At 57.8% G+C, this 56428-nt stretch carries 47 protein-coding genes and 4 tRNA genes; 33 read left to right on the top strand and 18 right to left on the bottom strand.

Features of this window, described 5'->3' with window-relative positions; all coding sequences use genetic code 11:
• Positions 1–281: 281 nt before the first annotated feature.
• Entirely contained in the window at positions 282–836 is a 555-nt protein-coding gene (locus QSJ36_RS12365; protein ID WP_285468752.1) for a hypothetical protein, read from the bottom strand.
• Positions 837–1140: 304 nt separating this feature from the next.
• Between QSJ36_RS12365 and dapA the strand changes: the two genes are divergently transcribed.
• The 6 genes from dapA to QSJ36_RS12335 are packed head-to-tail and all read left to right on the top strand — an operon-like array spanning position 1141 to position 6021.
• Entirely contained in the window at positions 1141–2022 is an 882-nt protein-coding gene (gene dapA, locus QSJ36_RS12360) for a 4-hydroxy-tetrahydrodipicolinate synthase (protein WP_022396966.1), read from the top strand.
• A 12-nt stretch (positions 2023–2034) separates the two neighbouring features.
• Entirely contained in the window at positions 2035–2775 is a 741-nt protein-coding gene (gene dapB, locus QSJ36_RS12355; RefSeq protein ID WP_102722906.1) for a 4-hydroxy-tetrahydrodipicolinate reductase, read from the top strand.
• 40 nt (positions 2776–2815) lie between these two features.
• Positions 2816–3343, top strand: coding sequence for a 2-amino-4-hydroxy-6-hydroxymethyldihydropteridine diphosphokinase (gene folK / locus QSJ36_RS12350; protein ID WP_022396964.1), 528 nt, complete (start codon positions 2816–2818; stop codon positions 3341–3343).
• Between the two features lie 20 nt (positions 3344–3363).
• Positions 3364–4152, top strand: a complete 789-nt coding sequence (gene panB / locus QSJ36_RS12345) for a 3-methyl-2-oxobutanoate hydroxymethyltransferase (RefSeq protein ID WP_022396963.1) — start codon at positions 3364–3366, stop codon at positions 4150–4152.
• Positions 4153–4168: 16 nt separating this feature from the next.
• Positions 4169–5104 (top strand): TIM barrel protein, encoded by a 936-nt coding sequence (locus QSJ36_RS12340; protein WP_102729115.1) that lies wholly within the window; start codon positions 4169–4171, stop codon positions 5102–5104.
• Positions 5105–5151: 47 nt separating this feature from the next.
• Entirely contained in the window at positions 5152–6021 is an 870-nt protein-coding gene (locus tag QSJ36_RS12335) for a M23 family metallopeptidase (RefSeq protein ID WP_102727690.1), read from the top strand.
• A gap of 17 nt (positions 6022–6038) precedes the next feature.
• On the opposite strand, the gene QSJ36_RS12330 is transcribed toward QSJ36_RS12335, so the two are convergent.
• Both QSJ36_RS12330 and QSJ36_RS12325 read right to left on the bottom strand, forming a co-directional pair.
• Entirely contained in the window at positions 6039–6884 is an 846-nt protein-coding gene (locus tag QSJ36_RS12330) for a GYF domain-containing protein (protein WP_022396960.1), read from the bottom strand.
• Positions 6885–7236: 352 nt separating this feature from the next.
• Positions 7237–7313, bottom strand: a tRNA-Pro gene (locus tag QSJ36_RS12325).
• 95 nt (positions 7314–7408) lie between these two features.
• Here QSJ36_RS12325 and QSJ36_RS12320 point away from each other — a divergent pair.
• Entirely contained in the window at positions 7409–7885 is a 477-nt protein-coding gene (locus tag QSJ36_RS12320; protein WP_102722899.1) for a GNAT family N-acetyltransferase, read from the top strand.
• Between the two features lie 78 nt (positions 7886–7963).
• Here the strand turns inward: QSJ36_RS12320 and QSJ36_RS12315 are convergent, their stop codons facing one another.
• On the bottom strand, positions 7964–8545 hold the full coding sequence (locus QSJ36_RS12315; RefSeq protein ID WP_102722909.1) for a SagB/ThcOx family dehydrogenase: 582 nt from the start codon (positions 8543–8545) through the stop codon (positions 7964–7966).
• A 302-nt stretch (positions 8546–8847) separates the two neighbouring features.
• Here QSJ36_RS12315 and QSJ36_RS12310 point away from each other — a divergent pair, with 302 nt between their 5' ends.
• From QSJ36_RS12310 to QSJ36_RS12260, 11 genes are all read left to right on the top strand, one after another.
• The gene (locus tag QSJ36_RS12310) at positions 8848–10536 is read left to right on the top strand and encodes a 30S ribosomal protein S1 (protein ID WP_102712389.1); all 1689 of its coding nucleotides are present in this window, start codon (positions 8848–8850) and stop codon (positions 10534–10536) included.
• Between the two features lie 137 nt (positions 10537–10673).
• A complete protein-coding gene (locus QSJ36_RS12305) occupies positions 10674–11075 on the top strand; it encodes a metal-dependent transcriptional regulator (RefSeq protein ID WP_102722898.1) in 402 nt (133 codons plus the stop codon).
• A gap of 295 nt (positions 11076–11370) precedes the next feature.
• Positions 11371–12490, top strand: a protein-coding gene (gene prfB, locus QSJ36_RS12300) for a peptide chain release factor 2 (protein ID WP_285468751.1) whose coding sequence is annotated in 2 segments (ribosomal slippage) — positions 11371–11454 and positions 11456–12490 — 1119 coding nt in all. Because the reading frame shifts where the segments join, the coding sequence is not laid out codon by codon here.
• 18 nt (positions 12491–12508) lie between these two features.
• Positions 12509–13228 (top strand): tRNA (guanosine(37)-N1)-methyltransferase TrmD, encoded by a 720-nt coding sequence (trmD, locus tag QSJ36_RS12295; protein WP_285468750.1) that lies wholly within the window; start codon positions 12509–12511, stop codon positions 13226–13228.
• 122 nt (positions 13229–13350) lie between these two features.
• A complete protein-coding gene (locus tag QSJ36_RS12290) occupies positions 13351–13506 on the top strand; it encodes a small basic protein (protein ID WP_012419301.1) in 156 nt (51 codons plus the stop codon).
• 206 nt (positions 13507–13712) lie between these two features.
• The gene (locus tag QSJ36_RS12285; protein ID WP_285468749.1) at positions 13713–15413 is read left to right on the top strand and encodes a pseudouridine synthase; all 1701 of its coding nucleotides are present in this window, start codon (positions 13713–13715) and stop codon (positions 15411–15413) included.
• An 18-nt stretch (positions 15414–15431) separates the two neighbouring features.
• Positions 15432–16859 (top strand): hypothetical protein, encoded by a 1428-nt coding sequence (locus QSJ36_RS12280; protein WP_285468748.1) that lies wholly within the window; start codon positions 15432–15434, stop codon positions 16857–16859.
• A 57-nt stretch (positions 16860–16916) separates the two neighbouring features.
• On the top strand, positions 16917–17216 hold the full coding sequence (locus QSJ36_RS12275; protein WP_215443687.1) for a twin-arginine translocase TatA/TatE family subunit: 300 nt from the start codon (positions 16917–16919) through the stop codon (positions 17214–17216).
• Between the two features lie 574 nt (positions 17217–17790).
• Complete coding sequence (locus tag QSJ36_RS12270) at positions 17791–19197, top strand: MBL fold metallo-hydrolase (protein ID WP_102727784.1); 1407 nt, start codon at positions 17791–17793, stop codon at positions 19195–19197.
• Positions 19198–19368: 171 nt separating this feature from the next.
• Positions 19369–19728 (top strand): arsenate reductase family protein, encoded by a 360-nt coding sequence (locus tag QSJ36_RS12265; protein ID WP_102737230.1) that lies wholly within the window; start codon positions 19369–19371, stop codon positions 19726–19728.
• Positions 19729–19736: 8 nt separating this feature from the next.
• Positions 19737–20510 (top strand): ion transporter, encoded by a 774-nt coding sequence (locus QSJ36_RS12260; RefSeq protein ID WP_022396090.1) that lies wholly within the window; start codon positions 19737–19739, stop codon positions 20508–20510.
• A 126-nt stretch (positions 20511–20636) separates the two neighbouring features.
• Here the strand turns inward: QSJ36_RS12260 and glgP are convergent, their stop codons facing one another.
• The gene (gene glgP, locus QSJ36_RS12255; protein WP_102711335.1) at positions 20637–22301 is read right to left on the bottom strand and encodes an alpha-glucan family phosphorylase; all 1665 of its coding nucleotides are present in this window, start codon (positions 22299–22301) and stop codon (positions 20637–20639) included.
• Positions 22302–22571: 270 nt separating this feature from the next.
• On the opposite strand from glgP, the gene tdh reads away from it, so the two are divergent.
• Positions 22572–23600: an L-threonine 3-dehydrogenase gene (tdh, locus tag QSJ36_RS12250; protein WP_219723852.1), complete on the top strand. Its 1029-nt coding sequence runs from the start codon at positions 22572–22574 to the stop codon at positions 23598–23600.
• A 107-nt stretch (positions 23601–23707) separates the two neighbouring features.
• Here tdh and def read toward each other — a convergent pair whose 3' ends face one another.
• Positions 23708–24352, bottom strand: coding sequence for a peptide deformylase (gene def / locus QSJ36_RS12245; RefSeq protein WP_022396087.1), 645 nt, complete (start codon positions 24350–24352; stop codon positions 23708–23710).
• Positions 24353–24567: 215 nt separating this feature from the next.
• Between def and QSJ36_RS12240 the strand changes: the two genes are divergently transcribed.
• Positions 24568–25818 carry a hypothetical protein gene (locus tag QSJ36_RS12240; RefSeq protein ID WP_285468747.1) on the top strand — a complete coding sequence of 417 codons (1251 nt, stop codon included), beginning with the start codon at positions 24568–24570 and terminating at the stop codon, positions 25816–25818.
• Positions 25819–25876: 58 nt separating this feature from the next.
• Positions 25877–26662: an SDR family oxidoreductase gene (locus QSJ36_RS12235; protein WP_180973031.1), complete on the top strand. Its 786-nt coding sequence runs from the start codon at positions 25877–25879 to the stop codon at positions 26660–26662.
• Positions 26663–26807: 145 nt separating this feature from the next.
• Here QSJ36_RS12235 and QSJ36_RS12230 read toward each other — a convergent pair whose 3' ends face one another.
• Together QSJ36_RS12230 and QSJ36_RS12225 are read right to left on the bottom strand one after the other, a co-directional pair.
• On the bottom strand, positions 26808–27416 hold the full coding sequence (locus tag QSJ36_RS12230; protein WP_285468746.1) for a hypothetical protein: 609 nt from the start codon (positions 27414–27416) through the stop codon (positions 26808–26810).
• A 113-nt stretch (positions 27417–27529) separates the two neighbouring features.
• Positions 27530–28027 (bottom strand): hypothetical protein, encoded by a 498-nt coding sequence (locus QSJ36_RS12225; RefSeq protein WP_285468745.1) that lies wholly within the window; start codon positions 28025–28027, stop codon positions 27530–27532.
• 194 nt (positions 28028–28221) lie between these two features.
• On the opposite strand from QSJ36_RS12225, the gene QSJ36_RS12220 reads away from it, so the two are divergent.
• The 3 genes from QSJ36_RS12220 (at position 28222) to QSJ36_RS12210 (ending at position 28526) form a co-directional block, all read left to right on the top strand.
• Positions 28222–28296, top strand: a tRNA-Thr gene (locus QSJ36_RS12220).
• Positions 28297–28338: 42 nt separating this feature from the next.
• Positions 28339–28414, top strand: a tRNA-Lys gene (locus tag QSJ36_RS12215).
• Between the two features lie 36 nt (positions 28415–28450).
• Positions 28451–28526 (top strand) — tRNA-Lys (locus QSJ36_RS12210).
• Between the two features lie 239 nt (positions 28527–28765).
• Here QSJ36_RS12210 and QSJ36_RS12205 read toward each other — a convergent pair.
• Both QSJ36_RS12205 and QSJ36_RS12200 read right to left on the bottom strand, forming a co-directional pair.
• Positions 28766–29251 (bottom strand): hypothetical protein, encoded by a 486-nt coding sequence (locus tag QSJ36_RS12205; RefSeq protein WP_285468744.1) that lies wholly within the window; start codon positions 29249–29251, stop codon positions 28766–28768.
• Between the two features lie 824 nt (positions 29252–30075).
• On the bottom strand, positions 30076–31344 hold the full coding sequence (locus QSJ36_RS12200; protein WP_285468743.1) for a hypothetical protein: 1269 nt from the start codon (positions 31342–31344) through the stop codon (positions 30076–30078).
• 350 nt (positions 31345–31694) lie between these two features.
• On the opposite strand from QSJ36_RS12200, the gene QSJ36_RS12195 reads away from it, so the two are divergent.
• Together QSJ36_RS12195 and QSJ36_RS12190 are read left to right on the top strand one after the other, a co-directional pair.
• Positions 31695–32009: a hypothetical protein gene (locus QSJ36_RS12195; RefSeq protein WP_285468742.1), complete on the top strand. Its 315-nt coding sequence runs from the start codon at positions 31695–31697 to the stop codon at positions 32007–32009.
• A gap of 629 nt (positions 32010–32638) precedes the next feature.
• Positions 32639–34672 carry a TaqI-like C-terminal specificity domain-containing protein gene (locus QSJ36_RS12190; protein WP_285468741.1) on the top strand — a complete coding sequence of 678 codons (2034 nt, stop codon included), beginning with the start codon at positions 32639–32641 and terminating at the stop codon, positions 34670–34672.
• On the opposite strand, the gene QSJ36_RS12185 is transcribed toward QSJ36_RS12190, so the two are convergent.
• Entirely contained in the window at positions 34620–35150 is a 531-nt protein-coding gene (locus QSJ36_RS12185; protein WP_102722885.1) for a DUF805 domain-containing protein, read from the bottom strand. The two genes, QSJ36_RS12190 and QSJ36_RS12185, sit on opposite strands and share 53 nt — an antisense overlap.
• 119 nt (positions 35151–35269) lie before the next feature.
• Between QSJ36_RS12185 and QSJ36_RS12180 the strand changes: the two genes are divergently transcribed.
• Positions 35270–36535 (top strand): hypothetical protein, encoded by a 1266-nt coding sequence (locus QSJ36_RS12180; protein WP_253232343.1) that lies wholly within the window; start codon positions 35270–35272, stop codon positions 36533–36535.
• A 13-nt stretch (positions 36536–36548) separates the two neighbouring features.
• Here QSJ36_RS12180 and QSJ36_RS12175 read toward each other — a convergent pair whose 3' ends face one another.
• Positions 36549–37286, bottom strand: a complete 738-nt coding sequence (locus tag QSJ36_RS12175) for a hypothetical protein (protein ID WP_022397441.1) — start codon at positions 37284–37286, stop codon at positions 36549–36551.
• Positions 37287–37462: 176 nt separating this feature from the next.
• Between QSJ36_RS12175 and QSJ36_RS12170 the strand changes: the two genes are divergently transcribed.
• Complete coding sequence (locus QSJ36_RS12170) at positions 37463–38494, top strand: tetratricopeptide repeat protein (protein ID WP_180975274.1); 1032 nt, start codon at positions 37463–37465, stop codon at positions 38492–38494.
• Here QSJ36_RS12170 and QSJ36_RS12165 read toward each other — a convergent pair.
• Positions 38491–39072: a hypothetical protein gene (locus QSJ36_RS12165; RefSeq protein ID WP_180975273.1), complete on the bottom strand. Its 582-nt coding sequence runs from the start codon at positions 39070–39072 to the stop codon at positions 38491–38493. The two genes, QSJ36_RS12170 and QSJ36_RS12165, sit on opposite strands and share 4 nt — an antisense overlap.
• On the opposite strand from QSJ36_RS12165, the gene thiD reads away from it, so the two are divergent.
• From thiD to QSJ36_RS12150, 3 genes are all read left to right on the top strand, one after another.
• Positions 39071–39859, top strand: a complete 789-nt coding sequence (gene thiD, locus QSJ36_RS12160) for a bifunctional hydroxymethylpyrimidine kinase/phosphomethylpyrimidine kinase (protein ID WP_253232342.1) — start codon at positions 39071–39073, stop codon at positions 39857–39859. The two genes, QSJ36_RS12165 and thiD, sit on opposite strands and share 2 nt — an antisense overlap.
• A 197-nt stretch (positions 39860–40056) precedes the next feature.
• Positions 40057–40329 (top strand): hypothetical protein, encoded by a 273-nt coding sequence (locus QSJ36_RS12155; RefSeq protein WP_022397437.1) that lies wholly within the window; start codon positions 40057–40059, stop codon positions 40327–40329.
• A 290-nt stretch (positions 40330–40619) separates the two neighbouring features.
• On the top strand, positions 40620–42002 hold the full coding sequence (locus tag QSJ36_RS12150; protein WP_285468740.1) for a DASS family sodium-coupled anion symporter: 1383 nt from the start codon (positions 40620–40622) through the stop codon (positions 42000–42002).
• 55 nt (positions 42003–42057) lie between these two features.
• On the opposite strand, the gene QSJ36_RS12145 is transcribed toward QSJ36_RS12150, so the two are convergent.
• The 3 genes from QSJ36_RS12145 to QSJ36_RS12135 form a co-directional block, all read right to left on the bottom strand.
• Entirely contained in the window at positions 42058–45219 is a 3162-nt protein-coding gene (locus QSJ36_RS12145) for an efflux RND transporter permease subunit (protein WP_102730753.1), read from the bottom strand.
• A 12-nt stretch (positions 45220–45231) separates the two neighbouring features.
• A complete protein-coding gene (locus QSJ36_RS12140) occupies positions 45232–46389 on the bottom strand; it encodes an efflux RND transporter periplasmic adaptor subunit (protein WP_180971735.1) in 1158 nt (385 codons plus the stop codon).
• 110 nt (positions 46390–46499) lie between these two features.
• Positions 46500–49256 (bottom strand): calcium-translocating P-type ATPase, PMCA-type, encoded by a 2757-nt coding sequence (locus QSJ36_RS12135; protein ID WP_022397433.1) that lies wholly within the window; start codon positions 49254–49256, stop codon positions 46500–46502.
• Positions 49257–49428: 172 nt separating this feature from the next.
• Between QSJ36_RS12135 and QSJ36_RS12130 the strand changes: the two genes are divergently transcribed.
• Positions 49429–50082 carry a hypothetical protein gene (locus tag QSJ36_RS12130; protein WP_102722876.1) on the top strand — a complete coding sequence of 218 codons (654 nt, stop codon included), beginning with the start codon at positions 49429–49431 and terminating at the stop codon, positions 50080–50082.
• A 123-nt stretch (positions 50083–50205) separates the two neighbouring features.
• On the opposite strand, the gene QSJ36_RS12125 is transcribed toward QSJ36_RS12130, so the two are convergent.
• Complete coding sequence (locus QSJ36_RS12125; protein ID WP_285468739.1) at positions 50206–52743, bottom strand: hypothetical protein; 2538 nt, start codon at positions 52741–52743, stop codon at positions 50206–50208.
• Between the two features lie 189 nt (positions 52744–52932).
• Between QSJ36_RS12125 and QSJ36_RS12120 the strand changes: the two genes are divergently transcribed.
• A complete protein-coding gene (locus QSJ36_RS12120) occupies positions 52933–54663 on the top strand; it encodes a thiamine pyrophosphate-dependent enzyme (RefSeq protein WP_285468738.1) in 1731 nt (576 codons plus the stop codon).
• An 86-nt stretch (positions 54664–54749) separates the two neighbouring features.
• Here the strand turns inward: QSJ36_RS12120 and gatB are convergent, their stop codons facing one another.
• Positions 54750–56216, bottom strand: a complete 1467-nt coding sequence (gatB, locus tag QSJ36_RS12115) for an Asp-tRNA(Asn)/Glu-tRNA(Gln) amidotransferase subunit GatB (RefSeq protein ID WP_285468737.1) — start codon at positions 56214–56216, stop codon at positions 54750–54752.
• Between the last annotated feature and the right edge of the window lie 212 nt (positions 56217–56428).

The raw sequence follows: 56428 nt of genomic DNA, 5'->3' as shown, positions 1-56428 counted from the left end.
TTCCGAACCCGGAAGTGAAACGCTGCCGCGCCAATGGTAGTCGGACGATAGGTCCCGCAAGAGTAGGTCGCCGCCGGGATTTTTTTTCATCAGGCCCCGCCAGTTCCTCAACTGGCGGGGCTTGTTCGTTTTCTTGATGGAAAATCTTGAATCTCCTTCTCTTCCTCTACTCCGGCTAAGTGGAACTGAAGGAGGATGAGGCAACCAAGGAGGACGGCTATCCCTGTCGTAATAGAGTTCTTACCTTACGTAACATTTCCTTAACTATCCCTCTTTCTTTCTTAACGGTTTAAGGATATCCCTGCTATTGACGGCACCCGTTCTTCCATCAAAAATGGCGGCGTATGAAATCCCATATCATTCAGAAGCCCGTTGCGGTCATCCTGGGGAACGCCGGCAACATAGGATACCTCGCCGCCAAGGCGTTTGCGTGCCGGGGAACTGTGGTTGCCATGCTGCATGAAGCCGGTGAAGAGTCTTCCCGCGTGGTGGACTGTCTGCCAGGGGGCAATCACTTTGGCATGTCGGGCTGTCTGGGCCATCCTCCGGATCTGGCTTCCTTCGCAGGGCTGGTACATACCCTCTATGGACGAGTCGATTATTTGATCAACTGTGAGGATGCCGCGGTTGAGGTGCAGGGCCTGAATTGTTCCGCACGCAGTCACCTGTCCATTCTGCTTGAGCACGTTTTTGTTTCCGGCGCCATGGTCGTGAATATGGTCTCCCGTTCCGGAAGAAAGGTAAGATGGAGGGAACAATGTTGGAAGGAAGATGCCGCAGGGTTGGAGAATTGTCTGAATAGGAAGGACGTCCGGATAAACCAGGTTGTGATTCACCGTCCGGTATTTCGGCACGTCTCCCAGTCCAGGCTGGCTTCCTCCGCGTGTGCGGCGGCGTTATTTCTGTGCGGGAGGGAAGGGCGTCATATTCACCGTGAATACATCGTTGTCAATGGAAGAAAAGCCGCTTGGAAGCCCGGCATGAGGACGGAAGCATCCCTTTCCTTGTTCAACTCCTGTCTGGAATTTTGTTCCGTCTGTTCCCGGACGGTATTCCGGGATGCCTGACAGGCATGCCATATTTCTGTATTCTGTCGTGACAAAAAGTGTCTGTTAATATAGTATATTTCCAAGTAAGGTTATGAAGTTTCAAGGTCTTTATACAGCAATTGTGACTCCGTTTGTCGGCAATCGGGTCGATGAAGAGGCTTTTAGAATGCTTGTGGAAGCCCAGGTGGCTGCCGGCGTGGCCGGCATTGTGGCCGTCGGCACCACAGGTGAATCCCCCACCTTGACTGTAAAAGAACACTTGAGGGTGATTGAACTGGCCGTGGAGAGCGCGGCAGGCCGCATTCAGGTAGTTGCAGGTACGGGGGCCAATTCTACCGCGGAGGCCATCCATATGACCCAGGAGGCGGAGAAGATGGGCGTGGACGGAACGCTTCAGGTGTGCCCTTATTACAACAAGCCCTCCCAGGATGGCGTTTATGCCCATTTCAAGGCCATTGCGGACGCCACCCGTCTGCCGATCATGCTGTACAGCATCCCGGGCCGTTGCGGTATTGAAATCAGCGTGGAGACGGTGGGACGCCTGGCAAAGGACTGTCCCCACATTATTTGCGTGAAAGAGGCCGGCGGCAGCGTGGACCGCGTGAACCAGCTGATGCAGGTGGTTCCGGAAGATTTTACCGTCCTGTGCGGTGATGATGGCCTGACGGTTCCCTTTATGGCCTGTGGCGCCAGTGGCTTGGTTTCCGTAACGTCCAATCTGGTTCCCGGAATCATGAATTCCATCGTGAAAGCCGGCCTGGATCAGAATATGGGTGAAATGCTTTCCCTCCAGAAAACATTTTATCCACTGATGAAGGGCCTCATGACACTGGATTCCAACCCCGTCCCGATCAAGGCGGCGCTGGCGCTGAGGGGGGATATCCAGCCCGGCGTGCGGCTTCCGCTGGTTCCTTTGCCGGAAGAAAAGGAAGCCCAGCTTTCCGCGCTTCTTCAACGTTTCAACGTTCTTTGATATCTCAACTATATGATTTCCATTCTTGTTACAGGCATTTCGGGCCGCATGGGCCAGGCTGTCCAGGAGGCGGTGACGCAGAATCCGGACACCTGCGTGGGCGCCACGTACGACCAGGGGCAGGAGCTTTATCCGGCTCTCGCCAAATGCGACGTCGCCATTGATTTTTCCCACCATGCTTTCACCAGCACCCTGCTGGCGGAAGCCGTAGCCAATAACAAGCCCCTGGTGATAGGCACCACGGGGCATACGGAGCTGGAACGTCAGGAGATTATGGATGCAGCCGCATCCATCCCGATCGTATTCGCGTCCAACTATTCCGCAGGAGTGAACGCCCTGTTCTGGCTGACGCGCAAGGCGGCCCAGATCCTGGGCGGCAGCTGCGACATTGAGGTGATGGAAATGCATCACCGCCACAAGATTGACGCTCCTTCCGGCACGGCCCGGACGCTGGCGGAAATCCTGTCCGGCGCCATTGGCAGGAATTATGAAGACAGCGTGGTTTTTGGCCGCGAAGGCCTGGTGGGTCCCCGTCCCGCCAATGAAATAGGCATGCATTCCCTGCGCGGAGGGGATGTAGTAGGAGACCATACCGTGGTGTTCGCCTCTGACGGAGAACGTTTGGAGCTTACCCACAAGGCATCCAGCCGCATGACGTTTGCCTCCGGAGCGGTCCGTGCAGCTCTCTGGCTGCAGGGCAGGGAACCGGGGCTGTATACCATGGAAGACGTTCTGGGCCTTTCCCAATTATAATTTTTCCGCATCATGGCCGTCTCCCCTTCCCGGAACGGCCATGATGCCTTTTTTGCTGATGAAGAGAGCCGGCATCGCACTGGGATCCAATATGGGGGACAAAAACAGCCTGATGGTTCAGGCCAGGGACCATCTGCTGAAGATGAGCCTGTCCGACGATCCTTTCCTGCAATCCTCCCTGTATGCTACCAGTCCGCAGGGATGTCCGCATGGCGCGGATGATTATTTGAATGCCGTGGTGGAGTTCACTTGGCCCGGTACGGTGGAAGAACTGCTGGTGCATTGCCAGGGCATAGAACGCGCCCTGGGACGCATCCGCTCTGGAATCCGCTGCGAACCCCGTACGGCGGACGTGGACATCATTTACGCGGGGGACATGGTGGTCAACGATCCGCCCCGCCTGATTCTCCCCCATCCCAGGGCTCATTTGAGAAAATTTGTCTTGAAGCCTCTTTCCGACATCAGGCCGGACCTCATTCTGCCCCGCCAGGCTAAAACGGTTTCCTGCCTGCTGGCGGAACTGGATACGGATGAGGCTGACCCGCTCCTGGTATCGGAACGCTGGTAACTGCATGTTTATAGAACATCATGAATCAATCTCTTGAAAAAGCGGAACGCATCCGCGCCTGCAAGAACAGGCGGCACGTGACGCTGGTGACTGCTTATGACTACCCTACGGGCCGCCTTCTGGATGAGGCCGGCGTGGATATTGTGCTGGTAGGCGATTCCGTGGGAATGGTGCTTCTGGGGTTTCCGGATACCACCCATGTGACGCTGGACCACATGATTCACCATGTGGAAGCCACGGCGCGCGGCGTGAAGAATGCCCTGCTGGTGGGAGATATGCCCATTCATACCTATGATACGGTGGAGCAGGCCGTGCAGTCTGCAAGGAGGCTGTTCCAGGCCGGAGCGGACGCCGTCAAGCTGGAGGGGGGAGCCGCCCAGGCGGAAAAGATACGTGCCATTGTGGATGCCGGCATTCCCGTGGTAGGGCATATCGGCCTCTTGCCGCAAAAGGTGCTGGAGGAAGGCGGATATAAAATCAAAGGGAAATCCTCCGCTGAGGAGGAAGCCCTGGTAAAGGATGTGGAAGCCGTGGCGGAGGCGGGTGCCTGCGCTGTGGTCGTGGAGGGCGTGACGCCTCATGCGGCCCGCCAGATTACCGTGCATTCCCCCATTCCCACGCTGGGCATCGGTTCCGGCGCGCATACGTGTGACGGGGACGTGGTGGTGATTCATGACCTGGTGGGGGCGTTCCCGTGGTTTGTCCCGGCCTTCGTCAAACCGCGAGCGGATGTGGCCGGCAGCATGACTGCCGCCGTCAGGGAATGGATGAAGGATTCCTATACGGAACCCGGCTCCATCAGTTCATAACAGTTGACCGTTGCCTATGCTGGTATTTTCTACATGCTGGAACTCCCACCGCCACCAGGACGGGGAAGAGATGATTGATGAAATCCTCTCCCTGGGATTTGACCATGTGGAACTTTCCCACGGCATCAAGCTTTCCCTTCTGCCCGGCATCATGAGGGCGGTGGAAGCCGGAAAGGTTCAGGTGGCCGGGGTCCATAATTATTTCCCGGCACCCATCGACGAGGTGGGGGACGCTCCGGACAGCAGGCCGTTTACCGCAGATTTGCCGCAGGTGCGCGCCAAGGCGATTGAGCTGACGAAAAAATCCATGGAGCAGGGGGCCGCCCTGGGCGCCGGATATATTGTGCTGCACATGGGGACGGTGGAACCTCTGGTGAAGCGTACGGATACGGCTCATTTGCAGAGCCTGGCGCGTCAGGGAATGGTGGAAACGGAGTCATTTGCCGGAACCAAGGGGGAGTTTGTGCGCCGCCGCAACCGGCTTGCTCCCGTTTATCTGGAACGTGCCCGTGAGGCCATCCGGCAGCTTCTGCCCCATGCTGCGGAACTTGGCGTAAAGCTGGGCATTGAAGGGCGCAGCCATTATGAACAGGTTCCCAGCGAGGATGAAATGGGCCTGCTGATGCAGGAATTTGGGGAAAATCCCTTCATCGGGTACTGGCATGACTTCGGTCATATTCAAAGGAAGCACAATCTCCTTATATTGAATCATGAACAATTTCTCCGCAGGATGTCTTCCCATTTGATAGGTGGGCATGTAAACGACGTCAAGTGGCCGTCGCGGGACCACCAGGTTCCCCTGCTGGGCGGCGGAGTGCCGTTTGAACGCCTGCTGCCTTTTTTCCCGCATGGAGTTCCGCTCGTCTGGGAACTCTCCGGACGCGCTTCCGCGGAGGATATCCGTGCGGCGCGCGAATTGTGGACGGAAAAGTTTCCGGAGACGCTGGTCTGACCATCTTGTGATTGTAAATCCGGCTCATTGGATATAAAGTCGGCACGATGATAGACAAGACGACATCCCGCGTCATTCTGGGCCTTCTGGGAACGGCCTGCATCCTGATTACGGCGTTTGCCTGGTATAAAACCAGCCATGCCGCCTCTCCGGATGCCGGGATGCGCCATAATATTTATGATGAGGATGTTCCCCGGTCTGCTCCGGTGCCTGTGGATTACCGGATGATTTTGCTGACGCCCCAGGAGCTGGCAAAGGCTCCGCTGGCGGATACGTTCACGTCCCCTCTCGGAGATGAAAACGGCGCCTTTACCTATGTTGCCCAGGGACTGGGTGATATGAATGCCGCCCGTGGAGGGCGGCATACCGGACAGGATTTGAATGGGATTGGCGGCGAGAACACGGATGAGGGACTGCCCGTGAGGGCCGCCGGACGCGGGCTGTTGATTTACGCGGGAGAGCCTTCGCCGGACTGGGGCAATGTCGTCGTCCTGCTCCACCGCCTGCCGGACGGGCGTTTTGTGCAGAGCCTGTACGCTCATTTGAAAACCGTCAGCGACATTCCTTTGGGGTCACTGGTGGGGCGCGGAGAGCAGATCGGCACGGTCGGAACAGCGCACGGCAACTATCTGGCGCATCTGCATTTTGAGATGATTGAATCCATCGCCCATGAAGCGGGAATGCCGGGCTATGGAAAAACGACGTTCAACCGGATCAATCCGGATGAAGTATTGAAACAATACGCTCCCTCCCCGGAAATGATGATGCCTGATCCCGTTATTGCCCTGAAACAGGTTCAAATGGCGGCGGGATGGGAAAAGCTGCTGGAGAACCTGTACAAGGACAATAGTATGGAAGCGCTGGATAAAATCCTTCCGGACGACCGTCCGGACACGGAGGAAAAGGGAGACCGCTAACCCCGGCGTTTTCCCCGTCAGGAGCGTGTGTCTGGATTTTTGGAGACCAGCTCCTGCTGTTTCCTGGTGATTTGCAGGACGCAGACCAGCCACAGAATGCTGGCCGCCGTCATCAGCGAGCCGATCACCAGAAATGCCGTCAGGTAATGTTCCGCCCCAAAGGGGAAGAGCGCGCACAGGGTCAAAGCCGTGGTAACGAGCAGATACAGCCGCAGCGACCGGGAGGGGGCTTGCAGCATCCATGCCGCCGGATTCTTTGAAGCCCGGTATAATTCCTGAAGGATCAGGGCATTGAGCACCATGCCGACTACCGGCATGCAGCTCAGGAGGACGCTCAGGAATGGCGTGAACCGCAGCCCCGGAATTTGGAAGCCCTGGACATTGGCGGATGCCCGGTACAGCCAGATCAACTGGATGAGCAGGGAAGGAATGAACAGGATGCTGAAAAGGAAAACCAGCGGAACCGCGAAGGACGGCAGGTGAGCCATGTTCTGCTGGATGAGCATCTGGATTTCCTCATAATTGGTGACGTTGTTGGAGAAAACAATCCAGCTGCTCCAGAGCATGAAAGGCAGCAGCACGAAGCACGCCAGGATGGATAATTTGGCAAGCCCGGCCAGAGGATAACGCAAACGGTATTCCTGTTCCGCTGGCTGGTTTTCCTCCTCTGCCTCCTGCAATTCTTTCCGGACGGGGGACATTGACGGGAGAACCTGGTCCACAGGCTGCCATCCATCCATGCCCTGTTTCCAGGTGAGCGTTGTTGAGTCGATCACGCCCTGTCCCAGAAATTCACGGACTTCATATTCGGAATAGGCTCTCGGCTGGGAATCGCCGGGGAGTTTCAGGAAGTATTCACTCATTACCTGTATTTTAGAAAAAGAAGCAGGCTCTGGGCAATGGGAATTTGACGGATGACTGATAAAGTCCCATGCTAGGTGCCTGGCCTTGAATAAAAGCCATGTCGCAAGTCGTCAGAGCGCCGGGGTCTATTAAATTTCCGGAATGGATAGGCCGCTTTTCCTGTGCATATCTCTGCGCACGAACAAGATAATGCTGTTGTGCATGGAACCGCAGGAGAGAGGGCTCAAGCTGGTGTTCAAGTAAAAGTACGGGGGCAGGAAGGTTTATCAGCAAGGTCGCGGAATACACAAGTCGGAAAAGAGAAAGACCTTGTAACATGAATGAATTACAAGGTCTTGCAATGGGGAAATATGGTCGAGCTGACAGGATTCGAACCTGCGACCTCTTCGTCCCGAACGAAGCGCGCTACCAGCCTGCGCTACAGCTCGTTGTTTGTGGTGCGGCGAAGTCTACGGTTGAAAGGAGGGTTTGTCCAGTTTTTTTTATTCGCCGCGGCACTTGGTTGTGATACGGTGCCGGGGTTATGATGGATATGCTGGTACGGCTGTATGATTTGCCCGATATTGAAGAAGAGTTGCGGAAGCTGGAGAAGGACGGCATTTTGATCCGGCGGCCGGGGGCTTATGAACGCCATTTGGTGGCTGGATGGGTAGGCCGGAATTTTTCTCCCAAGTGGGTGAGTGAAACGAAGACTGCATTCAGCCGCCAGCCCATTTCCTGTTATATTGCCACACGGGAGAAGAAGATTCTCGGCTTTGCCTGCTATGACGTGACGGCGCGCGGTTTTCTTGGCCCCATGGGGGTTGCGGAGGAGGCGCGCAAGAGCGGCGTGGGCAAGGTTTTGCTGGTTTCCGCATTGAACGCGCTCCGTGAGATGGGGCATGCCTACGGCATCATCGGCGGGGTAGGGCCAGCCGATTTTTATGCCCGGACGGTAGGCGCGATGCCCATTGAAGGGAGCTCTCCCGGCATTTACGTGGATATTCTGCCGGAGCCCTGATTCCGCCTGTTGCGGAATTCATTTCCGGTTCCGGATGGCCCCTTTTCCGGCCCATCCAAAGGATGGAACCGGAAGTTGTTATTTTTTATACCCTACCGGATGGCAGAGCATGGGCGTTTGGGGGGAGGCCAGTTTCAGGGCTTTTGCCAGGGCCTCCTTGTTCATGCTGGCCCGTGGGTAGGTAGCCAGTCCCGTTCCGGAGCAGAACAGGGAGATGTTCTGGGAGACGATGCCGGCGTCCATGGCTGCCCAGGGTTCCGCCGTGTCCGTCACAAGAACCAGGCAAACGGGCGCGTCCGCCGGGCGCGCGTCCCCGTCGCTTACGGGGACCATGGCGTGGGCCTTGTGGTCATAGAGGTAGGAGGCGTCTTTCGTGCATACGTAAATTTTGACGTCCTGCCGGTTCATGGCGGACGGGGCGGTACGCTTGCCGGATTCCTGGCGGTTGATTCCGTTGGCGGCCCAGAGCAGGTCTGACAGATCTTTTTGGGAGAGCATTTTTTCAGAAAAGCTCCGGATGGATTGGCGGTCAGACAGGGCTTTCATAATTGGCGCCCCCCGTTCCAGGTCCGGCTGGTCCAGTTTGACGGGTTCCGCGGCGTGAAGGAGGGCTGTTCCGGACAGCCCCGCAGCGAGGAGGGACAGGATGATTTTTTTCATGGCTTTGCGGCGGGAGTGGTTGACGGATGCGGATGTTCCGCATTTTCCCATTAGCCGGAATTTAACATGGGGAGGGAGGGCTACAAGGTTTTTGTGCGCTTGTTTTTGCCGCCATCCGTCGGGGCGCCGCAGGGCCGTAAAAAAATCGGAAGGAGTTTTTCAAGAAAAGCCTTGAGTTCTTGCGTGAAACTGGTATTGAAGGCAACCGATTTTTCGCCCGGCGGGGGAAGGCGCCCCGATTGCCCGCCGGCCAATAAGGGGCCATGAGAAAAATCGGCAATACTAACTCATCAACCATTTAAATGAGCACAACTGAACTGGCGGAACTTATTGACAGCAAGTTCCGCGAATTGCGTGAAGGTTCCATCGTTACCGGAACCATCCAGGAAATCCGTCCCCAAGTCGTTTTGGTGGACATCGGCTACAAGTCCGAAGGCGCTATTTCCATTTCCGAGTTTGAAGACGAGGAAATCGAAGTGGGGGACCAGATCGAGGTCCTTCTGGAACGCCTCGAAAACGACGAAGGCATCGTCGTCCTTTCCAAGGAAAAGGCCGCCCATAAGCAGAACTGGGATAAGATCGTGGGCGTGTACCGCGATGGCGGCCTGGTCAAGGGTAAAGTGAAGAGCGTCGTCAAGGGTGGCCTCATGGTCAACGTTGGCGTGGAAGCCTTCCTTCCCGGTTCCCAGGTGGATATCATTCCCCCGCGCGACCTGAACGAATACGTGGGCAAGGTTTACGAATTCAAGATCGTCAAGGTGAACGACGACCGCAAGAACATCGTCCTTTCCCGCCGCGAAGTGATCGAAGCCGAACGCGCCGACCAGCGCCAGCGCTTCCTTGAAACCGTCAAGGAAGGCGACAAGGTGGAAGGCCTCGTGAAGAACATCACGGACTTCGGCGCCTTTGTCGACCTCCGCGGCATGGACGGCCTGCTTCATATCACGGATATGAGCTGGGGCCGCGTGAACCACCCGAGCGAAATGCTCCACATCGGCCAGTCCCTGGAAGTCGTGATTCTGGAAGTGGACCGCGAAAAGGAACGCGTTTCCCTGGGTCTGAAGCAGATGACGGACAATCCCTGGGCGGACATCGAACGCAAGTACCCGATCAATTCCCATGTCAAGGGCCGCGTGACCAAGCTTCTGCCTTACGGCGCCTTCGTGGAGCTGGAAAAGGGCGTGGAAGGCCTGGTGCACGTTTCCGAACTGTCCTGGGTCAAGAGAATCACCCGTCCGAGCGACGTGCTGAAGCTGGACCAGGAAATCGAAGCCGTGGTGCTTTCCATTTCCGTGAAGGAACAGAAAATCTCCCTCGGCGTTCGCCAGCTGGAAGACAATCCCTGGGCGGATATCGAATCCCGCTTCCCGATCGGCACCGTTATCAAGGGCCAGGTCCGCAACCTTACTCCCTACGGCGCCTTTGTGGGCCTGGAAGAAGGCATCGACGGCATGATCCACGTGTCCGACATGAGCTGGACCCGCAAGATCAACCACCCCTCCGAAGTCCTCAAGAAGGGCGACGAAGTGGAAGCCATCGTTCTGGAAATCAAGAAGGAAGACCAGCGTGTCTCCCTTGGCATCAAGCAGCTTGAGTCCGATCCGTGGGAATCCATCAACGACCGCTTCAAGGTGGGCGACATGGTGACCGGCCAGGTGGCCAAGATCGCCAGCTTCGGCGCCTTTGTGAACCTGAACGGGGACATCGACGGCCTGATTCACATCTCCCAGCTTAGCGAAGACCACGTGGAACGCGTGAAGGACGTGATCAAGGTGGGTGATGAAATCACCGCCCGCGTGATCAAGGTGGACAGCATCGAACGCCGCATCGGCCTTTCCATCAAGGCCGTCAATTACGACACCGAGCAGCTCCGCCGTGAAACCGCCTCCTTTGAAGCTCTCCGCCCGAGCAGCGACATGGTGGGCCTGGAACACGCCTTCAACCTGGCTACCCGTGAAAACGAAGAATGGAGCCCTTCTGAAGAGAAGTAAGCTTATCTCCGTAATTCACTGATTGATTTAACCGCCGCGAATGGTAATATTCGCGGCGGTTTTTTTTCTCATTCCAAATCAGGATGGAAAAAGTCTTGAGTTAGTTCCGCCTAAGGGATTAACTGTTCCCTTATACCATGTTGGAGCTGACCAAGAGCAATGAGGATTATCTGGAGGCCATCGGGCTGCTGTCTGAAAAGAGCGGAACGGCCCAGGTGCGGGATATTGCAGAGATGCTTAAGGTGAAAATGCCTTCCGTCACGTCTGCCGTCAAGCAGCTGGCGGACATGGGGCTGGTGGAGTACACGCAGTATGCTCCCGTCAAGCTGACGCCCCAGGGCCGCAGAATCGCGGGAAAAATCATTGTCAGCCACGGTATTTTGTTTGATTTCCTGAGGGAGGAACTGGCTCTTCCGGAAGAACGCGCCAATGAGGTTGCCTGCCAGATTGAGCATATCATGACTTTTGAGGAGATTGAAAAGCTCAAGTCCTGCCGGATACGGCCTTTTGAGGGTTCCGGGGAAGATTCTGCCGGGTAGGTTTTAGTTCCGGTGGCGGGCGGGATTTGGATCAAGCCTCCGTTGCGCTTTGGGTGCCGGCTATCCGGGAAGGACGGGATACCTCCATACACGGCCCTGTGATTCGTTCAGGCTGTGGGATATGTCCTTTCCCCTGCTTTTTCCGATAGCCGCACTGCCGGGAACAAGGACCTCACGTCCCTTGCCAGAATCTTATGGAGTATCTCCATGAGAAATTTTCCTTGAAAAAAGAATGACCGGGAGAATCGGTATTTTGCCCTTTTCCGTTCAGGTGATTCGTGATAGGTTCCCGCGCATGGATCCCCATATCGCTGCAGATCTCTCGGCGCTCGACACGGCTGTTTTGCACAGCCGTCTTTCCGAGCTCGGGAGCTATCTTTGACCTGGACGGCATTCAACAACGAGTGGCCGAGTTGGACGAACGCATGAGCGCTCCGGATTTCTGGGATGACCAGAATGCCGCGCGGGCGCTGATGGCGGAAGTGAATCCCCTGAAACACAGGATGGAGGCCTTTTCCGGGCTGAAGTCCAGGCTGGAGGATATTGACGCTACCATTGAACTGGCCCAGGAGGCGGATGATGACGACCTGGGCCGGGAGGCCGTGGAGGAGTTTGCCAAATGGCAGAAGTCCCTGGCGGATTTTGAGCTGCTTACCTTGCTGAACAGTCCGCAGGACCAGGCTTCCTGTTACGTGACCATCCACGCCGGGGCCGGCGGCACGGAAGCCTGTGACTGGGCGTCCATGCTGATGCGCATGTACATCCGCTGGTGTGAGCGCCGCGGCTTTTCCGTGACTTATCTGGAAAGCACGGACGGGGATGACGCCGGCATCCGTTCCGTGACCTTGAAGGTGGATGGAGAGTATGCTTACGGTTATTTGAAGAATGAACGCGGCATCCACCGCCTGGTGCGCATTTCTCCCTTTGATTCCGCCGGTAAGCGGCACACTTCCTTCGCCTCCCTGGACGCTACGCCGGAGGTTTCCGATTCCATCAGTATTGAGATTCTGGACAAGGATTTGAAGGTGGACACCTACCGTTCCGGCGGCAAGGGCGGCCAGAATGTGAACAAGGTGGAAACCGCCGTGCGCATCACGCACATTCCCTCCGGAGTGATCGTAGCCTGCCAGAACGAACGCAGCCAGCTCCGCAACAAGGAGGAGGCCATGAACATGCTGCGCGCCAAGCTGTACCAGATTGAGGAAGACAAGAAGCAGGCGGAAGCTGACCGCCAGTACAGTGAAAAGGGGGACATCGGCTGGGGCAACCAGATCCGTTCCTACGTCTTCCAGCCTTACCAGATGGTGAAGGATTTGCGCACGGGCGTGGAGTCCGGCAACATTCAGGACGTAATGGACGGCAACCTGGACCCCTTCATTGAGGCCATGCTGCGCGGCCACAAGCGCGAACGCTGACGTTTTCCTTCCCTTCTTATGGCCGCTGGACTGGTTATTGACGTTCTCTCCCTGTTCCCGGAGATGGTGGAAGCCCCCCTGGGCGGCAGCATCCTGGGGAAGGCCCGTGAAAAGGGGCTGGTGGAGGTGCGCTGCCATAACATCCGTGACTGGACGGTGGACAAGCACCGCAAGACGGACGACTACCTCTGCGGGGGCGGCCAGGGCATGCTGCTGAAACCGGAACCCATTTTTGCCGCCGTGGAGGAACTCCGCAGGCCGGAAACGCGCGTGGTGCTGATGACCCCGCAGGGCCGCACTTTCAATCAGTCCCTGGCCGGGGAGCTGGCCGCATCCGGCGGTCACCTTATCATCCTCTGTGGGCATTATGAGGGGGTGGACCACCGCGTGGTGGAAGAACTGGTGGATGTGGAGCTGTCCATCGGGGATTATATTCTCACGAACGGAGCGATTGCCGCCGTGGTGGTGATTGATGCCGTGGCGCGCCTGATTCCCGGCGTGCTGGGGGATGAACGCTCTTCCGTGGAGGAGTCTTTTTCCAACGGCCTTCTGGAGGCGCCCGCCTATACCAAGCCGAACGTGTTCCGCGGGCTGGCCGTTCCGGACATTCTGCTGGGCGGCAACCACCCCGCCATTGAAAAGTGGAAGCATGCGAAGTCCCTGGAGCGTACGCGGCTGAACCGTCCGGATTTATGGAGAGCGTGGCTGAAGGCGCATCCGGAGGATGCCGTGGAATGAGATATTTGACCGCCGCGTCAAATTTCTCTTGCCAAGACCGGGGCCTTCCGTTATAAGACCTCGCCTGCCACCGCGAGGGTGGTGTAAAGCACCTTTCTGAACCTTTTACAAAACACAAGATCATGTCCAAGCATTCCAGCCTCAAAGCAACCGGTACCGTAGGCGGCAAGCGTTCCGTCCTGAAGCGTTTTGAACGCGTCAAGCTTCTCAAGGAACGCGGCGAATGGAAGAAGGGCCAAAGCCCCCTCGGCCTGCCGAAGACCAAGCATGAAGCTTAAGCCTGCTTTTACCCCCTCCGGAGAGTTTCCCGGCGGAGTCATGCACGGCAAGTCATTTTCCTAATACAGGAAGCCTCTCGGATGTCTATGAACCGAGAGGCTTTTTTCTTCCGGCAAAGAAGGCTTTCCCTCTTTTTGGGGCGCGTGAATTGCCGTAATACAAACAATACAAAACCATCCGCTGAGATAGCGGACATTATACCAATATGAGTGAAGAACAACATGGCTCCGAAGAAAACGGAGGTATCCGCATTAATAAATTCCTTGCATCCTGCGGCATTGATTCCCGCCGGGTGGCTGACAGACTGATTGAGGAAGGACGCGTGGAAGTGAACGGGAAGGTTATTGATACGCCCGGAATGAGGGTGACGGAGAAGGATTTCGTGAAGGTGGACGGCCGCCACATGACTCCCATGGAGGAGGTTGTGGTGCTGCTGAACAAGCCGCGCGGGTACGTATGCAGCCGTGAAGCCCAGGGGGCCATAGGCACTGTTTACGACCTGCTGCCGCCGCGCCTGCGCCATCTGAATTACGTGGGACGGCTGGATGCGGATTCCGAAGGCCTCCTGATCATGACGAACAAAGGGGAGCTGACCCAGACCCTTTCCCACCCCACCGGCGGGATTGAAAAGGAATACTGGGTGACGGTAGATCAGAATTTTGACAATTCCGTGCTGATGCAGTTTTTGCGCGGAGTCCGCATCCCGGAAGGCAATGCCAAGGCCAAGTACGTCTGCCGCGCTTCCGCGCGCCGCGCCTGCATTGTTCTGGAACAGGGGTTGAAACGCCAGGTGCGCCAGATGTTCCAGTGCCTGGGTCTCCGTGTCCGCAAGCTGGTGCGCGTGCGCATCGGCTCCCTGTGGGGGGGGGATCTGGAACCCGGAAGCTGGAGATTCCTGGATGATGCGGACGTAGCCCTGCTGCTGAAGAATCCTCCCCGCCAGCGCAAGTACCTGGGCGCTTCCCAGCTTGTCGCCGGGACCTCCGCCAAGGGCGAACAGAGCGGGAAAGACAATGATTCCGATGAAGGTTATGTATTTAATCCGGAAGATTTTGAGGCTGGGGATTCTTATGAACCTACTCCGGAAATGAAAACCCGCTTTGCGGATACGGAAGACGAGGATGAAATCAAGGACGGTGAAGACCTTCGGGATGATTCCGGATTCCGTTCCCGCGAACGCCGGGAAGATGGTTTCCGTGGACGCCGTGAAGGCGGCTTCGGTGGCAGTCGCCGTGAGGGAGGATTCCAGCGTCGTGAAGGAGGTTTCGGAGGAGACCGCCGCGAGGGAGGCTTCAAACGCCGTGAAGGAGGATTTGGCGGAGACCGCCGCGAGGGAGGCTTCAAACGCCGTGAAGGAGGATTTGGCGGAGACCGCCGCGAGGGAGGCTTCAAACGCCGTGAAGGCGGCTTCGGAGGAGACCGCCGTGAAGGAGGTTTCCAGCGCCGTGAAGGCGGCTTCGGTGGAGACCGCCGCGAGGGAGGCTTCCAGCGCCGTGAAGGCGGCTTCGGAGGAGACCGCCGCGAAGGAGGTTTCCAGCGCCGTGAAGGCGGCTTCGGAGGAGACCGCCGCGAGGGAGGTTTCCAGCGCCGTGAAGGCGGCTTCGGAGGAGACCGCCGCGAGGGAGGTTTCCAACGTCGCGAAGGCGGATTTGGCGGAGACCGCCGTGAAGGAGGTTTTCAACGCCGTGAAGGCGGCTTTGGCGGAGACCGCCGCGAAGGAGGCTTCCAGCGTCGCGAAGGAGGTTTTGGGGGTGACCGTCGTGAAGGAGGTTTCAAACGCCGCGAAGGCGGTTTCGGAGGAGACCGCCGCGAGGGAGGCTTCCAGCGTCGTGAAGGCGGTTTTCGCAAACCGGGCTTTGGCGGCAGATCTTCCGGCGGTTTCTCCCGCGGAAACAGGGGCCGTTAATGATTGACTTGTTCCGGTATGAAGAAGCAGTGCAAATGGTGGCTCCTTGCCGGATTGTGTGGGCTGTGCCTCGTTCAGCCTCCGCTTCATGCGTCTCAGGATGTTCCCTCCCCGGCTCCTGCCGGTGAGGGGGATTTTGGGACGTACCTGTCCAGTCTTCAGGAGAAAGCCCATAACGGGGATAAAGCTGCCGCCCGGGAACTGGCCGTGCATTATGATGTGGAGGGGAATGCCCCAGAGACGTCCAAATGGATGTCTGAATACGTTTCCCTGGCGGAGAAGGAGGCCAATGGCGGGGACGTGGATTCCATGCTGGATTTGGGCAAGCTGTTTTATACAGGCAGCCGCCTGTACCCCAAGAATCTTGAAAAGGCCCGGTACTGGTTTGCCCGCGCCGCTGACAGCGGCAATGCCGCGGCCCAGTACCAGGTGGCTGTAATGGCCTCCAAGGGAACAGGCGGTCCGAAGAATGAGGAAATGGCGGCCCGCTATTATGAAAAAGCCCTCCAAACATGGAGGAAAGAGGCTGACGCCGGCGATTCCAAGGCGGCGTTGTGGGTGGCCCTTGTTTATGAACGGAAGCTGGTTCCGGACAGCTCTCCGGAAAAGTCGGTTCCGTACCTCCTTCATGCGGCGGAAAGCGGCAACCTGACGGCACAGGGGCTTCTGGCATTCAAGTACCGGGATGGCCTGGGCGTCCCGCAGGATGCGGCCAAGGCCGTGGAATGGTTTGAAAAGGCGGCTGGCCGGAAGGATCTGGGCGCCGTCATGGAACTGGGCATGATGTACCGGGACGGCAAGTATATGCCCCCTGACCGGGAAAAAGCCCTCAACTGGTTTGAAAAAGGCGCGGAATGGAAGGATCCGTACAGCATGGCTGCCCTGGCGGACATGCTGATGGAAGGCTCTCCTTCCGGAGAACAGGCGGCGCGCGCGCTGGCCCTGTACCGTGAAGCCGCCGCCATCGGTTACCCCCCTGCCGCCCTGAAGGCCGCGGAATTGCTCCAGAACGGGAAGGGAGGGGAACTGGATGCGGATGAAGCCTACAGGCTGCTGCGGCGCGCGGCAGACGCAACGGGGGACCCCAAGGCCATGTACATGCTGGCCCAGGTGTATTATACGCGGGGCGATGATGCGCAGGGGGATTCCCTGATGAAAGCATCCGCCCAGGCGGCTTATCTGCCGGCCATGAACCGCATGGCGCGCCTCCATCTTCTGCCGGGCAGCACCCTGTCCTGGAATCCGGTGCTGTCCTATTATTATTGGAACCAGGCCGGAGAACTGGGGGATGAAGGGGCGGCTTCCGCCGCGTTCTGGCTGCTGTGGGGCAGCATGGCTACGCTTTCCCTGGTGATTTTCCTGGTCGTTTGGCGTTTCCACCGTTTTGCCGTTAGAAGGCTTGCGGAGCAGCAAAAACAGGAACAGGAATCCTCTGATGACGCATGAAGCGTATTATGGAGTATCCGTCATGAAAAAAATCTGTTAAAAACACCGTAGCACTCCATGATGAACACGTTAGCTATTTTTGGTCTGGGAACGCCGGAGATTATCGCCATTCTGGTGATCGTTTTCCTGCTGTTCGGCGCTAAGAAACTCCCGGAATTCGCCCGCGGCCTGGGCAAGAGCCTGGGAGAGTTCAAGAAGGCCAAGTCCGAGTTTGAAGAGGAGCTGTTGAAGACGGAAAAGGAAACCGTGAGCGATGCTTCCGCCTCCAAGCCGGAGTCCCGCCCCTCTCCCGAGCTTTCCCAGCCCATTGACGTGGAAGCGGAGACGCCGGCGGAAACCAAGCCGGAAGACAAGTAAGTTTTTGCAGCCTGACGGCGGCATGTACAGGGCGGGAGATTCCCGCCCTTTTTGTACCCTGGCCGCAAAGGTTTTCTGAAAAGTGGGAGGGAGCGTCTTGAAAAGCCATGGCTTTCAAGAGGCGTGCGCGTTCATAACGGAATTTTCCTCAGAGAGTTCGTGCGGGTTCTTTTTCCCGGTAGTTATACAGGTATTATTTCTAGACGCGGGATGTTCCGGTTTTCAGTCATGATGCAGGTCCGGGGCGTTGTGTGTATTGCCGGATAGGTTTTTACAAGGGCCGGAAACCGGGCGGGGATGGAGGTGAAGCTTGACGTTTGCAGAAATGCGGTACGGAGCGGAGGACGGTTCAAACTGTAGTTTTCTTCTCCAAGGCTGGCGGAGAGAGAAAGGGCATGATTCTTCTTGATTGACGTATCGCGGTTTCCAAAAGGGTTGCCGTTTCCGGCGCGGGAAATTGTTTACGCCCCGGCAGTTTCCTTCTTTCTCTTTTCAGAGGGGCAAGTCCTTTGAATTGCAAGCTTCAGGCATTGATTTCTTGCGTTGGCCGGAGGCTTGTTGTACACATGTATTAATGAAAATTCATTTTTGCGGAGCGGCGGGTACGACGACGGGGTCCCAGCATTTGCTGGAGGTGAACGGGAGCAGGATTCTTCTGGATTGCGGCATGTACCAGGGGCGGCGTGAGGAGGCCTGGCACATCAACAAGGATTTTCCCTATTTTTCTCCGGCGGAGGTGGATGCGGTGGTTCTTTCCCACGCGCACATCGACCATTCCGGCAACCTTCCCAATCTGGTGAAGCAGGGGTTTCAGGGGAATATTTACAGTACGTTTGCGACCCGGGACCTCTGCCAGCTCATGCTGGCGGACGCCGCCCGCATCCAGGAGCACGATTGCGCGTTCATTAATAAGATGAACAAGCGCCGGGGCATTCAGCAGCCGGAGATTTACCCCACTTATTCCGAGCAGGACGCGGAACGGTGCATGCGCCAGTTCGTGAATATCGGGTATGATCGGCCCATTCCCGTCGTTCCGGGCGTGACGCTCACGTTTTATGATGCGGGCCATATCCTGGGGGCCGCCCAGGTGTGCCTGGATATTGAGGACCGGGAAGACGGACGGAAGAAACGCTTCCTGTTTTCCGGGGACGTGGGGCGTGGGGATAATGAACTTCTCCGTGACCCCGTGCCTGTTCCGGATGTGGACATTTTGCTGATGGAGAGCACCTATGGCGGACGTTTCCATGAGGCTCCCTCCCGTGATGACGAGACCTTCTGCCGGGCCATCAAGGAGGCTCTGGCGCTGGGCGGCCGCGTTTACATTCCGGCTTTTGCCGTGGAACGCACCCAGCAGCTTCTTTACCTGCTGAACAGGGCTTATCATGAAGGCTCGCTGCCTTTGCTGCCCGTGTATGTGGACAGCCCCATGGCCGTGGGCGCCACGGAAATATTCCGCATTCATCCGGAGTGCTTCAACAAGGAGGTGTACGATTTCCTGTTCCGGGAAAAGGATCCGTTCTGTTTTGAACAGCTGCGGCTTATCCGTTCCGTAGGGGAATCCCAGGAGCTGAACAAGATGAACGGGCAGGCTATTATTATTTCCGCCTCCGGCATGTGTGAAGCCGGGCGCATCCTCCACCACTTGGCAAACAACATCGGCAACCCGAAGAATACGGTCCTTTTTGTGGGCTATTGCGCGGAACATACGCTGGGCCGCAAGATCATGGACGGGTGGAAGGAGGTTCCCATCCTGGGCAAGCAGTACACCGTCCGGGCCAGGATACGGGAGATGGATTCCTTCTCCGGGCATGCAGACCATGGAGAGTTGCTGGAGTATTTTGACAAGACCGGTGGGCCCAAAAGGAACATCATCCTGGCGCACGGGGAGGAGAAAGCTTCCCTGGCTCTGGCGGAGGCGCTCAGGGAGCGGCAGCCCAATCCCGTTTCCATCGCGCAACTGGGAAGCGCCATGGTGCTCTGACGTTCCGGCGTGCCTGGCGGCTTTCCGCTGCGCCTGCACGCATTCCGGTTCCTCTTTCAGGGTACGCCATTTTTGCGGCGGATGCGCCCGGCGTGTTCCAATCAAGTCATGACGGCAGGATGGCTGTGCTGGCCGCTTGACCCGGTGTGTTTACGGGGCTAGCGTGCAGGTATGCCTTCCTTGTTTATTGAATATCCCAAGTGCACGACTTGCCAGAAAGCCAAAAAATGGCTTGATGAACAGGGCGTTTCCTATAAGGACCGCCACATTGTGGAGCAGAACCCCACGGAGGAGGAGCTCCGGACCTGGATTGAAGAGAGCGGCTTGCCGTCCAAGAGGTTTTTCAATACCAGCGGCCTGCTGTACAAGAGCATGAATTTGAAAGACAGGCTTCCCGGCATGAGCCTGGAGGACCAGGTGGCCCTGCTGGCTACCAACGGCATGCTGGTCAAACGCCCCATTTTAATCACCAACGGGAGGATCTGCGTCGGCTTCAAGGCTGACGAATGGAAAGCCGCCCTTCATCCCTGATTCCCGCCATGCCCCTGATTACCCGCACCAAGCAAGGCGCAGCCAATTTCGGTCCCTGGGAGAACGTCGTCAGGGTGCTGATTCTGGTATGGTTCATGCTGTACACGCTGAATGCCATTCCGGACGTTCACCCGCTGGTAGGCCGCATTGCGGCCAAGGTGAATTACTGGATCAGCTATTTCTTTGTGTTTGAGTACATCCTGCGGGTGCTGTGCGCCAAGCCGCGGAAGGCTTATATCTTCAGCGGCATGGGCATTCTGGATTTCATCGTCTGCGTGCCGTTCCTGGGCATGTTTTTCGGGTTGGACTGGCAGATTCTTTATTCCCTGCGGATTGTCCGCGTGCTGGCCATCTTCAAGCTGGCCCGGTTTAACGAAACTGCGGCCAGTTTTAAAAAGGCCTTTTACCTGATCCGGGATGAGTTTTTCCTGTTCTTCTCCGTGATCCTGTTCATGCTGTACGTCACGTCCCTGGGCATTTACATTGCGGAGCATGAAGCCCAGCCGGAGAAGTTCCGCTCCTTTTTTGACGCTCTCTGGTTCGCCGTGGAGACCCTGAGCACGGTGGGGTATGGCGATCTGGTGCCTATTACGCCCATGGGGCGCATTTTTACCGGGGTGATCATGTTCATTGCCGTATCCATCATCGCCATTTCCACGGGTCTCATCACGTCCGCCTTTTCCCGCGTGTGGCAGCAGGAAAACGTTTTTGCGCACCGCCGCAAGCGGCCCGCGGACAAGGCCGCGGCTGACGCCGGCGGCGAAGAAGGGGAGGCCAAATAGCCCCCCGGTCTTTTTTGAGGACTGCTCAACTCCGGTCCATGGATTTTTGAAACAGGCTTGAAAAGGAACGGCCGCCTTTCCACGGGGAAGGGCGGCCGTTGCGTAAAAGCGGGAAAAGAGTTTTCCTTAGCTGTTGTACATTTCCGTGTAGTACTGGTCCGCCATGCGGTCGGAGTCGAATTCGGGGTAGATGTCCGTCATCGCATTGAAGACGATGTCCATCCACTTGTCGTTGTGATCGTAGTAGAGCGGCAGGATATTGTCGTCCAGGATGTTGTAGAAGTTGTCGCGGTCGGAGCGGTCGCGGGCTTCCGGGGAGAGGTGCGGAGCCGCTTCCGGGATGACGAAGCAGTTTTCCCCATCCTTGGCGAATTCACAGATCCAGCCGTCATTGGTGGAGACGGAGATGGAGCCGTTCATGGCGGCGGACATGCCGGAGGTGCCGGAGGCTTCCCGGGTGACTACGGGGTTGTTCAGCCACACGTCGGAACCGTTTTTCAGGTAGCGGCTCAGGCCCAGTTCATAGCCGGTGAGTACGGCGGAACGGGGGTATTTGGCCGTCATGTCGTTCAGGCGGTTGAAGATTTCAATGGCGCCGTGGTCCATCGGGTAGGGCTTGCCAGCCCAGATGAATTGCACCGGATAATTGGTGCGCTGGAGCATGCGTTCAAACATGGTGGGATTGCCGGTGACCAGGTCCGGACGCTTGTAGGCCGCAAAGCGGCGCGCCCAGACGATGGTGAGGCAGTTCGGGTCAAAAACGCGCCCCGTCTGCTCGCCCACCATGCGGAAGAGGGCTTTTTTCAGGGCGCGCTTGCGGCGGATGAAGGCCTCCTTGTTGCGGGCCTGGAAGGCTTCCGCCAGTTCCGGGTCCTGCCAGTATTTCTGGTTCTGGGCGTTCGTGATGTGGATGATGGGGCACACGCCTTCATAGTCCTTCCACATCTGGCGGGAAACTTCGCCGTGGAGCTTGGAGACGCCGTTGGCGATGTGGGAGAGGCGCAGGGCGGCCAGCGTGTAGTTGAACGTGTTGTCCGTCAGGCCTACGGCGGCGCGCACCTGTTCCATGGAAAGCCCGTCGAAGAAGGAGAACGTGTTCATGGTGTTCACATCCATCTTTTCATTGCCGGCTTCCTCCGGAGTGTGGGTGGTGAAGACGAAGCGCTTGCGCACTTCCTCCACGCTGCCGGTCTTGGCAAGCACGTGGAAGGCGGCGGCCAGGCCGTGGGCTTCGTTCAGGTGGTAGATTTCCGGTTCAATGCCCAGCTCGTCAAAGAGGCGGGCGCCGCCCTTGCCGAGCAGCACGTACTGGGCGATGCGGGTGAAGCCGTTGGCGTCGTACAGGCGGCGGGAAATGTTGCGGCTTTCCTCGTCGTTTTCCTCCAAGTCCGTGGAAAGGAAGAACATGGGGGCGGTGCCGAAGGTTTCAGGATTCAGGAAGTAGGCCTTCACCCAGACGGGCGCGCCGCAGACGTGAATGAGGAATTTGATGTTGTGGTCTTCCAGGAACGGGTAGTTCTTGCGCATGTATTGCGTGGCCATGGAACCGTCTTCCGCCCGGATCTGGTTGTAGTAGCCGTAGCTCCACAGGATGCCGACGCCTACGAGGTTCTGCCGCAGGTCGTGCGCGCTGCGCATGTGGGAGCCGGACAGGTAGCCCAGGCCGCCGGAGTAGATTTTGAATGAATTGTCAATGGCGTATTCCATGGAGAAGTACGCTACGCTTTTTCCGTATTTGGGGTCGATTTCATACGGATGTTCGAAAATGGTGGGTAAAAATGATTTCGCCATGGTTCTGTAAGTAGAGTAAAGCGTTCAACAGGTGAACCGTATGCCTTGGTATCATGATTCGTCCATATTGGAAAGGGCAAATTGCGTGTGTGTCTGAATTGTTGATTGAACAGGAATGCCTTTCCGGAGTTTGCTTTCCGGGGTTTTACCGGGCCGGGAAGAAGGGGATGCGGCGGTGCCCCAGACCTCCGTTCCGGAAGCGGTTTTCCGGTGCGCCGGAAACGAATTTTGGGCTTGCCGCCGCAGGGGAAAAAGAGCATGAATGGGGGCATGAAAGCTCTTGTAAAAACGCAGGCAGGACCCGGTTTGGAACTGATGGATGTCCCCATGCCGGAAGTCGGCCCGAACGATGTCCTGATTAAAATTCATAAAACAGCCATTTGCGGCACGGACCTTCATATCTGGAACTGGGACAAGTGGGCCCAGCAGACCATTCCCGTGGGGATGCACGTGGGCCATGAGTTCTGCGGCGTGATTGAATCCGTGGGTTCCTCCGTAACGGAATACAAGCCCGGGGAAATCGTTTCCGGGGAAGGCCACATCGTCTGCGGCCACTGCCGCAGCTGCCGTTCCGGTCAGAAGCACCTGTGCCCGAACACGAAGGGCGTTGGCGTGAACAGGCCCGGCTGCTTTGCGGAGTATCTTTCCATTCCCCAGGACAACGTGGTGCGCATCCACAAGAGCATTCCGATGGAAATCGCCTCCATCTTCGACCCCCTGGGCAACGCCGTCCATACGGCCCTGTCCTGGGACATGGTAGGGGAAGACGTCCTGATTACGGGCGCGGGAGTCATCGGCTGCATGGCCGCCGCCGTCTGCAAGAAGGCGGGAGCCAAGACGGTGGTTATCACGGACATCAATGATTTCCGCCTGAGCCTGGCCAAGACGCTGGGCGCGGACCGTACCGTGAACGTGACCCGTGAAAAACTGGAGGACGTAATGAAGGAGCTGGAAATGACGGAAGGGTTTGACGTGTGCCTGGAAATGAGCGGCGCCCCGTCCTGCCTGAAAGACATCATCGACAATTCCCGGAACGGAGCCAACATTTCCCTGCTGGGCATCCAGCCGGACGGCTCCAGCATCGAGTGGAACAAGTTTATCTGGAAAGGGCTGAAGATGAAGGGCATTTACGGCCGTGAAATTTTTGAAACCTGGCACAAGATGGATTCCATGATCCGCAGCGGCCTGAATATAGCGCCCATCATTACGCACCGGCTGCCCTACACGGAATTCCGGGAAGGCTTTGAGGCCATGAATTCCGGCAAGTCCGGCAAGGTGGTTCTGGACTGGATTGTCTGATTTATCTGCTTTTTTACCGTGTAACGAATGCCCCGGCTTCCAGATGGAACGCCGGGGCATTTTTTAAGAAGGCACAGGATAGGGGGTGCGGATTTGCTCCCGGAGCGTCAAGCGGTTTTTCTGGGCGTGGGTGGCGTTTGGGCATCCCGGGCCCGGGCGCGGCGTTCCTCCTTCATGCGGCGGGCGTAGCTGTCGTCGTCTTCCTCAAAGGCGTCCGGATGGGTCAGCCGGAGCCTCCGCACCACCTTGTCATGGTCCTCCGGGGAAACCAGGTCCGTGAACAGGCCTCCGTGAAGATGGTCCACCTCGTGCTGCAGGCAGCGCGCCAGGAGCCCGTTGCATTTGATGGTCACGGTGCGTCCGTCCATCAGGGTCAGGACAGCCTTCACGCAGGAGCGGCGCAGGACGTCCGCATACACCTTGGTGATGCTCAGGCAGCCTTCCCGGTACGGCACATTCCTGCCGAAGGGGTGGAGGACAGGATTGATGAAATTCAAGGGCATGATTTGCGCCAGCGTGGCCGGGCGTCCGTCCACTTCCAGCCATGTAGTAGTGGCGTCCGTGGGCGGAATATTGATGGTGACCATCTGAATGGCCCTTCCCACCTGCGGAGCGGCCAGGCCTATGCCCCCCTGGGCCAGGGTTTCCTGCATGTCGTCCAGGAAGGAAAGAAGGTCTTTGTTGATATGAACCACGGGGCTGCATTCCTCCCTCAAAAGGGGGTGTCCGTATTGAAGAATGTCAAGAATCACGGCGGATAGGATGGAGTTGGTAATAAGGTGTGACCTCCGGGTTCGGGAGAGTGTTCATGATATTTAAAAGAATATTTCCGCACATCAAGAATGCGGGAATGTTTTTTCCGGATGAAATGAAAAGGCCTTGAACTTTGGGGACGCTTTCTTACGGTAACCATGTTGCCACGATGCGGGCCGGGCTCCAGAGCCTCCCTCATCAACGCCGCTTTCTCATGAAACTCAGTTCCCGTTTTTCCCTGTTCCTGAATTTGCCGCTGTTGGGAGGCGCGTGTTTGCTGGCACTGTGTTCCTGCGGGGACAAGGAGGAAGGGGAAAGGGCTACGGAGGAAAAGGAGGCTGAAAAGCTTTCCCCGGTGGAATCCTATGAAGAACTGCTTTCCCTGCGCCTGAAGGACGTGGAGCAGATGACGGATCTGGTCGCTTCCATCCAGGACCGGGCTGCGGGAGAGGCCGTGATGGTGGAACTGGGGCGGTTGACGGACAGGCTGAAGCTTTACGACATGAACTGCGGGCGGCTGATGATTCTGAATCCGCGCGTGCATGAAGAGTCCCGGGAGGCTCACCCCTCCTTCCATTCCATTCTCCGGGAGCGCGTGGACAAGGCCCGCGACCGGATGATGCAGGCGATGCTGAAGCTTCATGAACTCAAGTATTACGATTCCGCCGTCATCAGGGATGATCTGGAAAAGTACGGTCTCAGCCTGACGGACGAACGGATGGCCCAGTATTTGAACGACAGGATACTGCCGTTCCTGAAAGCGTATCTGGAGCAGTACGCCACCATGGTGGACATGCTGGAGGGGATTGACAACAAGGTGGCTGCGGAGGCTTATGCCATGTCCGTAGCCCTTCAGGGGCGCATGGTCAGGGAACAGATGGACAATATCACCCGGCTGGAGCAGGAGTACGGAGAATGGCTCCCCGGTTTTGAACGGCATTGCCACGACGGGTTGGAGAAGATGAGGAGAAGGGCGGACGAGAACCGCAAACGCGCTTTCCGGGCGCTCCTGAAGCTGGTGACGGCCAGAATGTATGATTCCCCGTCCATGCAGAAAGCAGTGGTGGGGCTTGAGATGGAACAGCCCAGGCTGGTGGATTTTCAGGAGTTCTGGGCTGATCCCATCATGACCATGGAGGAGTTCTGCCTGTGTTTGGAAAGAATCCAGCATCTCCTGCGCGGCATTAAGGATACCGGAACGGCGGACCAGCGCGCCATGGAGCTGGTGGAAGTGGTGGCCAGGCTGAAAAGGCTGCGCTACGTCGTGGATGATTTTCAGAAATCCGGCCGCATGAACCAGGTAAAAACCAGGGATCTGGAACGCATCAGCCGCCGTGCGGAGGAAGCGGAAATGGCCGTTTCCAGTACCATGGCCCATCTTATCGTGGAGACGGACGTTGTGACCCGTTCCCCCCTTCTTTCCCGCGCCATGGGCTTTTACCGCTATGTGATGTACACGCACTGAGGGCTGCATGCCGGAAAGCGCCTATTGACATCCGGCGTCGGAACGGGACAATCTGCCCATGATGGATGTTGATTTTTCCGGAAGTGCCGTGGTCGTGACGGGCGGAGCCGGCGGCATTGGCCGCGCCATTGCGGAGGCTTGCGCCGCAGCAGGCGCACGCGTGGCGGTGCTGGATGTGAAGCATGAGGAAACGGCCTCCCTGCTGGAAGAATTGCCGGGAGAAGGCCATCTCTGCGTGACGGGTGATGCGGGGGTGGAAGAGGACGTGCGTTTTTTTGCGGAAAAAGTGTTGGAGCACTTCGGCCGGGTGGATGTCCTGGTAAACAATGCATGCATCACCCGCCACGGCATTCTTTCCGGCTGCTCTTATGAGGACTTTAATGAAGTTCTGCGCGTGGGCGTTGCTGCCCCCTACCTGCTCAGCCTTTTGTTCCGTGATCATTTTTCCCGCGGGGCTTCCATCGTGAACATCGCCTCCACCCGCGCTTCCATGTCCCAGAAGGATACGGAAAGCTACAGCGCGGCCAAGGGAGCCCTCATCTCCCTGACCCACGCTCTTGCCATGAGCCTCGCGCCCCTCGGCGTCCGGGTGAACAGCATCAGCCCCGGCTGGATTGACACGGGGGCCTTTGGAGCCTTGTCCCCGGAGGACGGCCTCCAGCATCCTTCCGGGCGCGTTGGAACGCCGGAGGATATCGTTCAGGCTGTGTTCTTCCTCTGCCGCTCCGGCTTCGTCAATGCGGAAAACCTGGTCATTGACGGCGGCATGACCCGGATGATGGTGTATCACGGGGATGAAGGCTGGACGTTCCGTCCGGAGCCGCCGGACACGGTCCCCTCATGACGGCAGCCGGCGGCTGCGGCAGGTATCCGGAGTTTCCCGGGTCATGGAATACGTACACGTGCGGGAAAAACATTGCCCGCATGCGGATGAAGCAAGGGCGGGCACGAACGCGGAGGCGAGTTTTTGTTTGGAACGGCCTGGTTCGTCATTCCCCGGAGCACAGGTTATACATGCCCAGGCAGGGGGTAACGACAATGCCGACCGGAATAAGAAGGATATTGACAATCACGGTACCGGGGGCGTCAATCACGCAGCTCTGTGCTCCCGCCAGAATTCTCCGGCCTGTGGAGGGAGCGCTGATGATCTTTACGGCTGCTACGGTAGGAGAAGCGTTTTCTTTCCTGCCCAAGTTCAGGTGGGGAAGGGTAATTTGATGCGCTCCATACAGGGAAAACCGGGGAGGAACGGTGAAATTCTCTTCAAATACCATGCTCAGGAGGTCTTTGTATTCTATGGGATCGGGAAGGTCTTTCTTGTTAAGCTTCAAAAAGACGGTCTTTTCCGTTCCCGGAATATCCTCCATTTGTGAAATGAAGTCTGACTGGGCCATGGGCGGTCCGATGACCGGAGTTTCCTTGCGCTGGTCGCATTGAACGGCTTTGATGTAAACGAAGCCGTTTTTCACATAGGCGCGGTCATCCAGTTCCCAGTTGCGGTAAACGGTTCCGGCATTCAGCGTCTGGGCGGCCGTATTGACGGAAATGCAGGCGCACGGCAGCAGGAATGCCGTCGGCAGTAGGAGGAAACGTTTCATGGGGTATTGCCGTGGATAGCAGTATACTGACTGACAGTCAATATAAAATAAGAAGAGCCGCTCCTTTCCGGAGCGGCTCCAATATTCCCTTCACGGGAGCAGAATGATAAAAGTCAGCGAATGGTGACGCGGGGGTCGTTCGCCAGGACATCGGCCAGTTCGTCCCAGCCGTCTTCCGTCTGGAGCTGGAACATCTGGAGGTAAACGGACGCTACGCCGGCAGGGTATTTTTCAAACAATTCGTCCACGGCCTTGGCGAGTTTTTCCTTGTCCAGCGTTTCCGGCAGTTCGTTCACAATGCCGTTGCCGTCATGGGGGATGTCCAGCGTATTCAGGAAAGTAATCAGCATGTCCTGATGCTTGCGCAGAAGCCAGACCTGGAGCAGGTGGTCCCCGATTTCATTGCTGGGTTTCCACGCCAGCATTTTCTGGATGAAGGAGAATTGCTCCTGAAGGGGCTTGCGCTGGATGAATTCCGGGCGCAATTTTTTCAGGGCGCCGAGTTCACGCACGGCGGCGCGGTAAATGGCGCGTTCCTGGTTGCGCATCCAGTCCAGAATGTTGCTGATCGTTTCTTCGTCCGCCTGCTGGAAAATGTAATATGCCTTCATGATAAGTAGGGAAAGAAAAGCTCTTTGAGGACATGAACTCCACCATGTTTCCCCCTCCTATGCAAGCTCTTCTACTGTCACCTGCCGTACTTGGCTTCTATTCCGGATTCAAGGCGTAAAAAAACGGTCTTATTGCAAAAAAGACTTGCTAAAAGGGGGCTCTTATGGTTACTTACTTCCGCGCTTCTCGCGATGCCACTGTAGCTCAGGGGTAGAGCAACGCATTCGTAATGCGTGGGTCGTCGGTTCAATTCCGACCAGTGGCTCCATCTTCAGAGTTGGAGCTTGTCGCGGGGAACTGCCGGATACATGCCTCGTTAGCTCAGTTGGTAGAGCAGCTGACTCTTAATCAGTTTGTCCACGGTTCGAGCCCGTGACGGGGTACCATCCGGTCGTTCCTGCAAGGAACGCCGCCATTCCAGTGCCTCGTTAGCTCAGTTGGTAGAGCAGCTGACTCTTAATCAGTTTGTCCACGGTTCGAGCCCGTGACGGGGTACCATCTCTTTTTAAGTCCGGCTTGCTGATGGCAAAGCCGGACTTTTGTTTGATAGGGAACGTTGAAAAAACGATTTGTTCTTTCCGATTCTCATTTGCCCTGCCAAGCCTCTTTTCGGGCGGTGCAAGCATGCACGATAATATGGACAGGCAGTTATTTAAAATCAGGTGTTGAAATCTCTTGGAAATTACATTTAGTGTTTTAATAACGGCAACATAAAAAATTCCATGCGAATGCCGTTCTTATTGATTATCTCCGTACATGGGGAAAGGATCGTTTTCGTTCACGCATGACATTTCAAGAAAATATTGTTTGGAATACGGTTCTTTGAAAACATGTCCATTGTAATAAGTGGAGACGGCAAACATATCCGTCAATACGGTGCCGTTTTTAATGAATCTTCCGGGAAGTCCCCATTGCTTGGAATCGTTCAAAGACCGCAGATATCCCTTATATCCCCGGTAAATGACATGATCGTTATTATAAATGATTATGTTGTCCGTATCTCCAATATCATTTTTTCCTAGAAATTCCCGGATGTTGTCGGAATCAAAATTCAAAAAATACGGATTTTGATTAAATGATACATCATCGGAAAAAACAATATCTCCGGATTCTGATTTTATTTGAATATGGGCACAATTGCTTTTTGTAAATAAAATAGTTGCCGGAATGATTAAAATAACCAATGTAATCAGAAAAGATATTTTTAATAGATCCTTTTTCACTTAATATGATGATATTTTATGAGTAATTTTCTTCCAATGTTATATATGGTAAATTTGCTGTCAGAAATTTCATTTTATATTTAGTTTTAAAAATTTACTTGGTTGGCAGTTGAGGCATTTTTGATTTATAAATTTCCATTACAAAAAATTTAAATAACTTCCTTTATTTATATAGATTCCTACTATAATTAATAATGAAAAAAATTTCATGCAAGACATTATGAAAATGATGCTATATGCGCAACTGTAGATTAATATGAAAATGATATAATTTATTATAGATTCTTTTCTTCGTGAATATAATGACGTGATGATGCTTTCTATAATATTTTTAAAAAATAAAATAACAGATTGTTTGAAGAACCAAATGACAAACCATATTAACCACCATAAAAGGATGTAATAAATCAAATGTAAATCGAAAGTTCTAGCAAGACCGTACCCGAAGTAGACAAGACTCCCTATAGGAAACCAGAACGTAAAAAAATTATTACTGGCAGACATCAATATCTTTTTTGTTCTATCATGCGCATATTTTTTATTTAAATACGAAATAAAATGTATTTTTTTTATAAATAATGAAATGAGTATTACAGCAATCCAAAATACTATCCAATAAAAAATTACTTCAATATAATGCAAGGTGAACGTGTGGGTAAATACATAAAGGATAAAATAAATCCACCATAATATTGAATACAATAGAAGAAATTCGCTGGAACTGTTTCCGGATGATTTGTAATTAATGCAATATTTAAGGGAAAAAGGTCCCAAAATGGCACTTAAAATAGCAAATGCTGTTTTTTTATGATTAATGAACTCCATTATTTATTTAAGTTTCTTAAATAATTATATAATCCTTCAATTCCACGGAGACCTGTAATGTTCAATAACGAATCCAATGCTTGCCATTGAAATGCTTTTAACGGAAAGATTTTTGGACACCCCTCAATAGTGCCTTCTAATGTGATAGTGTATCTAGAGTGATCATGGCCTAATGCTCGATGTATTGTAGATATGGGACCGCCAACTGGATTTTTAAAATATGGATATGCTGATTCAGGTATGGGGATTTGAACAAAATCATCCGGATGACCATGGCCTCCTACTCTTCCGAGGGTTTTACGCGTTATAGGTAACGCAGGGTCGCGATTAACTGCATATGCAGGTCCCCTTAATTTCCCGGAACTTATAATTAACTCTTTCGATTCTTTTGTGGTAATATGTTGGAGATTAACTTTAGCGGTGTTTTTAGCGGCAGCTCCACCTGGAGACGAAATGAGCCGGTTGGCATCACAGGATACTTCTTCTTCCGGTTCCCGGGCGGTCTTGCGGTTGCCGATGTTGTCGTAGGAATAGATAAAGCTTCCTCCCCGGCTGATCCGGTCTTCGACCAGCCCGCTGCGGCTGTTGTGGGTGAAGTTTCTGGTGGTTGCAGGTGTGGTTCCATCCCAGGAGTCCCGCCGTTGGACAGGACGCATCAGCGCGTCGTAGCCGTATTCGTGGCCGGCTGCCAATTCGCCATCCGCTCCCTTTCTGTAACTGATGGCGGTTACGAGGTCGAGCCTGGGATGATAGGTATTGCAGCGGACCATGCCGTTGGGGTAGGTGAGATGGTGGAGGAAGCCGCTGGGTTGGTCATACTGCCAGGTAAATGGAGACTCCAGTCCTTCCAGATTCATCCCGATGATGGCACCTTTGGAATCGTAGTCAAGATGGGAGTGCTGCACGGTACGGGTTCCAAGAATCAGGCGATATCCGTTGGAACGACCCAAGGCATCGTATTGTTCCTGGGTGCAGTTTTCCACGGTTCCAAAGGAAGTGTTCTGGATCATGTGGCCGTAGGCATCGTAGAAGCATTCCCTGATGCCGGAAGCGTCCCGGACGGAGGTCATTTGTCCGAGGTGGTTGTAGGTAAACTCCCATCCGGGAGTGTTGTCGTTGTGGGAGACGGAGACCATGGAGACGACCTTTCCGGTGGTTGCCGAGAAGCGCAGGGTGCGCCCATTGCTCTGGACCATGTCCAGATAGGCGGGAGAGCCGCCGGTGCAGGGAGACTTGTCGGCATTCAGCTTCTGAACCTTGTAGTTCAACTTGCGCGAACTTCCGGAGACGGAGGCTTCGGAACCGCCGTTTGAACTTTGGAAGGAGATGGAACTGCCCGTGGGTCGTTTGACGGAGATCTGTCCGGTTTCGGGATTGCAGGAGGCGGTCCATTCGAGGGGATGCTTGTAGCGCAGGGTGATGGGACATGGGGAGGAAGGTTCGGCAAGGGTGCGGAGAAGCGTGGGATTGCCTCCTCCCCCTCCTGAGTCTCCGGTTCCTACTTCCAGTAAGCCTTCGCAGTCGTCGGCCCCGTCTGGATAGCCGCCGAAGAAATGGGAGGTGTTCTTGCTGCAATCGGACTGTTCGACGTCTTCGTCACAATCACAGGAACAGGGGCATGGACAACCCCCTTCCTCCGGCTTCGCTGGAGGAAAAGGAGAGTGAACTGGAACTGCTGCTGGAAGAGGAGCTGGATGACGAAAAGTTGCTGCTGGAACTCGAAGAACTTGATGAGTTAGACGAAGAAGGACTGGAGCTGCTCGAGGAGGAAGAGCTCGAACTGCTGCTGGGCTTGGGGTCAAACTCAAACGAATCTCCTCCCCCCGCCGAACTGCTCGACGAATCCCCTTCTTCCACCTCCTGGTACAGGTTAACCAGCGTCAGCACCGTTTCTCCCTCCTTGCCGGGAGGCATCGTCTCCTCTGAAAGGTAATAGTCCAGGTCGGGCTCTCCTTCCTTGTCGCTTACCAGGGCAATGCAGAACTCGGCTTCCGACCCCTGGTCGGGCTGGTGTTGATGGACAATATGGCACCAGTAGTATCCCTGGTCGAACTGGATCTGGCGGCGGAGGGGGGGGGGAAGAGCCCGGCTCCGTGGAGAGTTCCATATCCTTGGCGGGAATGGAAAGGGAAATGGAAGAGTGGGCGCGGAGGTGGAGAAAACAGGTGGCGGGAGCCATGACCTTGAGGTATCCGAACCATTCGTGGCGGGTGGGGGAGGAAGCGATCCGTTTGGGAACGAGAACGGGAGCGGAGAGTCCGTTGACCAGGAAGTTGCCCTGGGGCTGCCCGTTGGGGTACATGGGAATGAAGGGGTAGACGGTGTCCATGGCCGTGATGTTGAAAGTGTTGTTCATGGCAATGAAATGATGTTTGTTCAATGGTTGCGACTACCATGAATCAAAACCAGCAACGTAAACACGCCGGAGACGTTAAGAAAAAGCGTCCCGTACAGAAATGTAGTGAGGGAGGTATCCGGGGCAATTCCTGCTTTTGATTGCGTGGTCCGGTCTGGTAGTGTACGAATACGGCAGTGAAGGAGCGGAGCGTTCAGGATTGTTTCATGGCCCGGTGTTTCGCCCCGGAGAAGGGAAAGGGGAGCCGTCCCGAAGCCTGGAGGCGGTTGAAAGAGGCTTTGGTGAACAATTTGCTGGAACGGCAGGCGGACCATGAATTCCGTCTTCCGGAAGGATTCTCTTTTTCCCTGCGGGAAGAGGATGCTCACCGGGCTGTTACTCCTTCCGTGCTGGAGGGATTGCTGGAACGCTCCCTGACGGATGGCCGCCGTTCCGGAACCGTGTATACTCCCGGCTTCCTGGTCCGCTGGATGGCCCGGGAGGCGGTATCCTCCTGGCTGGCATCCAGATTGCCTGCTCCCCGGAATGGTAATGAGGAAGCCGGGTTGCTGAGAAATATCCGGGTGCTGGATTTATCCGCCGGGGCGGGGGCATTCACCATGGGAATGCTTCGGGAGCTTGCCGCGCGCAGAAAGCGTCTGGAGCCGGAATATGCGGAGGCCGATTTATTCCGTGCCATTCTGGAAGAGAATATTTACGGGGTGGATGTTTGTGCGGAGGCTCTGGAGGTGGCCCGTTTCCGTTTTCACTGTGCATGGCTAGCTGCCGGAGGAAAGGGGGATTTCCGGGACCACCTGCTGTGCGGGGACAGCCTGGACATGTCTGCGGATGGCGTCTGGCGGCAGGGCCTTTCAGCGGTGATGGCGGACGGAGGCTTTGACCTGGTAATCGGGAATCCCCCTTTTGTCGGGGAAAAAGGGAACAAGGAGCTGTTTGACCGTCTGAAGTCTTCTCCGTTGGCTTCCTATTGTTCTTCACGCATGGATTACTGGTACGTGTTCGCCTGTGTGGGTCTGGATGCCCTGAAACAGGGGGGCGTGATGCATTTGGTTGTTCCCAACAGGTGGATGGCGAATGCCGGAGCGGTTCCCCTTCGCCGCAAGCTGCTGGAAGATTGCGGATTGCTGCGTTTGTCGGATTTCGGGGCTTGCCGGGTGTTTGAAGCCGCACGGGTTCATACCATGACCGTTCTGGCGGAAAGGAAGGGGGATGGGGGAGGACTCCCGGTTCCGGAATACCGCCGTTTTTGCGGTCCTATGGAAGAGGTGGAATCCTTTCTGGAACATGAACCGTACTGCCGGTTTTCTTTGCCGGAAGATACAGGGGCATGCGTCAAGGAAGGATTGTTTTTCTGCTCCGCAGCCGAATGGAACGTTCTGGAGAAGATGGAGAGATGCCGGAATTTCAGGCTGGATGCCGCAAAGGAAATGACGCAGGGGATTGTTCCGAACCCCGATGTCGTTTCCGCCCGTGCGCTGGAGAGCCTGGTGCCGGAGGCAGTGCAGCGGTCCGGCGTCCGGAGGGGGGAAGGGGTGTTTGTAGTGCCGCAGGGGTATTTCAACCGGCTGCCGGCAGTGGAACGGCGTTTTCTCAAGCCTCTGTATGAACCCGCCCTGGCAGGAAGATACGCGTTGAAAGCTCCGGAGAAGGTGTTGCTCTATCTGACTCCGTCCAACGGGTCGGAACAGGCCGTCACGCTTCTCCGGCATCTGGAAAAGTTCCGCCCCCTGATGGAAGCCCGGCGGGAAACCCGCATGGGCCGCATGAAGTACTATCATGTGCACTGGCCCCGGAAGGAACGGTTCTTCCTTCCCGGTCCCAAGATTCTGGCTGTCCGGAAGTGTGCACGGCCCACCTTCTCCTACACGGAGGATGAGGCTTATGTAATGATGGCGTTCAACGTGATACGCACGGAACGCGTAAGCATGAAGTACCTGGCCGCCCTGTTCAATTCACGTCTCATGCAGTTCTGGTTTCTCCGCAGGGGGAAGATGCAGGGGGACTTTTTCCAGATGGATACGGCACCCATCCTCCGCGTTCCCATCCGGGTGCCCGGCCTTTCCGTGCTGCGGGAGGTGGAAGAGCTGGCGGATACCCTCACGGCCCGCTATTGCCCGGAAGGGGATGAACGGATGAATGAGCTGATGGAAGGCGTTTACGGCCTCTCCCGGCAGGAACGGGAAGTGCTTATTCAGGCGTGCTCTCCACCGCGGGCCGGGTGGGGAAGCATGCCAGAATGAGGAGGAGCAGCCAGTAGGCGGTAGAAATGATACCCAGGAATTGCGTCGCGGTTCCCCCTGGATACTGGAAGCGCTCCAGGATGGCCCAGTTAAGGAAAATAATGACGCCCAGGCCCAGGTAACCGTAACCCCACGCCGTGTTGAAGCCGGCGTCCCGAAGCCTTCTGATAGTGACGCCCAGGGTAGGAAGATAAAGGACCAGCAAGACGATTTGGGTAATGAAGAAGAAGGAGGCTATTCGGGTAAAAAGGATAGCCTGCATTTGTTCCGGGTCCTGCATGGCCGCCAGTTCTCCCCACGGAAGAGTGACCGCGACGATGACTCCGCCGACAAGACTGAAGATGAAGGAGAAGAGGTTCATGAAAAGGAAAAAGCCCCAGAACTCTCGCCGGGGAGCCGTTCCGGAGAAGGCGCAGTACTTTTTCGTCAGGCACAGGATGAAGTATTTCCAGAGAGAGGGTCGTGTTGTAGTGTCCATAGCTGCCGCTTTTCATAACATGGCTTTTTGAAAAACAGCAACGCCAAAAGAAACATCCGGGCTTGATTTTCGGAGGGCCCCCCTTAAGGTGTGCGTCCTGCAACCTGTTTGTCGAGCCTATGATGAAGCCTGTTTTTCTGGGGAAATACCTGCTTGCCGCCTGCTGGTGCGCCGCTTTTCCCGCGGCGGAGGCCGGCGCGGGAACGGCGCAGCTTCACCCGGCTTCCGGGGATTCTCTGCCCTCCCTGTGCCGTGTGCTGGACCGCGGCCCCGTTCTGTACCGGAATGATTCTTCCTGGATCAGGAAAGTGAAGCTGACCTTGATCGGCCAGTACCAGGCAGCCGCCGTCAGCCCCAATGGAGCCAACAAATTCTGCCCCTCCTCCGGCGGCCATAACAGCGAGTGGCGGCGCGCCTACCTGGGCGGGGACGTTGTGATGGGGGACGGCTCCTGGCGCCTGTCCAACCTGACGAACGTGGGGGACCTGGAGGGCCGCCACCGTGAAGTGCGCGGGGAATGGACCGGCAGCCGCACGGAGTGGTCCCTGTATGAACTTTATCTGGAAAAGACCATGCCCGGCGTCAAGTTCAGGGCCGGGAAGCTGACGCCGCACCTGACGTCGGAATACTGCCTGGCTTCCTCCCGGATTAAAACGGTGGAGAGGTCCGCCCTGTGCAATGAATTGATTCCCATCTCCAACTGGGGGCTGGAGGCCAATTTCCAGAAGGACGCCAGGAGCCTGTACCATTCCTACGGCGTTTACCTGAACGCGAATGGTACGGATTTGAAGGATGAAATCCAGTTTCATTCCGCGGATAACCTGTTTGCCCTGAACGCCATGAAATGGAAGGTGGCTTCCCCCATGTGGGACAGCCAGACTCTGGGGTACCAGTACGCCCATAATTTTACGGAGTGGCGGGGAAGGAAGGTTCCCTCCTCTTCCGATTACTGTGGAACGGGCGCGCAGGACGTGCTTTCCCTGAGCTGGGACGCCAGCCGCGGCGCCTTTTCCGTGATGGGGAACCTGCTGGCGGGCGTGGGGATCGTGGGCCAGCCGGGCGCAAAGAACGTGTACGGTCTGGTTCTCCAGCCCGTTTACCGGATTTCCCCCCACTTGGAAGGCGTCTTTCAGTACCAGTGTTCCTTCGGAAACCGCTCCGTGAAGCTGAATACGCGGTATGTGCCCAGCGTCACCCATTACCCCGCGTGGGTGGACAGCATGCATTCCTTTTACCTGGGGCTGAACTGCTACCTGTGCCCGGAAGCGGTCAACGCGGTGAAGCTGATGCTGGCGGTGGAATATGTCACCAGCCGGGTGGACTCAACAACGGCCAGGGCCTTCAACGGATGGTCTGTTTTCGGGGCCGTCCGGTTCAAGTTTTGATCCCCTCCTGCCGCTATTGCAGTTTCCTCAGCACAGTGGGCTGGTAAGCGGGAAGCGCCGGAATGGGAACGTATCCGGGGGGGAGCTGGTCCCACACGGGATGCATGGGCTGGGTGTCCGCTTCAAAAATGGCTCCATTGAAGGATTTAATGATGGTGCGGATGGCTCCGGACGGCGCCGGCTGAATCACAAAGGGGCGCGGCTCCGATTCCGGAAGGTTCATGTGCAGGTTGACTTCCGCTTCGTTCCAGGCGGGCCAGACGTCGGAAGGCGTGGAGATTTCACGGATTTCCGTATTGGTGGCGGAGCGGGGAGTGTGGAAAAAGGGGCTGTCCGGGTCTCCATCGTTCAGCCAGACTTCCTCGTCCGGCGTCTCCGTCGTGATGATGAGCCCTTCCTGGTTGTCCGGATGGTAGAATTCATAGCCTGACCGGGCATTGCCGTCCGTTTCCGTCCTGTCGTCATTCATGTGGATGCTGATGGCAGGCTTGCTCCGGGAAGCGGCCTGCCCTAGTTGGGACTGGAAGAGGGCCGCCTGCCGCTTCAGGGCTTCCGGAGAAGTGCCTCGCGCGTATTTGGGGAAGAAAACGCTCTTGGTGTCTATTTTTCCAGGGCGCACTTTCACCGGTTCATCCGACAGTTCAAAGATGTATTTTACAGGAAGTTCCGTTGCGGAACCCCGGTAGCAGAAACTTCCCAGGGACGCCAGGCCCAGGCACGTCAGGAGATACAGGCGCGGTACGGATTTCATCAGAGGTTGAACTGGTTCCAGTAGAACAAAAATAGGGAAATATTCAATGCTAAAAGAGAAAATCCCGCTTCCGCGGCGGCAGGAGGCATGTTGTGCGTCCCCATGCGGGGACGGCTGCGGCATTTCCGTCATTTCTCTTCTTGGCAGCTCCGTGCGGCTGTCCTATGGTAATGCGCATGATGAAAAAAATTGCCGTCTTGTGCGTGGCCGCCTCTGCCTCCCTCCTGTGGTGCGGGTGTGACCGCAAGCCCGCTGCCGGGGAAAAGCAGGCCGCCCCTTCCGGGAAACGGGAAGAGCCTGCCGAAGAAAAGGGGGAGGCCGCAGCCTGGCGGGAACGCCTGGACGCCGCCTCCGCCAAAGCCGCCCGTGAGAAAGGGAATGACAGGGAGCACGTGAAGACGCTCAATGACGTGGCCGCCCTGTATGCGGAGGGATTGCAGAACGGCTGGGCCCATCCGCTGGATGTGCGCTCCTGGTGTGACTCCGTGGCGGAAACGGGTTCCGGATATTCCGGGGAGACGGTTATCGGCGCCATGTTCCTGTACGGAACCGGCGTCAAGCGTGATGCCGGAGCGGCCAGGGAGTGGTTTGAATACGGGCTGGCGCGTCCAGGAACCCAGCGGGGGAATGCCCTGTACATGCTGGGCATGATGTATTTCAAGGGGGACGGCGCGGACCAGGACCGGAACAAGGCCCTGGAGCTGTGGCGCAAGGCGGCGGATGAAGAGCATCCGGCGGCCATGGGCCTGCTGGGCCGGGCCTACATGGAGGGGAAGCTGGGCTTTGACAAGGATCCTGCTTCCGGGCGCGTATTGCTAGAAAAGGCCGCCAACGGGGGGAATACGCCTTCCTCCGTCTATCTGGGGAATATTTATGCGAAGGGGGAGGGCGTGGAGCAGGACATGGAGCGCGCGATGAAATGGTATGAGCAGGCGGCCTCCGCCGGGGACGCCCGTGCCCAGTACATCGTGGGACTGGCGTATCTGGAAGGCTCCGGCGTACCCGTGGATGAAGGCAAGGCGTTCAACTGGCTCCGGCTGGCCGCCGGGCAGGACCACGTCAACGCCATGCTGATGCTTTCCGTCTGCTACAGCACCGGAAAGGGAACCCCGCAGGATGCGGACATGGCGGAAGTCTGGAAAAAGAAGGCGCTCCAACTGAATGCGGAGCGGGAGGGCAGCCGTGTCCCGCAGACGGAGGAACGCTAGTCTTCCCGGATTTCCCGGTTCAGGAATTCCAGGGCCTGCCGCCGTTCCAGAATGATGTTGCCCCGGTCGTCCGGGATGACCAGCAGGCCGTCCCGGTGTTCCAGAATGGCGTGAAGCATGGCGAACACATGGCCCAGCGCGCATTCGTCCTCCAGGATGAAACGCAGCATCTTGGTGCGTTCCCCTATTTGCCGGAGGGCGGAGCGGTCCCTTTTGAAGGCCTGGCGGGCATCGTCCGTTTCCATGATCCAGAACACGTCAAGCTGGGATTCTCCCTCTTCGTCCAGGTATTCCCCTTCCAGCACATGGTCCGGCGCGTTTTCCGGCGCGCCGGAAAGGTTCAGCCGGAAGCAGGCGTCCAGGCGGAACATGTTCTTCTGCAATTCCTCCGCCGCCGGCAGGGGGGCGTCCTGAATGAAAAGCCAGAATTCCTGTTCGTCCGGGGCAGGGGCGGCGTGCGTCATGGGCGGATTGTGGCATTCCCGCGGCGTTTTCCCACCCGGATTTGTGACATTGAGGCGGTGCGTGCGGATTTTTGGATGTTCAAGGGCTTCCCTCCCGATTAAAAACAGGGGCATGAGTATTCCCGTAATGATGACGGTTGCCGGTTCCGACTGCTCCGCAGGGGCCGGACTTCAGGCGGATATGAAGGCGGCCCATGCCATGGGGGCGTTTGCGCTCACGGCCGTCACCTGCGTCGTGTCCGAGGCGCCGGGACTGGTGCGCGGCATCCAGGAGGTGGACCCTGAGCTGGTGGCGGACCAGGTGCGCATCAATCTGGAGCATTTTCCGGTAAGCGCCGTGAAGACGGGCATGCTGTACTCCCCGGCCATCGTCCGTGCGGTGCATGAGGTGCTGGCAGGTACGGGTATCCCCGTTGTGGTGGATCCCGTCATGATCGCTACGGCAGGAGACCGGCTGATGAGGGAGGAGGCTGTAGCCGTTTATGAAGAACTTCTGCTGCCGGGCGCGGCCCTGCTGACCCCCAATCTGGATGAAGCCGCCGTGCTGCTGCGCTCCTCCGTCAACCCTGAAAGGGATGAACTGCCGGAGGCTGCCGCGCGCCTTGCCATCAGGTACGGGTGCCCCGTCCTGCTGAAGGGCGGCCATCTGGAAGGAGACTGCCGGGACGTGCTGGCCGGCCCGGACGGCCGCATGCTGGGGGAATGGAACCGCCCGCGCGTGAGGGATGTGAGCACGCATGGAACGGGCTGTTCCCTGTCCGCCGCCATCGCGGCGCGGCTGGCCGCCGGGGACGGACTGGCCGCGGCGGTGGAGCGCGGCCTGGAATTCATTGCCGCCGCCATCCGGGACCACCTGCGCTGGGAGCATCCGGTCCGGGTGGATGCGCTGAAATTGTGGTAGGGAGCCCTTTCGTTCCGCCCCGCCTGCCGCCGTTCCCTTTTTCCGGCCCGGTTGGAAAAAGCGGGGACTGCCGCCGTCTTTCTGTGCCTTAATAATGCTTTGTGCTTGCGTATGGGAGGCGGGGTTGGTAGTTGTATCCACGCCCATGTGCCACATGGAGCTTTTAAGAATTAGTAAATATCATAGCAATTATCACTATGGGACAGCAAATCCGCAAAGTCACCAAGCGCCGCAGACGTGTTGAATACATCAAGCGTAAGAAGGAACAGTCCAAGTTGAATTCCAATACGCCTATCCGTCTGGCCGTTCCCGTTGCCAAGGACGCCAAGCCTGCCGCCAAGGAAGCTCCCGCCAAAAAGACCGCGGCCAAGGCCCCAGCCAAGAAGACTGAAACCAAGGCTGCCGCCGCCAAGAAGGCTCCCGCCAAAAAGCCGGCTGCCAAGAAGGCCGCCGAACCCGCCGCTGAATAATTGCCCGGGCGGAGGTTACTGCCTCCGCGCGTCAATCAAACAGTTTTTACAAGCCGTCGTGCAATTGCATGGCGGCTTTTTGCATGGCATGGCCTTCTTGTGTACAAAGGAACCGTGGGCGGCCTGATTTTTCCTGGGGCGCCCCTGCGGATTTCTTCGCTGTGGGCCATGGCCCGTTCCTGCCCATGCTTCCGCGGCATGGGGGCTTCTCCCGGACTTTTCCGGAATGATATTGACTCTATTCTCCGGAGGCGTACAAAAGGAAATAACACCATTTTGTTTTTCCAGCCATGCGCCACCGTACCACCGACACCGCCAAAGGACACCGCAATTACATCATCATTGCGTGTGACGTGCTTCTTTTCCTGGCCATGCTCAAGTGGCTTCCCGTGGAGCCGGAGGTAGCCAGGGGGCTGGCCGTTCTCACCTTCATCGGTATTCTGTGGCTGACGGAAGCACTGCATGTAACCGTGACCGCCCTGCTGGTGCCGGTGCTCGCCATGTTCATGGGGATTCTTCCGGGGGCGAAGGCATTGGCCGGCTTTGCGGATCCCACCATTTTCCTGTTCTTCGGCGGCTTTGCGCTGGCCGGGGCTCTCCACGAACAGAAAATTGATACCTGGCTGGCTGGAAAAATCCTCCGGATGGCCCGCGGAAGCCTGGGGATGGCCCTGATCCTGATTTTCCTGGCTACGGCGTTCCTCTCCATGTGGATGTCCAATACGGCCACGGCGGCCATGATGCTCCCGCTGGTCATCGGCCTGCTGGACCGCATTCCGGCGGAAAAGCTCAAGACGACGGCTCCCTTTGCCGTGCTGGGGGTGGCGTACAGCGCCTCCATCGGCGGCATGGGAACGCTGGTGGGTTCTCCTCCCAACGCCATTGCGGCGCATGAGCTCGGCATGGGATTTGCGGAATGGTTCCGGATTGCCATGCCCATTGTCCTGGTATTCGGAGTGATTGTCTTCTGCCTGATGTACCTGTTCTTCCGCCCGCGGCTGGGGCTGCATGTGGACATGGCCCCGGCGGAAGGGGAGGATGCGGAGGCCCGGCTGAATGCCAGGCAGGTGCGCGTGCTGCTTCTCTTCGTGCTGGTGGCCGGGAGCTGGATGTGCAGCAGCTTCCTTTCCTCCGCTCTGGGCGGCATTCCGTCCATGGACACGCTCATTGCGCTGTGTGCCGCGGTTCTGCTGCCCCTGTGCGGGGTCATCAACTGGGGCGGCATCGCCAAAAATACGGACTGGGGCGTCCTGCTGCTGTTCGGCGGCGGCATCACGCTCAGCAGCATCCTCGTCCAGACGGGGGCGGCGGGATTTCTGGCGGACCAGGTATCTTCCCTGGCCATGGGGCAGAGTCCCATTATCATCCTGCTCATCATCAGCCTCTTCATCACGTCGCTGACGGAATTCTGCTCCAATACGGCCAGCACCGCCCTGGTGGCCCCGTTGATGGTGACAGTGGCCTCCGCCATGGGCATGTCCGCCACGCCGCTGGTGCTTCTGGTGGGCATCGGGGCCTCTTGCGCCTTCATGCTTCCCGTCTCCACGCCTCCCAACGCCCTGGCCTTCGCCACAGGGAAATTCCCTCAGATGACCATGGTGAAGGTAGGGTTGCTGATCAATGTGGTGCTCGTCTTCGTGAAGGCTTTCTGGGCCTGGATATTCTGGATGTAGCGGAAAGGGCTCCCGTGCAGGCGCGGGCTTTGCCGTTCCGGGCGTGCGGCGTGGCCTACTTGGCCGGGGCGGCTGCTCCCTGGGCCTTTTCCTGGAGTTCCCGCGCCGCTTTCTTGTCCAGTTTGGCCAGCTTGGCAATCAGGTAGAAGAAGGAGGGGATGAAGAACACCCCGATGAAGACGGCCGTAATCATGCCGCCGATGACTCCCACGCCCACCACCTGCCGCGCCGCCGCTCCCGCTCCCGTGGCTACGGCCAGGGGAAGGCAGCCCATGATGAAGGCAAAGCAGGTCATCAGGATGGGGCGCAGGCGGATTCTGGCCGCGTCCAGCGTGGCCGTAAGCAGGTCCGTGCCCTGCCTCAGTTCCAGCACGGCGAATTCCACGATGAGGATGGCATTCTTGGCCGCCAGCGCAATCAGCACGATGAGGCCGATTTCCGAATAAATGTTCAGGTTCAGCCCGAACATCCACAGGGCCAGGAATGCGCCCAGGATGGCGATGGGGGCGGTCATGAAGACGGCCACGGGCAGGGACCAGCTCTCATACAGGGAGGCCAGGATCAGGAAAACGAACACGGCGGACGCCGCAAAGATCATGCCGATGGTGATGCCTTTCTGCGCCTGTTTTTCCTGGTAGCTCATGCCGGAGTAGTCATACCCCATGCCGGACGGCATGGTCTGGGCGAAGACTTCCTCCAGGGCATTCATGACCTGCCCGGAGGAATAGCCCGGAGCCGGGGTGACGTTGAGCTGGGAGCTGTTGAACATGTTCTGGCGGATCAGGAATTCCGGCGCCCAGCCGTGAGTGACGTTAATGACGGAATCCAGCGGGACCGGGTCGCCGTCATTGTTGCGCACGTAAAACATGGAAAGCTTGTCGATGCTGTTCCGGTACGGGGCGTCCGCCTGCATGTACACCTGCCATTCCTGACCGTAAATGTTGAAATTGTTCAGAAAGGTGCTGCCCATATACGCCTGGATGGTGGCGTAAATCTCATCCACGTTCATGTTCTGGAGGGTGGCTTGCTCCGTATTCACGTTCAGATTGTACTGAAGGTTGGAGGGAGACATGAAATTGCTGATGCCCGCGATTTCCGGCCTCTTTTCCGCAGCCTCGATGAATTTGGACGTATTGGCGGCCAGGAATTTCTCCCCGATGCCCTGGCGGTCCTCCAGCAGGAAGGTGACGTCTCCGGATGTGCCCACGCCCGGCAGGGGCGGCGGCGGGACCACGTACGCCATGCCGGAGGAAATCTCCGCGTTCAGCTTGCTTTTTAGCCGGGCGGCGATGCCGTCCGCCGTCATGCCCGGGGCGGTGCGTTCGGACCATGGTTTCAGGGAAATGAAGAAGAAGGAATTGGAGGAGCTCTGGACGGAGCTGATGAGGTTGAACCCGTTTACGGTGGTGACCACTTCCACGCCGGGATCTTCCCGGATGATCTGTTCAATCCGCGCGGCGGTGGCCGCCGTGACGTTCAGGGAGGTATTGTCCGGCAGTTCCACGCCGCCGAACAGGTAGCCCTGGTCCTCATTGGGAAGGAAGCCGGTGGGAATGAGTTTGGCGAGAGGGAAGAGGAGGGCGGTCATGGCGGCCAGCAGCAGGATGGAAAGCCACATGTGCCGGATGAGCTTGGCACAAATTTCCACGTACCAGTCGCGCGCCTTGTTGAAGCCCTTGTTGAATAACTTGAAGAAGGGCCCCAGCAGGGGGATGGAATCCGCTTTCCCTCCTTTCAGCAGCCCTGCGGACAGGGTGGGGCTGAGGGACAGGGCGCAGAAGGCGGAAATGATGATGGACATGCCGATAGTCACGGCGAACTGCTCGAACAGCTTGCCCGTGACGCCGGGCAGCAGCAGGGTGGGCACGAACACGCAGGAAATCACCAGGGCCGTGCTCACGATGGGGCCGGATACCTCCTTCATGGCCGCGATGGTGGCCTGGAGCGGCTTTTCTCCGTTGGAAATATGGTTCTTCACCGCCTCCACCACCACGATGGCGTCGTCCACCACCAGGCCGATGGCCAGCACAAGGCCCATCAGGCAGATGGTATTGATGGAAAAGCCGAAAAACGGAAAGGCGATGAAGGCGCCCACGATGGACACCGGCACGGCAAAAGCCGGAATCAGCGTGCCGCGCCAGCCCTGGAGGAAGATGAAGACCACCAGCACAACCAGGCCCAGGGCGATCACCAGCGTGCTGACGATGTCTTCAATCCCGGCGCGGACGGCCAGCGTGGAGTCCAGGGAAACGAGGTAATCCATGCCGGGGGGCATGTCCGTATCGTTCAGCAGGGCCTTGATATTGTCCACCAGCTGGATGGCGTTCCCTCCGGGCGCTTCGTAAATGCCGATGGAGGCGGCGGGCATGCCGTTCACGGAAGAGCTGAGGCTGTAAGTCTCCGAACCCAGCTCCACGCGGGCGACGTCACCCACCCGCACGATGGAACTGCCCTGTCCGCGCACCACGATGTTTTCAAACTCCTTCACGCTGGTCAGGCGTCCGGGCGCCTTCACGGTGAAGGAAAGCTGCTGGTCCGGCGGAGCGGGCTGCGCGCCTATCTTGCCCGCCGGGTTCACGGCGTTCTGGGCCTGCACCGCCAGCATCACGTCACGGGCCGTGATGTTCAGGGCGGCCATCTTTTCCGGATTCAGCCAGATGCGCATGGCATAGCGGCCGGAGCCGAACACCTGCACGTCGCCCACGCCGGGCACGCGCTTGATGGCGTCCACCATGTTGATATACGCGTAATTGGCCAGCCAGAGGCCGTCGTAGGTTCCCTGGGGGGAATAAAGGCTGACGACCAGGGCGGGCAGCCCGCTGGTCTTGCGCAGGGAGACGCCCAGTTCGCTGACTTCCGGCGGAAGCTGGGAGGTGGCCTGCCCGTAGCGCAGGTAGGAAAGCACCTGGTCCATGTTCGCCTCCGTGCCGATCTCAAAGAGGATCATCATGCTCATCTGCCCGTTGTTGGTATTGACGGAAGTCATGTAGGACATGCCGTCCACGCCGGACATCTGCTGCTCAATGGGGGATGCGATGGATTTGACCACCGTCTCGCAATCCGCTCCGGGATAGGTGGCCGTCACCTGGATGGAAGGGGGGATGATGTCCGGATACTCGGAAATGGGCAGGCGCAGAATGGAGAAGGTCCCCAGCAGGACGATGATGATGGAGAGGCAGATGGAGAGGATGGGGCGCTTGATGAAGAAATCGGCCATGGCGGGAGGGGCTTATTGGTTGCTGGCGGGTACCGCTTTCAGGCGTGCGTCCGGGTTTCTGGAGGCCATTTCCGCCTGGAGAAGGCCGTCCACGACCACTTTGCTCTGCGGGGTGAGGGAACCCGGTTTCAGCGGAATGACCTGCTGCCGGTCGCCGAGCTGCGTTCCGGCCTGCACGGGGATGATGGAAGGGTGGTTGTTCTCATCCAGCGCAATGACGAAAAAGCGCCCCTGCGTGGAAAGAAGAGCCTTTGCCGGAACGGTCAGCGCGTTTTTGACGGTAGCCAGCCGGGCCGTAGCCATGATGAACATGCCGGGACGCAGCAGGTAATCGGCATTGGGGAGGTTGGCCTGCACGCGGATGGTGCCCGTCTGGGGGTTGAACGCCCGGTCAATGGCTACCACCGTAGCCTGTTCCGGGTATTTGGTACCGTCTTTCAGCGTGATATCCAGCTTGCTGCCCGTCTGGACGCCTTCATTCCCGTTCTTGCCGGCCTGCTGGATCCATTCCTGCTGGGTGACGGCAAAGTTGACGCGGATGGGATTGACGGAGGATACGACGGCGAGGGGGCCGCTTTCCGGGCTGACCAGGTCGCCTATATTCGTCTTGGAAATGCCGGCGATTCCGTCAAAGGGGGCATACAGCACCGTATAGGAAAGATTCTTTTCAGCCAGGGCCAGGGCCGCCGTGGCCTGCTGCACCTGCGCTTCCGCGGCAATGGCGGAGAGGCGCGTATCCTCGTACTTCTGCTTGGAAATGGCGTTCTCCGCGGCCAGGGGCTTGTAAATCTCCGCGTCATAATTCAACTGCTGGAGCTGGGCCTGCGCCTGTTCCAGCGTGGCTTTGGCCCTGGAGACCTGGTCCTTGAAGGTGGAATCGTCAATGCGGAAAAGCACCTCCCCCTTCTTCACAATGGCGCCGTTGGCGTAATTCTGCGTTTGCAGGTAGCCCGTGATTTGGGGAACGATGGAGGCGTTGTCCACGCCGTCCAGATGGCCCACCCAGCTTCCCATCACCGGGATGTCCATGGCAACAGGCTGTTCGTAAATAAGCGTGGGCGTTTCATGCGGCACCTGTTCCGTCTTTTTACACCCGGAAAAAAGGAGGGAGAACAAGAAGAGGAGAACGGCGGAACCGGAGATAGAGCCCGTCAGGCGTGTCAAGTCCATGCTGTGAATGACACGCCGGCGGCCTCCTTTGTTGAAAGAAGGCTTTCCGGGCGGCAGCGCCGTCCGTGTCATGCAGGTGGATTTTCACCCGGATGACGCGGCGGGACGTCTTACGGGCGGGCGGAGGATTTGTCCGGCGTGAAGGCGCGCACCAGCTCTCCGATCCACAGGACGAGGGAGGTGCCGGCAAAGATGATGCCCCAGTCCGTCCAGCTCAGGGGCACCACGTTGAACATCTTGCCGCCGAAGGTGACGATGAGGTATTGCCCGGCCAGGATGAGCAGAGCCACCACTCCGAAGCCCCCGATGCTGGCGCCCATGCGGGCAAAGGCGCTCTGGTGCGTGTTGAAAGCCTTGGCGTTGAACATGTTCCAGAACTGGAGAAGGACGAAGATGGTGAAAAACAGGGACAGTTCATAGCCGGTCAGTTCATGCTCCGGTGAGGAGAAGTCCAGGTAGCTGCCGAAGTAGCCGCTGAGGCTGAACTGCGTGAGGCTGGTGACGTCCGCATGCTTGAAGTATTGCAGCAGGCCGAACAGGAAGGCCACGAACAGGATGCCCACGCCCAGAATGTTCCTGCCCATGGGGCGGGTGATGATGTGGTCCGTCGTCTTGCGCGGCGGATCCTGCATCACGCGTTCGTCCGGCGGCAGGGAGGCCAGGGCCAGCGCGGCGAAGGTATCCATGATGAGGTTGACCCAGAGCATCTGCGTGACCGTGAGGGGGGATTCCGTGCCCAGGAACGCGCCGATGAGCACAATGAGGCAGGCCGCCACGTTGATGGTCATCTGGAAGACGATGAAGCGCTGGATATTCCGGTACAGGGAGCGTCCCCACATGACGGCGCGGGAAATGCTCATGAAGGAATTGTCCAGGATGGTGATGGCGCTGGCCTCCTTGGCTACGGTAGTGCCGTCCCCCATGGAGAGGCCCACCTGCGCGGCGTTCAGGGCGGGGGCGTCGTTGGTGCCGTCCCCGGTGACGGCCACCACCTGGTCCTTCTTCTGGAGCAGCTTCACCAGGCGTTCCTTGTCCATGGGCCTGGCGCGGCACATGATTTTCAGGTCCATCACGCGGTCCAGCAGTTCCGCATCCGGCGTCTGTTCAAACTCCACGCCCGTCATCAGGCGGTCCGGCGTGTCCGCCTCCGTCCACAGGCCGATCTGGCGGCCGATTTCCCGTGCGGTGCCGGGGGTGTCCCCCGTGACGATCTTGATATTGATGCCCGCGTCCATGCAGTCCTTCACAGCCTGGGGCACGTCGTCCCGGACGGGGTCGGAAATGGCGGCGATGCCCAGGTAAACCAGGTCTTTGCGGATGACGCGGCCGTCCTCAAACACCGGGGCGTCATCATCCAGGATTCGGTACGCGAAGCCCAGCGTGCGCATGGCCTGGTTCTGGTAGGCCAGGAGCTGTTCCTCAATGGCGGGGCGCATGTCCGCGGCAGGAACCTGGCCTTCCGGAGTCAGGACGGTGGAGCAGAGGCCCAGCACGATTTCCGGCGCGCCCTTCACGTAAAGGACTTTTTTGCCCAGCAGGGGGGATTCCACCACGGTAGCCATGTACTTACGTTCCGTGGAAAAAGTGAGCTGTTCCTGCACGCGGGCGTTTTCCCGCAGGTCCAGGTAATTCACGCCCAGCCCGTGCAGCCACAGGAGGAGCGCCCCTTCCGTGGGATTGCCCAGGGCCTTGATGTGTTCCGGGTCCGCATAGTCCAGGAAGGCGGTGGAGTTGACGGCGATGCCTTCCCGGATCAGGTTGCCCAGCTCGCCGTCCGCCGGGGCGGCGTCCCCCAGGCCGTAGAAGTCCGCCTTGTATACGTTCATCTGGTTGCGCGTCAGGGTGCCCGTCTTGTCCGTGCAGATGACGGTGGCGGCCCCCATGGTTTCGCAGGCGTGCATCTTGCGCACCAGGTTGTTGTTGGCGAGCATGCTCTTCATGCTCAGGGCCAGGCTCAGGGTGACGCTCATGGGCAGCCCTTCCGGCACCGTAACCACGATGACGGTCACGGCGATCATGACGGTGTTCAGAATGTAGGTTCCCGCGCTCAGCCATTCCACGGGGCCGGGCAGGTGGGAGAAATACAGGGTAAGCCGCCCGATGATGATGAGGGCGGCAATGGCGTAGCTGGCCCAGGTGATGAGGTCGCCCAGCCTGGAAAGCTGGCGGTTGAGGGGAGTCTGCACCTTGTTGTCGATCTGGGAGCCTTCATAGACCTTGCCGTATTCCGTCCTGTCCCCTACGGACGTCACTTCCATGATGCCGTGGCCGTCCGCCACGGTGGTTCCTTTCAGAACGTGGTTGGAGGGGTAGGTGGCGTCCTTCTTGAATTCCGCCTCATTCGTGGTTTTGCCGATGAGGGGTTCCCCCGTCAGCGTGGATTCGTTGACCTGGAGGGAAACGGCTTCCAGCAGGACGCCGTCCGCCGGAACCTCCTCCCCAGTGTTCAGGATGACGATGTCTCCCACCACCACGTCCCGGCGGGGAAGTTCGCAGATATTGCCGCCGCGGATCACCTGGACCATGGTCTCGTCGTTGACCTGGTTCAGGATTTCAAACTTCTTGTTGGCGCTTACCTCGAAGGCGAAGCCCACGCAGGTAGCCAGCAGGATGGCTACCAGGATGCCCACGGGCTCCAGGAAGACGCTGGCCGGTTCCGCTCCGGTGAAGAACTGGTAGCAGGCCACGCCTACGGACAGGAGCAGGGCCACCAGCAGAATCTTGATGATGGGGTCTGAGAATTTTTCCAGGAACTGCTTCCACAGGGGTTCCTTTACCGGGGGCGTCAGGATATTGACCCCGTATTTGGTCCGGTTTTCCAGAACCTGCTGTTCCGAAAGTCCCTGGTGATGTGCTGCACTCTTCATGGTTGAGATGTTTCTTTACCTGATTGGAGTCCGTGAGAAAAGTGCGGAGGAGGATTTTCAGGGATGATGACGGGAGTTTTTGGGAAAGGAGCGGCGCGGCTTGCCTCCCGTGCCGTAAAAGGCGGCATTGTTGCCTTGACTTTGACGGAGTTCCGGCGATTCTGAAGCACCTATGTGGAATGATCTTTCTCATGGCCTTTCCGTACTGGCGGACGCCCTTGCCTTCCTCTCCCGCTCCTGGGGGTTCTGGGTCTGCGTGGGCAGCGTGGCGGGACTGGCCGCCGTGTATGCGTGGTGGAGAAAGCGGCTGGCCCTGTGGGCGTTTGCCCTGGCGTTCCTTTCCCTGCTGGCCGTGGTGGGCCTGGCGTGCCGCCAGGTGATGCATCAAAAGACTTTCCTGTGGATCCAGGAGCCGGAGCTCCAGGCCCTGTCCGGAAAGTACGAGGTGGAATCCTCCCCCAGGGAGCGGTGGTTTTTCCGGCCTCCGGAGCTGAAGCGCTTTTTCCAGGTCAGCTCCTCCACGCTTCTCCTGAATGAAGACGGAACGTGCGAGATTTCCTCCTTCCCGCGCCCGGAGGCGTGGGGCAGGTGGATTTCCCGCCCGGAAGACAGGGATGACCTTTCCGTGCTGGAGGAGGACCTCGTTTCCTCCTGCCGCGGAACCTGGTCCCTGGTGAAGAAAGGGGGATATTACGGCGTCTCCATCGTTTATTCCCCCGGCAGCAGTTTGACGCTGTACCTGGGCGGGGAGAATGCGGAATGCCTGGTGATGCCGGTCAACCCCTCCGACCCGCTGGAAGCGGTGACGTTTGAGAAAACGTTCTGACCCGGGCGCAGGGACGGGTGGAAAAAATGGAGGGAGGCTGCTTTTCCAGCCTCCCCCCCAATGTAGCTTTTCAAGTGCCGCTTCTGCTTGAGCGGGAGCGTGGCTCCGGGACTCCGGAAGCTTTTATTTGACCTTTCCTCCTTCGTACACCAGCACTTCAAAGGGCTTTAGCGTGAAGGTGAGCTCCTTGTCAATGTTTACGGTCTTGCCGGAGAAGCCGTCCAGCTCCCGCTGGTCGTCATAGGAATCCTTGAAGGTGATGGCCCCCTTGACGTCCGCGGGAATGTCCAGGATGCCGCGCAGGGTGCCGGTCAGGCTCTTTTCCTGGTCGGAGGAATTGCGGAGGGCCAGGGTGGCCTTGTTTTTATTCCATGCGGCCCAGCCGTACACGGCCCCTTCATTGGCCTCCTTGTTCCACGGGTTGCCGCCCACCCAGTGCACGTCGTCCAGAACGTCCGCGTTGCGGCGTATCCATTTAATGCCCTTGGCCAGCTCGTCCCACAGCATGCCGTCCTTGGCGTTCATCAGGTCCCTGTCCACGTAAAGCTCCTGCAGGGAGGTGCCGCAGGCCGTGGCGCAGCGGAGTTCCTTCTTCACGTTTTCAGGGTCGCGGGGCATGCACGCGGGCGGCCCGAACTTGGTGACCATCAGGCCGTGGGTCATCATGGAATTGATGGGCATCAGCGGGGAACCCTGCACAAAGACCTCATGCACCAGGCGGTCGCGGTAGGTGATCCACTTGTCGCGGTTGTCGCCCACGCCGATCGTTCCGAAGTCGTTTTCCTGCCTCCATACGGAATCCGCATAACGGAACCAGAACGGGGAGGCCCAAGTGCCCACGGTGCAATTGATGTAAAGGTCCCCCTTCTTCTTGCGCAGGGCGTTCAGCACGCGGATGATGCCTTCCGCATCCTCCTCGTTGCCGGGGCCCTTGGCGTGGAAATGGGTGCTGATGCCGTCGAATTTGAAGTACTTCATATTGTAATCCTTCACCATCTGGGAGCAGCGGCCCACAAAGGCGTCAAAGTATTCCTTGTTGGAAAGCTGGAAGTTGCCGATCTTGTTGTCCGGGTGCTTCACGTTCCAGTGGGCCAGGCGCTTGCCCTTGGAGGCTCCGTAGCCGCCCACCGGGCCCAGCCAGGTGCCGATGCCGGCCTTTTGTTTACCCGCGGCGGCGTCAATGCGCCTGAAGCCCTGCGGGAACATCTTGTGGAAATCCCACAGGCTGTTGAACTCGTCCCAGCCGTCGTCCCAGACGAAAGCGTCAATGGACATGCCGCGCTTCTGGAAAAACTGTTCCTGCCAATCCTTCAGGACGGCCAGGCACTGTTCTTCCGTCATGCGCTTGGCGGGGTCTGAATCATTGTTCCGGTTGATGTTCAGTTCATACCAGGAATTGTAATGGATGAAGGGACGGTAGGGCATCACGCGCTCCCGCTCCATATAGGCCAGGAAGGAACGGCGTTGCTGGCCGGGGGCGAAGATGCCGAGGACGGAGGACACCTCCCACACCTCCCTGGGCTGCATGGTGGTTTTGCGGCTCCAGACGCCCTGGGCGAGCTGGGAATCGTCCGCCTGGGCGTCTTCTTTTTCCTCCAGCGTGCGCACGGGCAGGGAGAAAGTGATTTCCCCCTTGCTGGCAATCGGTTCGCTCTTGGTCTGGACCCAGTAGCGCAGCAGGTAATTCCCCTTGGCGGGAACTTTTACGGTGTAGGAATTGTTGGCATTGGCGTCTCCGGTACTCCCGGCGTGAAAGTCGGAGTCAAGGACGGCCCCCTTGGCGGAAAGGAGCTGCACGCCGGCGGTGTTCAGCTTGTTGTTTCCCTTGTCGCCTCCCTTGTACTGGAAAGTAATGATGCAGGAGCCCTTGCCGTCAATGGTGACGGGGCCTTCCGCGCAGGCCACCTGTTCCCCGTACTGCTTTTTCAGCTCCTGCGGAATGTTGAAATTGCCCGTCCATGAAGCCGTGGACCATTTGTCCGCGTTCCAGGCTGTGGACTCCCCGCCTGCCGCGTTTCCGGAGCCTCCCACGGTGTTGATGCCCATGGGCGTTTCCAGGGCGGTGAACGCCAGGTCGTTCACGATGAGCGCGCCCCTGGCATTGCCGGAAACGGAGGGGGAACCCGCCTTCCCTTCCACCAGGTCATACTGCATGGCCACGATGCTCTTCATCTGGATGGGCTTTGTGCTCACCAGGCGGAGTTCCTGCCGCAGGTAGTGGGAATTGTCCCTGAGTACGGCGCGCCAGGAAATGTGCAGGGAGCCGTTCAGCGCCTGGAAGGAGGCCGTGACGGCTTTTCCAGGGAAGCGGTCCGCCAGTTTGAACGCCTTGGGGTTGGGCTGGAGGGTGACGAGTTTGACGTCCCCCGCCTTCAGGCCGGAGGACTTGATGCTCTGGCCGTCCTGAAGGTTGATGATGAACAATTCATCCCCGGCCTTGGCTACAGGGCCCAGTTTGGACGTCATTCCTCCGAAGGAAAGCTTCCCGCCCCGGTTGATGAATTTGGCCGTCAGGATGTTGTTGGAAAGGGTATAGCCGGAGGGCGCCTGCTCCGCATTGGCCGCGCCGGGGGTGGGGCCCGGGAAGACGACTGCTGCGGGAACGGTGGCAACGCTTCCCAGAACGGCGGCCATCAGGAGAGCTTTAGTGAGGAATTTCATGGTTTGGTATCAAGGAAAATGGAACTACCTTGCCAAGATAGACCCCAACGCGGTTTCTTCAAGGAAAAAGCCTCCCGGCAGGAGAGGCGGCTGTTTGAAAATCCGTCATGGTTTTCCGTGCGGAAAGAACTCCCGGTATCTATGACACACAAGCATTGATTTTTTTCAACCGGTCTTGGTCTAATCTGCATGTATACGGTAGCTGATCAGCTTGTTGAAATCTTGGAAAAAGCGGGAATAAAGCGCATTTACGGCATTGTGGGAGACAGTTTGAACCCCATTACGGACGCCCTCCGCAGAAAAAAAACCATCGAATGGATCCACATGAGGCATGAGGAGGTGGGCGCCTTTGCCGCCAGTGCGGAAGCCCAGCTGACCGGTAACCTGGCCGTGTGCTGCGGCAGCAGCGGCCCCGGCAATCTTCACTTGATCAATGGCCTTTATGATGCCCACCGGAGCAGGGCCCGCGTGCTGGCGATCGCCTCCCACATCCCCCAGAGCCAGGTGGGGGTGGACTATTTCCAGGTGACCCATCCGGAACAACTGTTCAAGGAATGCAGCTCTTATGCGGAACTGGCTTCCACGGCGGAGCAGGCTCCCCGCGTGCTGATGTCCGCCATCCAGCATGCCTATTCCCTGCATGACGTGGGCGTCATCGTGCTGCCGGGCGACGTGGCGGACGCGCCGGCGGAGGCCAAAGACCTGGTGCATCCACCCGCCTTCGCCCGGGAAACAGTGGTTCCGGACCATGAATCCGTGGCGCGGCTGGCCCAGATGCTCGCTTCACACGACCGCATTACTTTCTTCTGCGGGGGCGGCTGCGCCGGAGCGGAACGCAAGGTGGTGCAGCTCGCCGCCCGCGTGAAGGCCCCGATCGCCTACACCTGGCGCGGCAAGGACTATTTTGAGCATGACAACCCCGTGGGCGTAGGCATGACCGGACTGCTGGGCTGGGGTGACGCGTACAAGGCCATGCATGAGAGCGACCTGATCGTGATGTGGGGGACGGATTTCCCCTATTTCAACTTCCTTCCCACCAAGCCCTCCATCGTCCAGATCGACCGTCGCGGGGAAGTGCTGGGCCGCCGCTGCCGCCTGGACCTGGGAATCTGCGGGGACGTGGGCGCCACGGTGGACGCCCTGCTGGGAATGGTGGAAGAGAAAAAGGATTCCGACCACCTGGACGCCTCCCTGAAGCGTCACGCCAAGGATGTGAAGGACATGAATGCCTACATGGACGGGAACGACAAGGAATCGCCCATCCGCCCCGAACAGGTGACCACCGCCGTGAACAAGTACGCGGCTCCGGACGCCGTGTTTACCGTGGACACGGGCACCCCCTGCATCTGGAGCGCGCGTTTCCTGTGCTCCACGCTGGGCAGAAAAACGCTGGCTTCCTTCAATCACGGCTCCATGGCGAATGCCATGCCGATGGCGATCGGGGCCCAGAAGGCGTACCCGAACCGCCAGGTAGTCGCCCTGTGCGGGGACGGCGGCCTGTCCATGCTGCTGGGGGACCTCATTACCATAGCGCAGTACAAGCTGCCGGTGAAGCTGGTGGTGTACAATAACGACTGCCTGGACTTCATCCAGTTGGAAATGCAGGCCGCAGGCCTGATTCCGTGGGGCATCAACCTGGACAACCCCTCCTTTGCCGCCGTGGCGGACGCCGTGGGCATCAAGGGCTTTGTGCTGGATAAGTCAAGCCAGGTGGACCAGATGGTGAAAACGTTCCTGGACTACCCGGGCGCGGCTCTGCTGGATGCCCGTGTGGACCGGGATGCCATCGCGCTGCCCCCCTACATCAGCCTGGGACAGGCCGCGGACTTTTCCCTGGCCATGGTCAAGCAGACGCTGACCGGGGAAGTGAAGCAGGTGTGGAACACGCTGGCCGGGAACCGGAAGCTGTTCAAGCCCTGAGGGCTTGAACAAAAATACTAAATAGGAAAGACCAAATACTAAAGCTAGTGCCGGAAAATATTTGGTCTTTCATCTTTAGTTTTTGGTCACTGTTCTGAAAGAGCCTTTTTCAGCGCTTCCGTCACGATCTTCGGGTTGGCTTTGCCTTTGGCGGCTTTCATCACCTGGCCGGTGAGCCAGTTCAGGAGCTTGTCGTTGCCGCCCCGGATTTCCGCCACCTTGTCCGGATTGGCGGAAATGACCTCCTGCACGATGCCGTCCAGGAAGGAGGAATCCGCCTTTTCAAAGCCGAGCAGCTTGGCTGCCTGCGCGGCATTGAGGGACGGGTCTTCCCACATTTTGGTGAATACGTCCTTGGCCTGGTTGTTGGAAACGGTGCCGTCGTCAATAATGGCGATCAGGTCCCGGATGGCGCCGGGCTTCACCGGGCATTCGGACGGGCGCATGCCTTTTTCATTCAGCACGGCGGAAATGTTGTTGATGACCCAGTTGGCGATCTTCTTGCCGCTGGCGGTTCCCTGCGCCGCCTCTTCAAAGAAGCGGGCCAGTTCCAGGTCGCCCACCAGCACGTTGGCGTCATATTCGCTCAGGCCGTACTCCTCCATGAACCTTTTCTGGCGTTCCTGGGGCAGTTCCGGAATCTGGCTGCGCACCCTCTCCACCAGCGGGGCGGTGTGTATGGGCACCAGGTCCGGGCAGGGGAAATAGCGGTAATCGTGCGCGTCTTCCTTGGTGCGCATGATGGAGCTTTCCCCGCGTTCGTCGTCCCAGCGGCGGGTGGACTGGATCTGTGCGATGCCCATGTCCAGTTCTTCCGCCTGTCGCCGGATTTCATAATGAAGGGCGCGGCGCACGGCGGACATGGAATTGAGATTCTTCATCTCCACCTTTGCCCCCAGTTCCTTCTGGCCGTGGGGACGCAGGGAAATGTTCACGTCGCAGCGCATCTGGCCCTTCTCCATGTCCGCGTCGGAAATGTCCCCGTAATTCAGAATCTGCTGGAGGGACTTGAGGTAGGCGTAGGCTTCCTCCGGGGTATCGATGTCCGGGTCGGAGACGATCTCCATCAGGGCGGACCCCGCGCGGTTGTAGTCAATCAGGGAATAATTGGCGTGGTGGGTGATCTTCGCCGCGTCTTCCTCCAAATGGATGCGGGTCAGCTTCACGGTGCGGAAGGGGGGCACGCCGGCCTTGATCACGTCGTTCGGGTAGGACCAGGGATACAGGGGCACCTCCCCGCCCAGGCACAGCGGCAGGTCCAGCTGGGAAGTCTGGTAATTCTTCGCCATGTCCGGGTAGAAGTAATTCTTGCGGTCCCACTGGGAAACCTCCGGGCTGGAGCATCCCAGCATCAGCCCGGTCAGCAGGGTGCGTTCAATGGCGAACTCATTCAGGACGGGCAGTGCGCCCGGCAGCCCCAGGCAGGTGGGGCACACGCGCGTATTGGGTTCAAAGCCAAAGCCGGTCTCGCAGGAGCAGAACATTTTGCTCTTCGTCTTGATCTGGCAGTGGACTTCCAGGCCAATGGTCACGATGTAATCTGAAATTGCCATAAATTCGGAACGCTTGAATATCGCGCAAACTGTACGGAACCCTCTTCTCCCTGTCCAGTAAAAAGGCCTGAGGCGGGAGAGTGGAGAGTGGAGAGTGGAGAGTGGAGAGTGGAGAGTGGAGAGTGGAGAGTGGAGAGTGGAGAGTGGAGAGTGGAGAGTGGAGAGTGGAGAGTGGAGAGTGGAGAGTGGAGAGTGGAGAGTGGAGAGTGGAG

Source organism: Akkermansia sp. NBRC 115031, from assembly GCF_030268505.1.
Lineage (GTDB): Bacteria > Verrucomicrobiota > Verrucomicrobiia > Verrucomicrobiales > Akkermansiaceae > Akkermansia > Akkermansia massiliensis.
Note: the sequence above shows the minus strand (reverse complement) of the source record. Positions and strands in the feature narration are given on the sequence as shown.

What these genes read in the sequence shown, in the direction of transcription:
- QSJ36_RS12145 (WP_102730753.1), bottom strand. Translation starts at nt 45,219, where the DNA reads ATGGCCGATTTCTTCATCAAGCGCCCCATCCTCTCCATCTGCCTCTCC.
- QSJ36_RS12230 (WP_285468746.1), bottom strand. Translation starts at nt 27,416, where the DNA reads ATGAAACGTTTCCTCCTACTGCCGACGGCATTCCTGCTGCCGTGCGCC.
- QSJ36_RS12290 (WP_012419301.1), top strand. Translation starts at nt 13,351, where the DNA reads ATGTCCAAGCATTCCAGCCTCAAAGCAACCGGTACCGTAGGCGGCAAG.
- QSJ36_RS12280 (WP_285468748.1), top strand. Translation starts at nt 15,432, where the DNA reads ATGAAGAAGCAGTGCAAATGGTGGCTCCTTGCCGGATTGTGTGGGCTG.
- QSJ36_RS12120 (WP_285468738.1), top strand. Translation starts at nt 52,933, where the DNA reads ATGTATACGGTAGCTGATCAGCTTGTTGAAATCTTGGAAAAAGCGGGA.
- QSJ36_RS12275 (WP_215443687.1), top strand. Translation starts at nt 16,917, where the DNA reads ATGATGAACACGTTAGCTATTTTTGGTCTGGGAACGCCGGAGATTATC.
- QSJ36_RS12310 (WP_102712389.1), top strand. Translation starts at nt 8,848, where the DNA reads ATGAGCACAACTGAACTGGCGGAACTTATTGACAGCAAGTTCCGCGAA.
- QSJ36_RS12320 (WP_102722899.1), top strand. Translation starts at nt 7,409, where the DNA reads ATGATGGATATGCTGGTACGGCTGTATGATTTGCCCGATATTGAAGAA.
- QSJ36_RS12130 (WP_102722876.1), top strand. Translation starts at nt 49,429, where the DNA reads ATGTGGAATGATCTTTCTCATGGCCTTTCCGTACTGGCGGACGCCCTT.
- QSJ36_RS12170 (WP_180975274.1), top strand. Translation starts at nt 37,463, where the DNA reads ATGATGAAAAAAATTGCCGTCTTGTGCGTGGCCGCCTCTGCCTCCCTC.
- QSJ36_RS12140 (WP_180971735.1), bottom strand. Translation starts at nt 46,389, where the DNA reads ATGGACTTGACACGCCTGACGGGCTCTATCTCCGGTTCCGCCGTTCTC.
- QSJ36_RS12135 (WP_022397433.1), bottom strand. Translation starts at nt 49,256, where the DNA reads ATGAAGAGTGCAGCACATCACCAGGGACTTTCGGAACAGCAGGTTCTG.
- QSJ36_RS12175 (WP_022397441.1), bottom strand. Translation starts at nt 37,286, where the DNA reads ATGAAATCCGTACCGCGCCTGTATCTCCTGACGTGCCTGGGCCTGGCG.
- QSJ36_RS12180 (WP_253232343.1), top strand. Translation starts at nt 35,270, where the DNA reads ATGATGAAGCCTGTTTTTCTGGGGAAATACCTGCTTGCCGCCTGCTGG.
- dapA (WP_022396966.1), top strand. Translation starts at nt 1,141, where the DNA reads ATGAAGTTTCAAGGTCTTTATACAGCAATTGTGACTCCGTTTGTCGGC.
- QSJ36_RS12240 (WP_285468747.1), top strand. Translation starts at nt 24,568, where the DNA reads ATGAAACTCAGTTCCCGTTTTTCCCTGTTCCTGAATTTGCCGCTGTTG.
- QSJ36_RS12315 (WP_102722909.1), bottom strand. Translation starts at nt 8,545, where the DNA reads ATGAAAAAAATCATCCTGTCCCTCCTCGCTGCGGGGCTGTCCGGAACA.
- QSJ36_RS12165 (WP_180975273.1), bottom strand. Translation starts at nt 39,072, where the DNA reads ATGCCCCTGTTTTTAATCGGGAGGGAAGCCCTTGAACATCCAAAAATC.
- dapB (WP_102722906.1), top strand. Translation starts at nt 2,035, where the DNA reads ATGATTTCCATTCTTGTTACAGGCATTTCGGGCCGCATGGGCCAGGCT.
- QSJ36_RS12225 (WP_285468745.1), bottom strand. Translation starts at nt 28,027, where the DNA reads ATGAAGGCATATTACATTTTCCAGCAGGCGGACGAAGAAACGATCAGC.
- QSJ36_RS12330 (WP_022396960.1), bottom strand. Translation starts at nt 6,884, where the DNA reads ATGAGTGAATACTTCCTGAAACTCCCCGGCGATTCCCAGCCGAGAGCC.
- glgP (WP_102711335.1), bottom strand. Translation starts at nt 22,301, where the DNA reads ATGGCGAAATCATTTTTACCCACCATTTTCGAACATCCGTATGAAATC.
- folK (WP_022396964.1), top strand. Translation starts at nt 2,816, where the DNA reads ATGATGCCTTTTTTGCTGATGAAGAGAGCCGGCATCGCACTGGGATCC.
- QSJ36_RS12260 (WP_022396090.1), top strand. Translation starts at nt 19,737, where the DNA reads ATGCCCCTGATTACCCGCACCAAGCAAGGCGCAGCCAATTTCGGTCCC.
- QSJ36_RS12125 (WP_285468739.1), bottom strand. Translation starts at nt 52,743, where the DNA reads ATGAAATTCCTCACTAAAGCTCTCCTGATGGCCGCCGTTCTGGGAAGC.
- QSJ36_RS12190 (WP_285468741.1), top strand. Translation starts at nt 32,639, where the DNA reads ATGGCCCGGTGTTTCGCCCCGGAGAAGGGAAAGGGGAGCCGTCCCGAA.
- QSJ36_RS12340 (WP_102729115.1), top strand. Translation starts at nt 4,169, where the DNA reads ATGCTGGTATTTTCTACATGCTGGAACTCCCACCGCCACCAGGACGGG.
- tdh (WP_219723852.1), top strand. Translation starts at nt 22,572, where the DNA reads ATGAAAGCTCTTGTAAAAACGCAGGCAGGACCCGGTTTGGAACTGATG.
- QSJ36_RS12335 (WP_102727690.1), top strand. Translation starts at nt 5,152, where the DNA reads ATGATAGACAAGACGACATCCCGCGTCATTCTGGGCCTTCTGGGAACG.
- QSJ36_RS12235 (WP_180973031.1), top strand. Translation starts at nt 25,877, where the DNA reads ATGATGGATGTTGATTTTTCCGGAAGTGCCGTGGTCGTGACGGGCGGA.
- panB (WP_022396963.1), top strand. Translation starts at nt 3,364, where the DNA reads ATGAATCAATCTCTTGAAAAAGCGGAACGCATCCGCGCCTGCAAGAAC.
- trmD (WP_285468750.1), top strand. Translation starts at nt 12,509, where the DNA reads ATGGCCGCTGGACTGGTTATTGACGTTCTCTCCCTGTTCCCGGAGATG.
- QSJ36_RS12305 (WP_102722898.1), top strand. Translation starts at nt 10,674, where the DNA reads ATGTTGGAGCTGACCAAGAGCAATGAGGATTATCTGGAGGCCATCGGG.
- QSJ36_RS12155 (WP_022397437.1), top strand. Translation starts at nt 40,057, where the DNA reads ATGGGACAGCAAATCCGCAAAGTCACCAAGCGCCGCAGACGTGTTGAA.
- QSJ36_RS12285 (WP_285468749.1), top strand. Translation starts at nt 13,713, where the DNA reads ATGAGTGAAGAACAACATGGCTCCGAAGAAAACGGAGGTATCCGCATT.
- QSJ36_RS12150 (WP_285468740.1), top strand. Translation starts at nt 40,620, where the DNA reads ATGCGCCACCGTACCACCGACACCGCCAAAGGACACCGCAATTACATC.
- QSJ36_RS12185 (WP_102722885.1), bottom strand. Translation starts at nt 35,150, where the DNA reads ATGGACACTACAACACGACCCTCTCTCTGGAAATACTTCATCCTGTGC.
- QSJ36_RS12270 (WP_102727784.1), top strand. Translation starts at nt 17,791, where the DNA reads ATGAAAATTCATTTTTGCGGAGCGGCGGGTACGACGACGGGGTCCCAG.
- QSJ36_RS12195 (WP_285468742.1), top strand. Translation starts at nt 31,695, where the DNA reads ATGGACAACCCCCTTCCTCCGGCTTCGCTGGAGGAAAAGGAGAGTGAA.
- QSJ36_RS12265 (WP_102737230.1), top strand. Translation starts at nt 19,369, where the DNA reads ATGCCTTCCTTGTTTATTGAATATCCCAAGTGCACGACTTGCCAGAAA.
- gatB (WP_285468737.1), bottom strand. Translation starts at nt 56,216, where the DNA reads ATGGCAATTTCAGATTACATCGTGACCATTGGCCTGGAAGTCCACTGC.
- thiD (WP_253232342.1), top strand. Translation starts at nt 39,071, where the DNA reads ATGAGTATTCCCGTAATGATGACGGTTGCCGGTTCCGACTGCTCCGCA.